Source organism: Hymenobacter pini (assembly GCF_020421205.1).
Lineage (GTDB): Bacteria > Bacteroidota > Bacteroidia > Cytophagales > Hymenobacteraceae > Hymenobacter > Hymenobacter pini.
The window spans coordinates 514,040-571,710 of record NZ_JAIZZH010000001.1 but is presented as its reverse complement, the minus strand read 5'-3'; the positions used below and the strand labels follow the sequence as shown (position 1 = coordinate 571,710).

Below are 57,671 nucleotides of genomic sequence, written 5' to 3'. Positions count from 1 at the left end.
CTGAACCTGACCGGCAGCGGCAACGAAACCGCCGCCCACCTGCTGGAGGTAAACCGTATTACCCTGATGTGGTGCGCCTTCGAGGGCAAACCCAACATCCTGCGTCTCTACGGCACTGCCACCGTGTACCACCCCCGCGACGCGGAGTGGGCCGAGCTGCTGCCGCTGTTCCCGCCCCTGCCCGGCTCCCGGCAGATAGTGGTGGTAACGGTAGATCTGGTGCAAACCTCCTGCGGCATGGCCGTACCCTTCTTCGAGTACCGGGCCGAGCGCAACGAGCTGAACGACTACATGGAACAGCGCGGCCCCGAGCAGGTAGCGCAGTATTGGCACACCCGCAACGCCCACAGCCTCGACGGCAAGCCCACGGGTATCTAGGTCAGGTCCAAAAAACAACTGGTACAAGGCCGGAACTGAGTGTTGGCCGGAGCCTAAAACTCGAAGGTTTCGCAGTGCAATACGGTGGGCTCGAACTCCAGCAGGTACTGCGCGTCCTCGGGGTAGTAGCGGGCCTGCTCGTACTGCTCGCCGGCAAAGCGCTTGATGCTCTCGTAACTGTCCCAGCGAGTTACCGTCCAGAAATGGCAGACATGGGCTTCTACCCGCCGCAGCACCTGCACGCCTAGGTTGCCTGTTGTGTTTTTGTAGTCGGCAATACCCGATTCCTGCAGATACTGCAAATACGCGTCGGCGTGGTGGGCGGCGGTGACACCGTGCCAGATGCGGGTAATAGGCATAAGACGCAAGAAATATAGCCGTAGGGCGTTATGGCAGCAATAGTACGCAAAAAGCCCGCGAAGTGCCATCCGAAACTCGCTGAAACCTTCGTATTCTTGTGCGCCGTGAATAGCTAGAGCTATATCTACCTCCCGTTGATTGTGTTTATATCCAACTCAGTATGCGTTCATTGTTACTAACCTCCGCCCTATGCCTGCTTACCGGTGCTGCCACCGCCCAGCGGGCCACCGTCAACCGCCACACGGTATTCACCGATGTGGATGGGCGGGTGATATCCAAGGAGGAATACAAAGCCAAGCTGAGCACCGGGCAGTTCAAAGTGGATAATCCCCAGGCCCAGGGTAAGGCCTTCACCTCCCTTTCCCTGCGCCCCGCCGACACTCCCGACAAGGTGCGCACCAAGGCACTGAGCCCCAAACGGGCCTTCAACACCCCCGCCGCAGGTTTCACCGCTACCGATTTGCAGGGCCGCACCTACACCCTGGAGAGCCTGCGCGGCAAGGTGGTTGTACTCAACTTCTGGTTTGTCAACTGCCCCTACTGCATTGAGGAGATGCCCGACCTCAAGCGCGTGGCCTCCACCTACCAGGCCCAGCAGGATGTCGTGTTCCTGTCCTTTGCGCGGGATAAGCCCGAGCGCCTCCGGAAGTTTCTGCAGCAGCGCGGCGACTTTGGCTTTGCCGTCGTCCCCGAGGCCAAGCCCTTTTCTGAGCAGTTCGATATCGGGGGCTACCCCACCACCATTGTGCTCAACAAGCAGGGCCAGTACATCTACGACCAGGAGTATACTAACAACACCATCCGCCTGGAAGAAGCCATCCAACGCGGCCTGCGGGAGTAAAGGCCCGTTGTAGCTTCGGCTGATTACAACGAAAAATGGCGCAGTCAGCTGCGCCATTTTTCGTTTCGCATTCATTCGTTGCGGCAATATATCGGCCTTATCAGAGCAAGACCACATCTATCCGCGCGGCTACTTCTTCAGTGGGTCGTGGCCCCAGTTCATGAGGGAGTAGCGCCAGCGGGAGGTTTCTACGTCCTTTTTGTGCTCGGGGCCCTGGGCTGAGTGGCGGCTAATGTAGCTGTGTACTTTGTGCATGTGCTCCTCGTCGGCGGCCGTGAGGTCGGCCTTTTTCTTGTGCAGGATGCGCACAATTTTCTCGCCCGATTGATGGCCGATGCTGCTACCGTCGCCACTGTCCTGGCCCACCGATTTTGATTCCTCGGTTTTCAGCCATTTTTCCAGCTCGGCGGCCGTCATGTTCACATCTTCCTTGAACGTGGCGTAGATATCATTGGGGGTGTTGTGGGCTTTGGCAGTCATGCGGGCAAAGGTTGGTGAGGTGGAGTGGTTGGGAACAAACGCAGCCCGGCCGGGTGAGGTTATTCGTTCAGCCAGAAACCCGTTACCGCTGAGCTTGCGCGGCGTACCTTGCGGCTGCTTCCGCGCCTTGCCTCTGCTTCTATGCAACACACCTTCACCAACTCCTTCGGCAAGCCTTTCCTCATTACTGAGTGGGATGCCACCAACCGCTGGCTCTACAACCGCTGGATGGGCCTGCTTAGCACCGAAAATGTAATTCAGGGAGCCGTTGGGGGCCTGGCCCTCATGCGTGAGACGGGGGCCACCGCCATCCTCAACGACAACCGCGAGGTAACCGGCTCCTGGAACCAGGCCAACGAGTACCTGGAGCAGGAGTGGATGCCGCAGGCCGTAGCCCTGGGGCTGCGCCGGTTTGCCCACGTACTGGCCCCTGGCATCTTTGCCCAGATGTCGGCCGAGCAGCTGCACGTGCGCGTGGGCACCCAGTTCGAGATGCAACTGTTCAACGACCTGGACGCGGCCCGGCACTGGCTGCGGGCACCCCAGCCGGCTTCCCTCGCCTGAACACGACCCGCCGGCTGGTGGTTGGGAGGGTATGATGACTATTGATGTATTGATTATCGGCGCGGGGGGGGCGGGCCTGCTTGCCGCCCGCAACCTCGCTCAGGCCGGCCGACACGTGACCATATTGGAGGCCCGCTCCCGCCCGGGAGGCCGCATCTGCACACTGGGCCTGGAGGCTGGCTTTAGTGCCCCCACCGAAGCCGGGGCCGAGTTTCTGCACGGCAACGTGCCCCTCACCCGCGAGCTGCTGACCGCCTACGGCATCCGGTGGTACGATACGGCCGGCACCACCTACGAGGTAGCCGCCGGGCAGGCCCAGCAAGCCGAAGTATTCCTAAAGGATATGCCGTTGCTGCTGGAACGTCTGCACCAGCTTCCCCACGATATGCCCCTGGCGGAATTCCTCACCGAGTATTTCCCCGGCCCCGAATACGCCGAGCTACGCCGCCAGGCCACGGCTTTTGCCGAAGGCTACGACGCGGCCGATGCCCGCCGGGTAAGCTCCCTTGCCCTCCGCGACGAGTGGAGCGGCAACGGCGCCGAAGACTCGCCCCGGCCCGAAGGCGGTTACGCCGGGTTGGTGCAGGGCCTGACGCGGGAGCTAGAGGCCGCCGGTGCCCAGCTGGTACTTGGTGCCCAGGTTGCCCGCATTGAATGGCAGCCGGGACAAGTAATCGTCAGGTGCCAGGATGGGCGGGTTTTCCAAGCGCCGCAACTGCTGCTCACGGTGCCACTGGGCGTGTGGCAGGCTCCCGCAGGCCAGCCCGGTCACCTCCCCATTCACCCCGACCTGCCCGAGCACCACGCCGCCGCGCAGGCCTTGGGGTTTGGTCCCGTTATCAAATACCTGCTGGAGTTCGATGCCCCCATCTGGGAGCAGCTTTCGGCCGACGTTGTACAACCCTTGCCGGAGGTTGGCTTTCTGTTCTCCGATGCTGCGGTACCCACGTGGTGGAGCCAGCAGCCCCGCTCCCAGCCCTTACTTACCGGCTGGCTGGCCGGCCCTGCTGCCGCTCACCGCCAGCATTACTCCCCCGCCGAACTACTCACGGAAGCCCTCGGCTCACTGGCTTACCTGCTGCAAACCACACCAGCCCATCTGCGGCAGCACCTGAAGGCGCATCAGGTCCTCAACTGGGGCACCGACCCTCTGGCCCTCGGGGCCTACTCCTACCCCACCCTCAACGCCGCGCAATTCCGGGCCACCCTTTCCACCCCGGTTGCCGGCACGCTGTTTATAGCCGGCGAAGCCGTGTACACGGGCCCCTATTCGGGCACCGTGGAAGCAGCCTTGGTTACGGGAGCCGCCGCAGCTCAGCAAATACTACGGATTTCCGCCCAACCGGCATAAACGACAACCGGCCCACTCTCTTGGAAGAATGGGCCGATTGGTATAAAGAACGTCATGCAGAGTCGAAGGCGAAGCATGACGTTCTTTATAATCCGCTTAACGATGCTCGTAGCGGTGCTGAGCTTCCCAACGGGCTTTTTCAGCGGGCGTTACGCGGTGCTTTTTATCGAAACCGTAGTTGAAATTACGGTCGTTGCGACGGTCGTAGTCGGAACCCCGGTCATCGTCGCGGCGGTCATTGCGGTGCTGGGCTTCCCAGCGGGCTTTTTCGGCGGGGGTTACGCGATGCTTCTTATCGAAGCCGTAGTTGAAGTCCCGGCTGTTACGGTCGTCATATTTGTTGTATTCGCGGCGGTTACGGTCATCGTCGCGGTGGTCGGGGGCCGGAGCGGCCAGCGCAGCAGTAGACGACAGCAGGCCAAAAGCAGCGACAAGGGAAAGCAGGGAGGTTTTCATGATAATGCGGAAAAAGGAAGTGGAAGAAAAAAGCTGTTTACCGCGTGACAAGGGGCTTTCTGTTGGAGTTAAGCGCTTGTATTCCCACTTGCAAGCCTAGTGCCTAACCGCTGCCAACCCGGCCAATATCCTCACTTTACTCTTCCGGCTCCGCACTTTATTCTACCAACTCCGGATATTCTTCCACCGAAATCATACGGCACAGAAAGGGCGGAGAAGCTACGGCCGCCAAACCTGCTTCCCCGCCCCGCTGCCGTGGGCAGCATTCCCCGACTGTCTTACAGCAGCCCTACTCCGGCCCCGGCCAGTTCCTCCCGTACTGCCTCGGGCCAGATGCTCACCTGCACCTCCCCAATGTGGCCTTTGCGCAGCATAAACATGCACACCCGGCTCTGCCCGATACCGCCACCAATGCTCTGCGGCAGCTCATCCTTTAGTAAGCGGGAGTGAAACGACAGCTCCTGCCGGTCTTCGCAGCCGCGCAGGGCCAGCTGCCGCACCAACGCCTGCTTATCCACTCGGATGCCCATCGACGATACCTCAAAGGCCGTTTGCAGCACCGGATGCCACAGCAGAATGTCGCCGTTGAGGCCCCGGTAGCCGCTGGCAGTTTCGGTGCTCCAGTCGTCGTAGTCGGGGGCGCGGCCGTCGTGGGGCTCTCCGTGGCTTAGCTCGTGCCCAATGCCCATCAGGAATACCGCGCCATACTGCTTTGTAGCCTCGTGCTCCCGCTCCTTGGGCGTGAGCGTGGGGTATTGCTTCAGGAGGTCTTCGGCGTGCAGGAAGGTGATTTTGCCGGGCAGCACCGGCGTAATTTCCGGGTATTCAGTAGCTACGCGGGCTTCCGTAGTTTTTAGCGCCGCGTAAATGCGCTCCACGGTGGCCTGCAGAAACTCCGGGGTACGCTGCTCGGGCAGGATGTGTTTTTCCCAGTCCCACTGATCCACGTAAATGGAGTGGATGGGCGAGTACTCCTCATCGGGGCGCAAAGCGCGCATATCCGTGAGCAGGCCCCGGCCGGCCTCAATACCAAGTTCCTGCAGGCGCACCCGCTTCCATTTGGCCAGGGAGTGCACCACCACTGCGCGGCGCTCATCCAACGCCTTAATGGGGAAGCCTACGGGGCGCTCAATTCCGTTCAGGTCGTCGTTGATGCCGGTACCATCCAGCACGGCTATCGGCGACGATACCTTGCTCAACTGCAGTTGCGTGCTGAGTTCTTTGGCGAAGATTTCCTTTACAAAGCCGATGGCTTCTTCTGTTTTTAATAATTCCTGCGCAGTCATGGCAATTATTATGTACGGTTTTTGAAATGGTTTTTATTTTCGAAAAGGCACACGAATTCCTGTCTCCCCTGCGGGAGTTATTTTTTAGAAATTCGTAAACACTTTGTGCGCAACTGGTGGAGTTGGCGGCCGGCCGCTTCACGCATCGGGCTGGCCATTGGGCACAAAAAAAGCCTTCCGGGTTGCGGAAGGCTTTGAAAGAAAATCAGTTAGTGATTTTTCAGTTCTCCAATGGAGCAATAGCCTTCCAGTCCCGAATAAGATTATTATTCGAGTTATTATTCTGGAGATTATTGCGGAAATGACGCATGGTTGAAGTCAGTTTTTCGCCTGATGTATGCAAGTATAGAAAACCTAATTTAAAATACCAAAAATTGCCGCAATATTATTTTCGTCGTTTTTATTCACGACGGCTCGATTTCTAGCCGTACACTGCCGTATACAGGATTTATTCAGTTTCGCCGGTCAAGGCGTCGCGCACGTCGCGCACGGCCTGCACTACGGATAAAGGCACCGGCGCATCGGGTTTGAGCAGGCGCAGCAGCCGCAGGTATTTGGCCCGGCCCTCGTTGCGCAGCAGCGGCGGTACTTCGTACACAAACACTTTGAAGGGCTCCACCTTCTGCACCCCTACCAGCAAAAACCGGTCGGCTTGCAGAGCATCAGCGTAAAAAGCGGCCTGCCGGTCGTAGTCGTATTGCGAACATTGCTCCACGAAGTGGTTATGGTCGCGGGCCATGGTGGTTTTGAAGTCGATGATGGTGTAGGGCTGGCCGGGCTGGTCCACCACCAAATCGGCGCGCAGCTTGCAGAGCGTATCCGTGACGGGCTCCGTGAAAATGCAGCTGGGCTCGGGCGTACCGGCTTCCAGCAGCGCATTTACCTCCGAATTTAGCTTCACGCCTTCCACCATCCACCACACCAGCGTATCGTTGATTCCCGGCTCGCCGGGCTGGTATAAATCGGGTTCCAGCAGGGCCGTATGAAACGCCGTACCCAGGCCCAAAGCGCCACCGACACTATTGTGCGGGCGGGGTGGGCGGCCATTCAGAGCGTCCCGGAGGCGGGAAAGGTCGGAGTTAGCAATAGCCGGCAGGGCGCGGTAATCGTCGTATGGAATCCGGAGTAGGTCGGGGCGGGCGGGGGTAGTGGTTGGCTCAGTCACGTAAGGAGAACAGCGGAAGCCTGGAAAAGGCTCCGGGAAAGAAGGCAGAATCGGGTTTGGGTATGGGAGTATACGGCTTTTTCCGGAAACTCCGGGCGCAATACCGCAGCCTCAAGGTAGCGCCCAGCCAAGCTGGGCGCTACCTTCTTGGCAATTTACTGCGGGCTGCTGGGTTCCTGGTTGGCCCGTTCCCCGGTTTCTTCGGGCATTTCGTACTCGCCTACCCGGCCGTACTGCCGCTCCCGCTGAATGCCTTTGTCCTCGCCGTAAGGGTGGCCGCCGAAGCCGTGGCGCATCATGGCAATGGCCTTGGCCCAGGTATGGTCTTTGTCGCGGGAGGTGAAAAGCTGCATCACCGACTGGGTGATGACCGGAATGGGTACTTCCATGTGCAGGGCGTCAGCTACCAACCAGTTTACCTCGCCGGTGTCTTCAATGTAGCTCGGCACGTTGAAACCGTTTTCCTCGTCGTACATCTTCTTCATGAGTTCCACTAGCCAGCTGCGCACCACCGAGCCGTTGTTCCACAGGCCCAGGATGGCGCTGATATCCAGCTTTTCGCGGAAGTGCGTGAGCATGCCCATCCCCTCCCCGATGGCCTGCAGCATGCCAAACTCAATGCCGTTGTGCACCAGCTTCACGTAGTGGCCGGTGCCGGCCAAGCCGGTGTGCAGGAAGCCGCCAGGCACGGCCGTCTCCACGAAAAAGTCCTTGAGCTGATTTACGGCCGCTTCGTCGCCGCCCACCATATAGCAGGCGCCGGTGCGGGCTCCGCCAGGGCCACCACTGGTGCCGCAGTCAATGAAGTACAGGCCTTTTTCTTTAAGTCGGGCCGCCCGCCGGATGGAGTCGCCCCAGTAGGAGTTACCCCCGTCCACGATGATGTCGCCCTCTTCCAGATGAGGCTGCAGCTGCTCAATGAGGCCATCCACAGCGGCCCCGGCTGGAATGTACAAAAACACTTTGCGCGGGCGGTGCAGCTTTTGCACCAGCTCCTCGATACTGCTCACCACGTGCAGGTTCTCCGTTTCCAAGTCGGGGCGCGGGTGCAGGTCCATACCGATTACGGGGTAGCCTTTTTCGGCGGCTTGCCGGGCTAAGCCCGCGCCCATTTTCCCGAGGCCGATGACGCCTATTTGGGTTTTGCTCATGTCGTTGATAGTGTTGAGAGGAAGAAAGGATATGAGTGAATGCGGCAGCAGACATCACCCGGTTTTGCGGGCAATGACGCGGGCGGGGGCACCATCGGCACCAGCAATTTTGAGGGGCAGGCAAATCAGTTCGTACTCACCGGGCTCGGCGTGCTGCAGGGCTATGCCTTCAATCACGCTGATGCCGGCTTCCAGCAGAATGTGGTGGGTATCGGCGGGGCCGACGGAGAGGTAATCAACCCCCACGCACACCACACCCTGGTCGCGGAGCCACTCGGCGGCATCGGCCCGCACCCGCACAAAATCGGGGTTGAAGGGTCGGGTGGCCCACTCCTGCCAGGAGTTGCGGGTTTTGAACAGCACCCGGCTACCCGGCTGCAATTGCAAATGCTCAATTTCCGGTTTGGTGATAAACTGCTCGTGCTCAATGGCCACTACCTGGGCCGGACCCATCAGAGTCGTCAAATCTAGTTTCGTTACGTCGTCGCCATCCTTGAGAAAATGGAGCGGCGCATCTACGTGGGTGGCCGTGTGCACGCTCAGGCTCATTTCCGTCACGTTGGCGGCGTCGCCGCGGGCAATGCTGAGCGTTTTGCGGATGTGTACCGGCGCGTTGTCGGGCCAATAGGCCATGCCGTCGGAAATGGTGGTGGTGAAATCAAGCCAGGCCATAGGTTCAGTTGTGTGTTGTGAGTTGCCGGTTGCCAGTTGTGGGGTAATAGCTGTCAGTAGTTACTGACTCGCAACTGGAAACCCGTAACTGGAAACTCATTCGTCGGGGTGGCGGGGCTGCAGGAGTTTGGCAATGAGGCCCGTCCAGCCAGTTTGGTGGCTGGCGCCGAGGCCGCAGCCCGAGTCACCGTGGAAGTACTCGTGAAAGAGCAGGTAGTCGCGGAAGTGGGGGTCGTTCTGTAGCTGCTTATCGGAGCCAAAGCAGGGCCGCTGGCCCGCCTCATTGCGCAGAAACAGCCCCGTAAGCCGCTGGGTAAGGGCCTGCGCTATTTCCAGAATGGTAGAGTAGCGGCCTGAGCCCGTGGGGTATTCTACTTTGAACTCGGGGCCGTAGTAGTGGTAAAACCGCTGCAGCGACTCGATTAGCAGGAAGTTCATGGGCATCCACACGGGGCCGCGCCAGTTGCTGTTACCACCAAACAGGCTGGTGGTGGATTCGCCCGGCTCGTAATCAACCACGGCATTTACGCTGCCATCCTGCTGAAACACGAACGGATGCTCCCGGTGGTAGCGCGACAGGGCCCGCACCCCGTATTCCGACAGAAACTCGGCCTCATCGAGCATCCGGCGCAGCAGCAGTTTCATGCGGTGACCACGCAGCAAACTCAGTAAGTGAGTCTGGCCCTTGCCCGACTCCTGCCAGCGGCTCACCAGGGCCGCCAGCTCTGGCCGGTGGTCCAGAAACCAGTTGAGCCGGTGCACAAAGCGGGGTACATCCTGCAGGGTGTCGGTGTCCAATACTTCCACCGCAAACAGGGGAATGAGGCCCACCATGGAGCGGATGCGCAACGGGAAACGGCCGTTTTCGGGGGTGTTTAGCACATCGTAGTAGAAGCCGTCTTCGTCGTCCCACATGTCAATTTTCTGGTCGGCCATGTTGGTCATGGCCTGGGCGATGTAGAGGAAGTGCTCGAAGAACTTGCTGGCCAAATCCTGGTACACGGGGTTGGTGCGGGCCAACTCCAGGGCAATGCGCATCATGTTCAGGGCAAACATGGCCATCCAGGCGGTACCATCGGCCTGCTCAATGTAGCCGCCGGTGGGCAGCGGGGCGCTCCTATCGAACACGCCGATGTTATCGAGGCCCAGAAAGCCGCCCTCAAACACGTTGCGGTTGTTGCGGTCCTTGCGGTTTACCCACCACGTGAAGTTCAGCAGCAGGCGATGGAAGATACTTTCCAGAAACACTGTGTCACCTTGGCCCCGCTGCTTTTTGTCCATTTTGTACACCCGCCAGGTGGCCCAGGCGTGTACCGGCGGGTTCACGTCCTCCAGCTTCCACTCATAGGCCGGCAGTTGGCCGTTGGGGTGCATGTACCAGTCGCGGCAGAGCAGGTGGAGCTGGTTTTTGGCAAAATCAACATCCACCATGGCCAGCGGAATGCAGTGAAACGCCAAGTCCCAGGCCGCATACCACGGGTACTCCCACTTATCCGGCATCGAGATGATGTCGGCGTTATTCAGGTGCTGCCAGGTGTGGTTCCGGTTGTGCCAGCGGCTTTCAGGCGGAGTTGGCAGAGCAGGGTCACCGCGCAGCCACTCAGCCACATCGTAGTAATAGAACTGCTTGTTCCAGAGCATACCGGCCAGGGCCTGCCGTTGCACAAGGCGGGCATCGGGGCTGTCGATACCGGTTTGCAGGGCCAAGTAGTAGGCATCGGCCTCGGCTTTCCGCTGGGCCACAATAGCAGCAAAATCAGTAAACGGTGCCGCCAGTCCGGGAGCAGCCAGCCGCACCCGCACCACCCGGCTTTCCCCGGGCGGCACTGTCAGCTGGTAGTGCAGGGCTGCCTTGGTACCCTGCCGCTCGGGGTTTACGGCCGTGCGCTGGCCCTGCACCACGTAGTCGTTGATGCTATCCTTGCAATACGGGGTGGCATTGGGCACACCGTAGAGCCGTTGGGTATTGGTCTCGTTGTCACAAAATACCGCATCAGCAGATTGGCCGTCGGGTTCATCATAATAAAGCTGCAGGGCCGGCAGGTTGCCGTGGTCAACGCAAATGACACCTCCGGCCTCTACCCGCAGCTGGGGTACCTGCGCCGTATAGCCCCAGGCCCAGGTATTCCGAAACCACAGTTGCGGCAGCACGTGCAGCGGTGCCTCCTGGGGTCCACGGTTGTGTACTGTTATCTGCAGAAGCAGGTCTTCGGGCCCGGCTTTGGCGTATTCCAGGAATATATCGAAGTACCGGTTCTCTTTGAACACGCAAGTATCCAGAAGCTCAAACTCTGGCTTCTGCCGACTGCGGCGGGCATTTTCCTGCACCAGCCAATCGTACGGAAACGCGTGCTGCGGATATTTGTACAGCATCCGCATGTAGCTGTGCGTGGGCGTATTGTCGAGGTAGTAATATAGCTCTTTGACATCCTCGCCGTGGTTGCCCTCCGGCCCGCTTAGGCCAAACAGCCGCTCTTTCAGAATTGGGTCCTGCCCATTCCAGAACGCCGGCGCCAGGCACAGGAACTGGTGTTCGTCGCACACGCCCCCAATCCCCTCCTCGCCCCAGCGGTAGGCGTAGCTGCGGGCCATATCGTGGGTGGTATAGGTCCAGGGCTGGGAATCGGCCGAGTAATCCTCGCGCACCGTGCCCCACTGCCTGTCCGATACGTAGGGCCCAAACCGGTGCCAGGCCGCCTCGCCCTCCTGGGCTTGCTGCTGCCGTTGCTGCTCTTCCGTCATTTCTTATGCGTTGCCAGTTGTGCCTTACCAGTTGCCGGTTGCGAGTAGCCAGCTGCTACATGTTGCATGAACTGACAACTCGCAACTGGTAACTCGTCCTTCAACCGTTGTCGGCGAAACCGGGGTACAGGGTCATGCCCCCATCGGCAAACAGGGTCGTACCCGTCACGTAGTCCGATTCGTCGGAGGCCAGCCACACGGCCACTTTACCAATGTCGGCGGGTTCGCCAATGCGGCCGTAGGGAATCAGCGTCAGCAGGTTTTTCTCTTCCTCGGGCGTATCCCGAGCCGTGAGGTTGATAGGCGTAGCAATGGCTCCCGGCCCGATGCTGTTCACGCGGATGCGCTGGGGAGCCAATTCCTGGGCCATGCTTTTCATGAGTTGCATGATGCCGCCTTTGCTGGTAGCGTAGTTCACGTGGCCGGCCCACGGAATCACCTCATGCACCGAGCTCATGCAGATAATCTTACCGGTGGCTTTGGAGATTTCTGGCTGCGGCCCCCGCCGCACAAACTCCCGGGCGGCCTCCCGGGCGCACAAAAACTGCCCCGTCAGGTTCACGTTGATGACGTTCTGCCACTTCTCCAGCGTCATATCCAGAAACGGGGAGTCGTCCTGAATGCCGGAATTATTAACCAAAATGTGCAGCGTACCGCACTTCTCCCGGATTTCTTTGAACATGGCCAGCACCTCGTCTTCCTTGCTCACATCGGCGTGCACGGCGTAGGCCTTGCCCCCGGCCTCCTCAATCCTCTTGACTACCTCGGCCGCGCCTTCCGGGCTGTGCGAGTAGTTCACAAACACGGTGGCGCCCTCGGCGGCCAGGGCCTCGGCCACGCCGGACCCAATGCCGGAGCTGCCGCCCGTCACCAAGGCTATCTGATTCTCTAATCGGCCGGTAGATGCTGAGTTAGTCATACTGGTTGAGTTGTCAGTTTCACTAGCTAGACTGCCATTGCCGGGCTTTAGTTACATGGATTTTTGATGAAGCATTGATTATCAATATTTTACATATAAAATATTTTCTCTTTCACACAAAAACCCCAACCACTCATCTCCTATATGAATGGTTGGGGTTTTTGAATTGGTGGCACGCGCCGGATTAGAACTCTAGCCCTACTGCCAGCCGCCGCCCAGGGCCCGGTACACATTCACCGAGGCGTTGAGCTGCTGCATCTTGGTTTCGATGAGGTCGAACTTTGATTCCAAGGCGTCGCGCTGGGTGAACAGCACCTCCGTATAGTCGGCGCGGGCGTAGTTGAACAGGTTGTTGGAGATGTTGATGGACTGGTTCAGGGCCTGCACCTCCTTAGCCTTGGCATCGTAGCTGCGCTGCAGATTCTGGATGTTGGAGAGCTGGTTGGCCACTTCCACGTAACCGTTCAGAATCGTGCGTTCATACTCAAACACGGCTTGCGTCTGGCGGGCGTTAGCCGAGTAGTACAGGGCCTTGATGCCGTTGCGGTTGATGAGGGGAGCCACTGCGTTGCCGGCAATGGTCAGCAGCATCGACTCGGGCGCATTCACCAGCAACCCCGGGCGGAAGGCCTGGAAGCCGGCCGCCGCGTCGATGCTCAGGCGGGGGTAGAAGTTGGCCCGGGCCACCGTTACGTCCAGCTTAGCGGCGGCCAGGTTCTGCTCGGCTTGGCGGATATCCGGGCGGTTTTGCAGTAGCTGGGCGGGCACGCCGGCCTGCACGGCTTTGGGCACCAGGTCAATGAAATTGGCCGAGTTGCGGGCCACCGGCTGCGGATACCGGCCCACCAAAAAGTTGATGCGGTTTTCGGTTTCCGTGATGCGCTGCTGAATGGTGTACTGCCGGGCCGTGGTGTTCTGCACCTGCGCCTCGAAACGCTGCACGGCCAGCTCGGTGGTACGAGCGGCATCTTTCTGCATGCGCACCGCCTTCAGCGCGTTGGTCTGAATGTCGATGTTCTGCTTCAGGATGGCCAGCTGGTTATCCAGGGCCAGCAGCTCGTAGTAAGAGGTGGCAATTTCGGCTACCAGGTTGGTGGCCGTGAAATTCCGACCTTCTACCGACGCCAGGTAGCGCGAAGCCGCCGCCTTTTTGGCGTTGCGCAGCTTGTGCCAGATGTCCACCTCCCAGCTGGCAAAGGCACCAACCTGGAAGTTGGTGAGCGGGTCGGGGGTGCGCTGCGAGGGACGAATGTCGATGTTCTCCTCCGTAGCGCCCTGAATGGTGTAGCGGCCCACCCGGTCGGCGGCGGCCTGGGCCCCCAGGTTCACGAACGGCAGGTACTCGCCCTTGCGGATGCGCACTTCCTGCCGGGCCAGCTCAATTTCCTGCTGGGTGATGTTCAGCTCCTGGTTGCGCTGCAGGGCCGTATCGATGAGGGCCACCAGGTTGGGGTCGGTGAAGAATGTGCGCCACTGCACCCGCGCGGCGTTGCCGGTTGAGTCTTGGGCGGTGCCGGTAAAGGCTACCGGCACCACTTTGTTTTCCTGTTTCTGGACCAGAGTCGGCGTTTTGCAGCCGGCGACGGCCAACGTAAGGGCAGCCGCGCTCAGACTCTGGTAAATGCGTGATTTAAGCATACGACTCGGTTTCTTCCACTACTACCCGCTGCTCGAAGGCCTCGGATACGGGATACTCGTTTTCGTCTTGGATGAGTTTGCGACCCTCGGCCAGCGAGCCGAAGATGTAATACAGGCCGGGCACCACAATCACCCCGAACACGGTGCCGAAGAGCATGCCGCCCAGGGCCGCCGTACCAATGGTGCGGTTGCCAATGGCCCCCGCGCCGTGGGCAATTACCAGCGGAATCAGACCGGCAATGAAGGCGAAGGAGGTCATCAGAATAGGGCGGAAACGCACCTTGGCACCTTCCACAGCCGCGTCCCGCACCGACATGCCTTCCTCGTGCTTCTGCACCGCGAATTCCACAATCAGTACCGCGTTTTTCCCCAGCAGGCCCACCAGCATTACCAGCCCCACCTGGGCGTAGATGTTGTTGGCCAGGCCCATGGTTTTGATGAGCAGGAAGGAGCCGAAAATACCGGCCGGCAGGGAGAGGATAACCGACAGCGGCAGCAGGAAGCTCTCGTACTGCGCGGCCAGCACCAGGTACACGAAGGCCAGTACCACCAGGAAGATGGAGATGGCCTCGTTGCCCCGGCTCACCTCGTCCTTCGACAAGCCGCCCCAGTCGATGTCGTAGCCGCGGGGCAGGGTTTTGGCTGCCACTTCCTGCACCGCCTTGATGGCCTCACCCGAGCTGTAGCCGGGAGCCGCGTCGCCGCGGATGGAGGCGGTGGGGTACATGTTGTAGCGGTTGATTTCGTTGGCGCCCTGGCCCTTCACAATCTTCATGAAGGCCGAGAAGGGGACCATTTCGCCCTTGTCGTTCTTCACCCACATGTTCAGGATGTCGGAGGGCAGCCGGCGGTACTCCGGCGATGCCTGCACGAACACCTTGAAGAAGCGCTGATACTTGATGAAGCCCAGCTCGTAGGTGGAGCCCACCATGATGCTCAGCGTGTTCATGGCGTTGCCGATGCTCACGCCCTTCTGCATGGCCAGCTGGTTGTCAATCTGCAGCTCGTACTGGGGGTAGTTGGCCGAGAAGAAGGTAAACAGCCCGGCCAGCTCCTTGCGCTTTTTGAGCTCCTTCATGAAGTCCTCGTTCACCTGCTCCAGCGCCTTATAGTCGCCGGTGGCGGTTTTATCGAGCAGCTGCAGCTGGAAACCACCCGCCGCGCCGTAGCCCGGTACTGCTGGCGGCTCGAAGAACTCGATGGTCGCGCCGGGAATTTCCTTGGCCTTCTCTTCCAGGCCCATCACAATGTCGTGGATGCTCTGCTTGCGCTCATCCCAGGGCTTGAGGTCAATCAGTAGGGTACCGGCGTTGGAGCCGCGGCCCTCGGTGAGTACCTCGTAACCAGCCAGCGAGGAAATGCTTTCGATGCCGGGCACCTCCTTGGCCAGCTTGGAAAGCTGCTGCGAGAGGGCGTTGGTACGCTCCAGCGTGGAGCCGGGAGGCGTCTGAATAATGGCGTAGAGCATGCCCTGGTCTTCGGCCGGAATGAAGCCCGAGGGCAGCGTGGACGAAATACCGAAGATGCCCAGGCCAAACGCCAGCAGCACCGCGAAGGTGACGATGCGGCGGTCCACCACTTTCTCCAGGAAGCCCACGTAGCGGCCGGTCAGGCGCTCGAAGCCGCGGTTAAACCAGTCGATAAAGCGGTTGATGGGGGTTTTCTTCTTCGGGTGGCTCGGGTCGTGCTTTTTCAGAATCATGGCGCAGAGCACCGGCGTCAGCGTCAGGGCCACGATACCGGAAATCACAATGGACGAGGCCATGGTGATGGAGAACTGCCGGTAGAAAATCCCCACCGGGCCACTCATGAAGGCCACCGGCACAAATACGGCCGTCATCAGAATGGTAATGGCAATAATAGCCCCGCTGATTTCGCCGATAACCTCGCGCACCGCCCCGTACGGGGATAAATGCTTCTCCTCCATCTTGGCGTGCACGGCCTCGACGACGACGATGGCGTCATCTACCACAATCCCGATGGCCAGTACCAGGGCAAACAGGGTAATCATGTTGATGGTCATCCCGAAGGCCTGCATGGCAATGAAGGCCCCCACCAGCGACACCGGCACGGCAATAATCGGAATCAGCGTGGAGCGCCAGTCGCCCAGGAACAGGAACACCACCAGGGCCACCAGAATAAAGGCGTCGCGCAGGGTGTGAATTACGTTTTCCGTGGAGGCGTCGAGGAAGCTCGATACGTCGTAGCTGATTTTGTAGTCCATGCCGGGGGGCATGGTTTTCTTCAGCTCGTCCAGCTTGTCCTTCACGCGCTTAATCACGTCGGAGGCGTTGGAGCCGTAGGTTTGCTTCAGCACGATGGCCGCCGAGGGGTAGCCGTCGAGGTTGGAGTAGATGTCGTAGAACTCGGAGCCCAACTCCACGTTGGCCACGTCCTTGAGGCGGAGCGTTTCACCGTTGGCGTTGGCCTTGATGATGACGTTCTTGTACTCCTCCACGTCGTTGAAGCGGCCCTTGTAGGTCAGCACGTATTCCAGCGCCGAGGCCTCCTTGCCGTCGGAGCGGCCGATACGACCCGGCGAGCCAATCACGCTCTGGTCGTTGAGGGCTTCCATCACGTCGTCGACCGACAGGTTGTAGGCCCGCATGCGGTCCGGCTTCAGCCACACGCGCATGGCGTACTGGCGGGAACCCAGAATGCTGGCCCGGCCAATACCGTCTATGCGCTGGATTTCGGGCAGCATGTTCACCCCGGCATAGTTGAACAGGTACCGCATGTCGGTATTCTTGTCCTTGCTGTACAGGTTCACATACATGAGCATGTTCGGCACCACGCGGTTTACCACCACGCCCTCGCGCTGCACCAGCACGGGCAGGCGGTTCAGGATTTGCGCAATGCGGGTGTTCACGTTCACTACCGCCTGCTCGGGGTCGGTGCCCAGGTTGAACACAATCTGGATGTTGGCTTCCCCGGCCGATACGGCGTCGGACGTCATGTACTTCATGCCGGGCACGCCGTTGATGGCCTGTTCCAGCGGAATCAGCACCGATTCGGTGAGCACCTTGGCGCTGGCGCCCGGGTACGCCGTGCTCACCATGACCATGGGCGGCGAAATCTCCGGGAACTGGGAGTTGGGCAGGGTATTGATAGCCAGGATGCCCAGGAATAGGATGACCACCGAAATAACGATGGCAAACACTGGCCGACGAAGGAATTTACTGAACATGAGCAGGGCTCTAAGTTTCTGGTTGCGCGTTTCTGGTTTCTAGTTGCCAGCCTTCGGTTACTAACTAGTAATCAGTAACTAAAAACCAGGAATTAGAAACTGGAAACGCTATTCCGAATAGGTTTTCAAGTGGGCTACCACCGACTTGGGCTCCTGGTAGGTGAAGTCGATTTTGTCGCCGTCCTTTACCTTGCGGATGCCTTCCAGCATAATTTTATCACTGGCTTTCAGGCCTGAGGAGATGATGTAGAGGTCGGGCATTTCCGAAGCCACGGTTACCTCCGTCTGGTGCACCCGGTTCTTGGCATCTACCACATACACGAACTTCTTCTCCAGTACCTCAAAGGTGGCTTTCTGCGGAATGATAACGGCGTGTTTCAGAGGTACCGTCATCAGCACCGAGCCGGTTTCGCCGTTGCGCAGCAAGCCTTTGGGGTTGGGGAAAGTGGCCCGGAAGGCAATGTTGCCGGTTTCGTTGTTGAAGTCGGCCTCAATGGTTTGCACCACACCGGGGTAGTTGAATACCTCGTTGTTGGCCATGCGCAGCTGCACGCGCATAGTGCTGTCGCCGTGCACGTGCTGCTTGTAGGCCAGGTACTCGGCCTCAGGCACGTTGTAGTACACCCACATCTTGCTGTTGTCGGAAAGCGTGGTCAGCAGGTCGCCCTCGTCCACCAACGAGCCCAGCCGGGCCTGAAAGTGGTCCATGATGCCGCTGAACGGAGCTTTAATGGTGGTGAAGCCCAGGTGGGTTTTGGCCAGGGCTACCTCGGCGTTGGCCTTCGCCAGCTTGGCCTTGGAAAGCGCCAACTCGCTGGAGGATACCACGTTGCCACTGGCCAGCTTCTGGGTATTCTGGTACTCAATATCCACAAACTTGGCTTCGGCCTCGGCTTTTTTCAGCTCGGCCTCATACAGCATGGGCATGATCTGGAACATCAGCTGGCCTTGGTGCACGCGCTGGCCTTCATCCACAAAAATCTTCTGCAGATAGCCCTTTTCCAGTGCCCGCACCTCGATATGCTGGAAGGCGTGAATCTGGGCCACGTAGTCCTTAGTAACCGTCGTGTCCTTCTGCAGAGGGCTCGTTACCAAAAACTTGATCTTTTCTTCTTTAACTTCTTCGTGTTGGGAGCAGCTAGTAATGCCGTACAAGATACCGGAGCTCAGGCACGTGAGCAGAATGGTTCTTTTCATTAGAACGATATGGAAAACCCTGAAAGATGACAATTGGATGGCGGCGTTACTTCACGGAAGCGAATGCCGGAAACGCCTGCTTTGATGCATTGTGGCAAAGCCACTGGCTAAACAGCTTTTCACTGGCGGCGCAAGACCAAAGCACAAACCTGCGTGTGTGCCGAATTGGTAATGAAACAGGTGATGCCGGTCTGCGAGTGAAAGCGGGAACAGGAAGAAATCTGCCGTTGCTGCATTGCGTCTATTGGATGCTTGATGGCACAAAACAACCATCAGCACATGAAGACGATATGAAGCATATGAACCTGCCCCATGTATTTCGTCCGATTTACGCCGCCGCCTCCTACTTCCTTCCCGAGCTGCATTGACAACAAAAAGCCCCGCTTGCGCGATGCAAGCGGGGCTTTTTGAGTGATTCCGCTGGGATTCGAACCCAGGACCCATACATTAAAAGTGTATTGCTCTACCAGCTGAGCTACAGAATCAGTTCCATTCCAGAAGCCGAGTGCTTTTCGGAAGGGAGTGCAAAAGTAGAGGAAGTATTATTTACCTGCAACTCAAATCATACATTTTAATACCCTACATCCACCTCCTGATCATAAATGACTGAACGACAGAATAATTATTTTTCTTTCACATCATACCTCTAAACAAAAGTTTACCCTGACGCAACCTTAATCACACATTACGGATCATCCCTTTGCCAACTGCCCTATTCCTGTGTTTCCTCTCAGTGCATGGTAATTATTCTTACACTATAACAAATGGCCGCCTTGGATATCCAAGGCGGCCATTTGCTTTTGGGCTCAGTATGTAGCTTAAAGCTTCGCCATTTCGTCGCGCACGAAATCGGCTAGGGTGCGCAGGTATTCGGTGCTGAAATCGAAGCGGATGTTGGCCGCGGCGTAAATCTCGCCGATGGGGGCAGTGTAGCCCAGGGCGAGGGCGCGCTGGTAGCCTTGCAGAGCCTCTTGGGGGTTGCGGCGGAAATTGCGCCACACGGCAATAGCGCCCAACTGCGCCATGGCGTACTCAATGTAATAGAAGGGCACTTCGTAGAGGTGAAGCTGCTTTTGCCACAAGTATGGCTTGATGTGTTCCAGACCCTTCCAACTCACGGTGCGCTGGTTGAACTCATCAAATAGCTGCACCCAACGCTGGTGGCGCTCGGCCTCAGTGTGGGTGGGGTTTTCATACACCCAGTGCTGAAACTTATCAATGGTGGCTACCCAGGGGAAGGTTTCCAGTACGCTTTCGAGGTGGGTTTTCTTGGCGCGGCGTAACTCGGCGGGGTCCGTAAAGAACACGTCCCAGTGGTCCATGCTGATGAGTTCCATACTCATGGAGGCCAGCTCGGCTACTTCAGATGGCGGGTGCTTATCGGCACCGAGGGGCAGGCGGCGCGTCAAAAAGCTGTGCACGGCGTGGCCGCCCTCGTGCAGCATCGTTACCACGTCGCGCAGGGAGCTGGTGGCATTCATGAAAATGAACGGCACGCCGGTTTCATCTAGCGGGTAATTGTAGCCGCCGGGAGCTTTGCCTTTGCGGCTTTCCAGGTCGAGGTTGCCCATCTGGCGCATGGTGCGCAGGCACTGGCCCAGGAAGGGGTCGAGGCGGTCGAAAACGGTGATGGTTTTTTCCAGTAGTTCCTCGCCAGTTTCAAAAGGCCGTAGCGGTGCCTCACCGGAGGGGTCTACGTCCAGGTCCCAGGGGCGCAGCTCGGCCAGGCCCAAATCCTGCCGCCGCTCCAAGTCCAGGTCGTCGATGAGGGGCACCACGGTTTCGCGGATGGCCTGGTGGAAATTCATCGTATCCTGGGGCGTGTAGTCGAAGCGGCCCAGGGCGGCAAACATATAGTCGCGGAAGTTGGCGAAGCCGGCATTCACAGCTACCTGGTGGCGCAGGGCAATGAGGCTGGTAAATAGCTCATCCAAGGGCTTGGCATCCTGCAGGCGGCGCTCCTGAATGGCCCGCCAGGCCGTTTCGCGTAGGGTGCGGTCGGGGTTCTTGAGGCGGTCGGCAGCGCGAGGCAGCGTCATTTCCTCCCCATCCAGCGTGACCGTCATGGCCCCGGCAATGGCCGCGTATTGCTGCTGCTGGGTGCTGATTTCGGTTTTAAGCGGAATATTCTCGGCCCGGTAGATATCCAGCGCCTGCTTTACCGAGCGGATGAACACGCGGTAACGGGCGGGGTCCAAGCCGGACAGAAACTCCGAACCTATCATCTTCTCGTTGAGGGCGTGGTCGTAGGGAGCTACGTTGGGCTCAATCTCGCTTACAAAGTATTGGAAGGCTTCGCTGCGGCCCTGGTCTTGGGTGTCGCAGGTCATACGGATGTAGCGCCAGGCCAAATCCTCACTCAGCACGGCTTCCAGCTCCGAGCGGTCCAGCAGCCAGCGTTCCAGTTCAGCCGCCGAGTTGATGGCCCGGTCGCGCAGCTCCACGAAGTACGGCTCAATGGCAGCCCAATCGGTAACGGTGAAGGATTCGGGGAGCAGGTGCCGGGGCGGCCGTTGCGTGTCCGTGGCTACATCGGCAGCAGGAGCGGAATAGGTCATGAGCGGAAAAGGAAATCAGGTAAATCGGACGAGTGAAAGTCCCAAAGGGGTAATACCCCAATTGGTGGACAGGGGTTGAGCAAAAGGCAAAAGTTGTGCTGGTTCACATCATGTCAGCTGCAATGGCAAGTGGTCTGCCAGAATGCCAACGCTGCCGTAAGCTCAGCACTAGGGGTGTAAGAACGGAAAAGACCGTCGAACTATAACAGTCCAACGGTCTTTCGGATTAAGCCGACAACCGAAATACTCGGATTTGCCTAGTCAATTTCGATTACCACGTCGCTGGTGAGCGGGTGGCTTACGCATACCAGCACGTAGCCCTGCTTCATTTCGGCATCCGACAAACCCTCCCGCTCATCGAGGTGCACTTTGCCGCTGAGGCACTTGCCGCGGCAAGCCGTGCACAAGCCAGCTTGGCAGCTGTAGGGCAGGTCGATATCCTGGTCGAGGGCAGCTTCCAGAATGGTCTGGCTGGGCTCCACGGCAAACTGGTACTCGGCGCCTTCATACTGAATGGTAACGGTGCGGGTCTTAATGGTGCCGTCGTCGTCAGCGGCCGATACGTCGCCGTGGCCGTTGGGCTGGGCGGCAGCCGTTTCAGCCGAGTCGGCGGCGGCCACGAAACTCTCGCGGCGGATGCGGCTGGCAGGCACGGCCAGCAGCTCCAGGGCGGCCTGGGCTTCGGTCATCATGCCATCGGGGCCGCAGAGGTAGTACTCGGCCTGGGTCGCCGGCACCCCGCGCTGCTCCAGAATGCGCAGCAGGGTGGTGCGGTTGAGGCGGCCGGTGTGCTTGTGCTCGGCGGAGGAGCGCAGCGGCTGGCTGAACACGTGCTCCACCTGCAGACGGCCGGTGTACTGCTGCTCCAGCTGCTGCAGCTGCCGGGCAAAAATCACCGAGTCCTCGTTGCGGTTGCCGTACACCAGCAGCACCTGGCTCTGCGGCTCCTCGCGCAGCACCGCCTTCAGCATGCTCATCAGCGGGGTGATACCCGAGCCGGCCCCCACCAGCACGATGGAGCGGGCAGCGCCGGGCTGGGGCGTGAGCGTGAAGTTGCCCAGCGGAGCCATTACCTCCAGCTGCTGGCCCACGCGCACCGTGTCGAGCAGGTAGTTGCTCACCAGGCCGCCCTGCACGCGCTTCACCGTAACGGCCAGGCGCGGGGCTTCGGCGGGGGTACTACTGAGCGAATAGGCCCGACGCTCCTTTTTGCCACCGGGGCCGCAGGGCAGAATCAGGGTCAGAAACTGGCCGGGCTGGCTGGCAATGGACTGCCGGTCGGGCCGCTCGAAGTGAATGGTTACCGCGTCGGAGGTTTCCTGGGTCAGGTCAACTACGTTCAGCGTCAGGTAAGGGCTACTCATATCGGGAGAGAATTGAAATCGGAGCAAAAGCGAATCAGGCCGCAAAAATACAGGATTATGTAGCGTAGCACGTAGCTTGCCGGTGGTACAGTTTTTTGGGATTCCGTTGCTTTGCTCCCCTGAACCCGCAGATCATCCTTCGCTTCCTGTATAGCCAGCCATTTCCGTTCCTCCGCTTCTGCCATTAACATGTCTTCCATCCACTCCCATCCTTCCTCATCTCTCTCCGCCCTGCTGGAGCGCCATCAGCATGAGTTTGGTCCGGTACTGCCCGTTGACCTAAGCGCCCCGGATGTGGCCCGCCTTGATTTCACCGCCGCCAACCCGTTGCTGCAGGATGCCGACCTGCGCGACACGCCCGCTTTTGAGGAGTTAGTAGCCCGGCTGCTGGAAGCCCAGAACGCGCATATCGGCGTAGGGGGCTATTTGGAAAACCGAATAATTTACCGCCGCAGCCCCGGCTTGTTCGGCAACCCCGCCGTGCCGGCCCGCTCCCTCCACCTGGGCGTGGATGTGTGGCTGCGGGCCGGTACGCCCGTGCTGGCTCCGCTGCCGGCCGTGGTGCACAGCGTGCAGGACAACGACAACTTCGGCGACTATGGCCCCACCGTTATCCTGCAGCACCAGCTCGAGGATACCACGTTCTACACCCTCTACGGCCACCTCAGCCGCCGCGAAACACTGCTGCTGCGCCCCGGCATGCACATTGAAACAGGCGACACGTTCACCGAAGTAGGCCCTGCCCCCGAAAACGGCGACTGGCCGCCCCATCTGCACTTCCAGGTTATGGCTGACCTTGAAGGTCGTTCCGGCGACTTTCCCGGCGTAGGCCTAGTAGCAGAGCGGGAAAAGTGGGCCGCTCTCTGCCCCGACCCGAACCTAATTCTGCAGAGCAAGTGGCTGGTGTAGGCTACACTGTCTTTTCAAGTAAAAAGGCCCACCGTTAGTAATGGCGGGCCTTTTTACTTGAAATGCAGTTTACCACTACGTTAATCGAACTTGATGGCCACCACCGGCTTGATGCGCGCAATCAGGTAGGTAGGGATGAGCACGGCCAGCAGGGAGGTGAGGAAGGTAGCCGCGTTGAGCACCACGATGATGAAAGGGTCCCAGTGAATCGGCACCCGGTCCATGTAATAGTTCTCAGGGTCAAGGGGAATGGGGTGAAAGAAGTACTGGATGGCGCAGAAGCCCAGCCCGATAAGGTTGCCGTAGAGCATGCCCCGCAGCGTGAGGCTTAGCCCCCGGAAGAAGAACATGCTCCGAATCTGGTTGTCGGTGGCCCCGATGGCCTTGAGCACCCCAATCATGTTGGTGCGTTCCAGTATCATGATGAAGATAGTAGCCACCATGTTAAACGTGGCCACGAAGATGATCAGAATCAGGAAGATGACCACGTTCCGATTCAGCAGCTGCAGCCAGTCGAATAGCTGGGCGTATTGGTCGGTAATCTTGTCCAGCTTCAGGTCGTAGCGCAGGTTTTCGTAAATGTTGTCGGCTACGGGGTCAAGGCGGTTGAAATCCTTCAGCGTTACTTCCATGCCGCCCACCAGAGAATCGGGCCAGGCGTTGAGCTGCCGTACCTGGCCAATATCCCCGATAACGTAGGCTTCGTCGAACTCATCGAGGCCGGTTTGGTAGATGCCGCTGATGGTAAACTGCCGCACCCGGGGCGGGTTCTGAATGAAGTAGAACAGGGCTTTGTCGCCGGGCTTGAGGCGCAGCTTGTCGGCCACTTTGCGGGAAAGCAATACCTCGTTGCTGGCGGCCGTATCGGTGAAGGTGATGAACTTACCGGCCACCAAGTTCTGCCGCATCGGCGACTTGCTGGCCTTCTCGTCAATGCCTTTCAGCACCACGCCCAGTACCTCATCCTTGGTTTTAATGATGGCCGTTTTACGTGCGAAGGGCTGCATGGACACCACCTGCGGGTTGCGGCGCAGCTCCTGTACCAGCCGCGGGCCGGCAATGGGCTCTACCTCCAGCGAGTTGTTGGTATCGTACTTGCTGATCTGCAAATGCGAGCCGAACGAGAAGATCTTGTTCTGGATTTCGTTGCGAAACCCCTCCAGAATGGCAAACGATACCACCATCACCGCCAGCCCCATGGCAATGCTGATGATGGCTATCTTTGTCACCGACGAGGTAAATGACCCGGCATCGGCCCCGTCAATCTTGTTAGATATGTACTGCGAGACGTTCACTGGCGTAAAGCTAGATGAATCCCGGTAGTTTCCCATCCTTCCTGCCCGCCTATGTACTCCTTCCTGCCCACGGGCCTGCTCAGCCTGTCCTTGCTCCTCACCGACTGCGCCCGGCCGCCCCAATCGACCGCCACAACTGCTGCTTCCACGCCTGCGGATGCGCCGTTGCGCCAAACGGTAGCCTCGCCACCGCAGGTGCTGCTGCCGGCCGCCAGCCCCCTCCAAATGGGCGCGGACCAGTTCGATAAATATCTGCCGCTGCTGAAGGGCAAGCGGGTGGCGGTGGTGGTAAACCAGACGGCCCGGGTGGGTTCGTCGTTTCTGGTAGATACGCTGCTGGCCAAAGGCGTGGGAGTAAAGGTGATTTTCGGGCCGGAACACGGGTTTCGGGGCGAAGCGGCCGACGGAGCCACCATCAAGGATGGCAAGGATGCCCGTAGCGGCCTGCCCGCGCTGAGCTTATACGGCGCCACCAAAAAACCGACGCCCGAAATGCTCAAGGATATCGACGTACTGGTGTTCGATATTCAGGACGTGGGGGCCCGCTTCTACACGTTCATCAGCACCATGCACTACGTGATGGAAGCCGCCGCCGAGCAGAACAAGGAGGTAATTGTACTGGACCGTCCCAACCCCAACGGCTGGTACGTGGACGGGCCGGTGCTGGAGCCGGCCTTTAAAACCTTCGTGGGGATGCACCCCATTCCGGTGGTGCACGGCCTCACGGTGGGCGAGCTGGCCCGCATGATTAACGGCGAGAAATGGCTGGCCGGCGGCAAGCAGTGCAAGCTCACGGTCATTCCAGTGGCCGGCTACACCCACAGCACCCGCTACGAGCTGCCGGTGCGTCCCTCTCCTAACCTGCCCACCCCGCACTCGGTGGCACTCTACCCCAGCCTGTGCTTGTTTGAAGGTACCGATGTAAGTGTAGGCCGGGGCACTGCCTTGCCGTTTGAGGTGATTGGCGCGCCCACCCAGCCCAGCAGCCGGCCCTATAGCTTTACGCCCAGCCCCAACCCCGGCTCTACCTCCCCGCCCCAGAACGGCAAGCTCTGCTACGGCCAGGATTTGCGGCAGGTGGGCGACATCGGCTTCACCCTGCGCTACCTGCTGGATTATTACCAGCAAAGCACCAACAAGGAGAAATTCTTCCTCTCCGACCAGGGCTTCGACCGGCTGATGGGCAACGCCACCGTGCGCCAGCAAATCATGGCCGGCAAGTCGGAGGCCGAAATCCGCCAGGGCTGGGAGCCGGGGCTGACGGCGTACAAGGCCATGCGCAAGAAGTACCTGCTGTACCCCGATTTCAAGTAATTCCATTCAACTGTCCTGCTAAGCACACACCGCAGTATTTTGCTGGGGTGGTGCGCTTGGTGGGATATTTCATATCAAGATGACGTCACCGCTTCGCATCATTTTTATGGGTACCCCCGAGTTTGCGGTGCCCACGCTGGAAGCCCTGCTGGGCTGGGAAGGCTGCCAGGTGGTAGCCGTACTCACGGCCCCCGATAAGCCCGCGGGCCGGGGCCGGCAGCTGCAGGGCTCGGCTGTGAAGCAAGCCGCCGAAGCCCACGGTCTGCCCGTGCTGCAACCCACTAACCTGAAGTCGCCGGAGTTTCAGGCGGAGCTGAAAGGCTATGCGGCCGATTTGCAGGTGGTGGTGGCCTTCCGGATGCTGCCCGAGGCGGTGTGGAACATGCCACGGCTGGGCTCCATCAACATCCATGCCTCGCTGCTGCCCCAGTACCGCGGGGCGGCGCCCATCAACTGGGCCCTCATCCGCGGCGACACCCAGACGGGCGTAACCAGCTTCTTCCTGCAGCATGAAATTGACACCGGCAACCTCATTTACCAGGATGCCGTGGACATTGCCCCGGAGGATGATTTCGGCTCGTTGTACGAGAAGCTGAAAGCGGCCGGCGCGGCCCTGGCCCTGCGCTCGGTGCAGGCCATTGCGGCCGGCACGGCCCCCAGCGTGCCGCAGCAGAACCTGCCGGAGCTACGGCCCGCCCCCAAGCTCACGAAAGAAACCGGACGGCTTAATTTCACCGAGTCGGCGCCGGCGCTGGCTAACCGGGTACGGGGCCTCTCCCCTATCCCCACGGCCTTCACCCAACTGCCCGACGGCCGCACGCTCAAAATCTTCAAAGCCCAGCCCCTCGATGACGAGGAAGCCAGCGGCCCCGACCAAGGCGGCGCGGGCCGCTGGTTCACCGATGGCCGTACTTACCTGCGCATCCAAACCGGCAACGGCCTGCTCGACCTGCTCGACGTGCAGCTGGAAGGCAAGAAGCGCATGCCCGTCGCCGATTTCCTGCGCGGTTTTGACGCGAAGCTGTTGTAACCAGCAGAGCAACCCACTACAGAACGTCATGCAGAGCGAAGCATGCTATTTCCTACTTTACCATCACACCGCATGACCGCACTCGTTGTAGCCGTGGCCGATAACGGCGTTATCGGGGGCGAAAACCGTCTGCTCTGGCATTTGCCGCTGGATCTGAAGCACTTTAAGCAGCTCACGCAGGGCCACCCAATTGTTATGGGTCGCAAGACCTACGAAAGCATTGGCCGGCCGCTGCCTAACCGCCGCAACATTGTAGTTACCCGCCAGGCAGATTGGCAGGCCGAAGGCTGCGAAACGGCAGCCTCGGTACCTCAGGCCCTGGAACTAGCCCATACCTCCGATGAGCAGGTGCTCGTAATCGGGGGTGGCGAAATTTACCGCCAGGCCCTACCCGCAGCCGATGTGGTGTACCTAACCGAAGTGCACCATGCCTTCGAGGGCGACGTAACTTTTCCAGATTTGTCTCCCGCCGAGTGGCGCGAAGAAACCCGGGAACGGCACGAACCCGACGAAAAACACGCTTACGCCTTTAGCTTCGTTACACTCCGGCGGCGGTAAGCAGTGAGTGAGTGAGTGCGTGACCGTCATTGCGAGGCGCAGCCGAAGCAATCCTTTTCAGCGTGCTTAGCGCTGACCTAACGAAAAGCCCCTGGCGTTTGTGCAGACGTCAGGGGCTTTTGAGTAAATCAAGGGTTCGTGCTTCGAAAAGGAAGGCTTGCTTCGGCTGCGCCTCGCAATGACGGTCACGCACTCACCTACGGTAGTAGCAGCACCTTGCCGGTGCTTTGGCGGCTTTCCAGGAGGCGGTGAGCAGCGGCTCCTTCGGCTAGGGGGAAGGTAGCTGTGATATTGGCGGTGAGTTTGCCCTGGCGCACCAATTCAAACAGGGCCGAGGCCCGGCGCACCCGTTCCTCCCGCGAGGTCAGGTAGCTCCACAGGTCGCCGCCGGTAAGGGTTTTGGAAGCATCCATCAGCATGCGCGGGTCCACGGGGGCCGGGTCGCCGCCGGCCATTCCGAAAAATACCACTGTACCAGTGGCCCGCACCGCCTCGAAGCTTTGGGCCAGGGTGCTGCCAACTGAGTCGTATACCACATGTGCGCCCCCAGTGGCCTGTACGGTAGCCACCCAGTCATCGGCATACAGCAATACGGTATCGGCTCCGGCTGCAAGGGCCTGCTGGCGCTTGGCTTCACTGGAAGTTAGCCCGATGACCCGCCCACCTAGCACTTTGATATACTGCGTAAGCAGCTGCCCTACCCCTCCTGCCACCGCATGCACCAAGGCCACGGTACCAGGGCGAACGGCGTAGCTGTCGTGGGTCAGGTACTGAGCCGTGAGCCCCTGCAGTAGCAGGGCCGCCGCTGCTTCAAAGCTCACGTCGTCGGGCAGGGGCAGCAGGTGGTCGGCGGGTATCCGCACCAGCTCAGCGTTGGCGTGGGGCACGTCGGCAAAGGCCATCCGCTGCCCTACCTGCACATCCGTTACGCCCGGCCCCACGGCTTCCACCACCCCGGCAGCTTCGTAGCCGGCTATGTAGGGCGGCGCGCCGGCCAAGTGGTAGTTGCCCTGGCGGCGGTACACATCGGCGTAATTAAGGCCGATAGCCCGGGTGCGTAGCAGCACCGTGCCGGGCAGCAGCTCAGGAGTGGGGAGTTGTTGATACTTCAGTACGTCGGGGCCGCCAAAGCTGCTAAATGTCAGCGCGTGCATGGGTAGGTGTTTGGTGAGGGGAATAGCTTGAATAGCCGGTCGGAATACTTCAACCTGGAGCAGGTATCAGTAGTTATCAGGTCAGTCAGCTACAAAGAAAAAGAGGCGGCCCTAAGGAGCCGCCTCTTTCCAATTATACTGCCGTTGCTTAGCGGAGCAGTACCAGCTTACCCCAATCCTTCTTGAAGGCCCGGTCGCCGCCGGTGGCGCGCTGCTTGAACTGGTTGTCGGGGTCATCGAGCACCACCCGGTACAGGTAAGTGCCGTTGGCCAGCCGGTCGCCGTAATCATCGGTGCCATCCCAGGCGTATTCGGTGATGTTGTTGCCGATGCGCAGCGGGCCCAGGTCGGCCATCATGATTTCCTTTACCACCCGGCCCGTCAGGCTCACAATCTGAATTTTCATGTTGCGCGGCAGCGTGGCGCCAGTCAGTGTAAACACGAATTTCGTTTTGCTGGTAACGGGGTTCGGGTAGGGGAACACGTTGGTGATGGTGGACTCCGCAATAACCTCGAAGGTGATGCGGTAGGGTTCGGAGCCCGCCAGGTTGCCCGCGCCATCCTTGCCCTGCACTTCCAACGTGTACACACCTGGCAGGAGCGGCGTAGTATTGCCGGGGCGGTAGGTAAGCGTGGCCGTGCCTTTGGCCGAGTCGGCTACGAACTCAATACCGGCCGCGTTCAGGTCCACGGTAATAGACGAGGTGCTCTTGGGCGGAGTCAGGCTCAGGATAAAGTTGGAGCGGTTTTGAATGGGCCGGAGCTTATCCAAATCTCGCAGCTGCACGCTGATAATGGGCTGAGGCGACACAATTTCACCGTTGAGCAGGTGGCGGCCGTCGAAAGCCACATCCAGCACCGGCGGCGTATCCTGGTTGCTCACCTGGAAGGGTGGCAGGCTTAGCTCGTTGTTGAAGTAAAACTGCTCAGGCTGGCGGCGCGGGTTTAGCACCACTTGGCCTGAGAGTGTACCGTACAGTCCGCGTACGTCCAGCTTCACTTCATAAGTGCGCTGCGAGTGAGCCGTGAGGGCGGCACCGGCCAGCGGGTAATACCGCTCCCGGGGCAACACCCCGGCCGTACCCGAACGGAGCACAATATAACCTGCCAGCGGTGCCGTGAAGTCGAAATCGGCCACATTTTGGAAGGTTACCGGTACCGTAATGCTGCCGGTTTGCTGGGCCTGCTGCGTGAGGGCGGCGGCCGTGAGTGGCGTAACCGACGGACGCACTACCCCTTCGGGCACGCCTTGGTAGGTTACCAGCCATTGCTCCAACTGCGGCGTAACACCCGGCGTAGCCTCGCGCAGCACCGCCTGAAGCTGCAGATACGGGTATTGTTTGGCCGAAATGCCATTCAGGGGCAACGCCCGATTAGCCACATCCGGGTTAAGCACGGTAGTAGCTCCTAGGGAGTCGATACCCAGAAGGCGCAACGTGTAGCTGCCGGTAGAGCTGGTGCGGATGGTGTGGTACAGCGTTTCCCACTGACGGGCCGGGCCGATGCGCGTGGAGGTAATGGTGGCTTCCTGGGCGCCGGCATTATACGTCCACTGCCCACCGGGCACGGCTACCTCGGCCCCGGTCCGCTCGTCGCGGCGGAATTGGCCGTGGTGGCTCTGCGACCAGCCGCCCTGGGTGCGGCCATTGATGATGCGGAAGGAGCTGGTAGCCCAGTCGGCACTTTCGTCGCCTTGGGGCGCGTTCAGGCGCACGCGCCAGTACCACACCACGCTATCCTGACTAACAGAGGTCGGCAGCGTGGGCTGCCATTCCGGCACCATCACGGCGTTTACCTTGGTGCGCTGCAGTACCGGGCTGTTGAATGTCTGGACAGTATCGGCTTCCAGGTCGTAGTCGCGGGCCGTGATGGTAGGCACGTTGCTCTGGGCCACTAGGCGCACGGCCCGGCTGCCTACAATGGCAAACTCCGGCGGACTGAGCGTAGTAACGCCGCCCGTCAGGAAGCTGTAGTTCAGCGTTGCGCGGTTGTTGGTTTCATCCGACTCGGCAATCAGGTTATCGGGGTCGAGGTCTACCTGGAAGATATTGGCCCCGGCCACGCTGCCGGTAGCGGGGTTGGTGAGGCTGAGCGTGTAGGTAGTATCCTGCCGGGCCTGGGGCACCGTGAAGTTGGTGGTAAGAGTGGTGCTGCCAAACGTGCGCGTTACCCGAATGGCCAGCGGCCCGGTAGTAACGCGGCCTGGGTTGCTTACGCCCAGTTTCAACTCGAAACGAGTACCAGCCGTGGCGGGCACTACCGCGGGTGAAATCTGCAAGCGGGCATCGGCCGTCTGGAAATCTGGCTGAAGCGGCGAGAACAGCTTCAGCACCGGGTCGCCCTGCCAGATGGTGTTCATCAGGCTGGCAATTTTACGAGCTTGCAGAGCATCAACTGGTGATAACCCCACCCCTAACCGCCGCACTGCTTCGCGCTGCACCTCCGCAATGGGTTTACCATACCAGTCATTATCAGCAAAAAGCAGTTTTGATATCTCCGTATGTAACTCGTGCAAGTCCGGATCAAACCCCAAATCAGAGTCTGCTAAGAACCCAATGATGCCTTTGTCCTCCGCCAGCAGATAATTTTCACCACCAAACGAACCGGCTGCAGTAAAGGAATTGCCAGCTGAACAGCCACTTACATACCACACGGGGTATTTGCTCTTGTTAACAAAACCCGTAGTGGCCTGTCGAATATCCGGGATTGTAAATTCCAGATTGTTAGGTCCACCATGTCCAAAATAGGAAATGAATCCTACCCCGGCATTAAAGTCGGGAGCTAGGTTTAAAGGTGCTTCTGATGGTAATGTTCCAGGAAAAGTCTCTCTACGGTATAGTTTGATTACCTGCCCAGCAAATGGAGGACTCTGTACAAAACGCGCATACGTATTCAGATAACCTGTGAATAATGGATCTTCCCACGGTTTGGTTTTATCACTGCCTACTATATGAATCACGTTTTTGCGCCACGGCTCATAGCCTAACGCTTCGTGCTCTTTTAGCTTATTCAGGTAACTCAGCACTTGCTGAGGCGTTTGCGCAGCAATACGGCCCGTAATCATCTGAGGGCGGTAGTCGCCTGCCTGCCAGTTGGCTGTGAAGAAGATGTCTGATATACCTCGGGTGCTGGCTGGCACCAGATTCAGTACAGGATTGGCACCAGAGCAGTCACCATAGAGCAAGGGATATTGCCGGTAATAAGCTGCTCCACCTACAACCTTATTGCAACCCGTTGCCTCACTTACCCCAATTCCTTTACCCAGCAGCAACAAGGACTTAGGCCGTGAGCTACCAGCCAGCATCCATTGGGCAAACTGTCGCACGGCCAGCGCGGACCTTTCCCCATAGTGAAACTGGTCGTAGAGCTGCTCAGAAGTTATAACCAGCGTATCCCACTTGCCGCCCAAAGCCGATGCCCGATAGTCGGAGTAGGCCCGCACAGCGTTGGGCGTGGTTACCCCACTGCTGGCTGCCGCCTTCATTAGTACCCGGCTGGTTACAATGATGAAGTTGTGAGCAGCAGGTGAAACCTGCCGAAATATTACCCGGCGGGCATCAACCGGCACTAGAGCCCGGTCGGCATCGGCCAGCAGTAGGGTGCGGGTGCGGCCGTTAGCGGTGCTGAACACGAAACTGCGTTGTGTAGCTATCTGGCCGGGCCGCCCTTCCACGCGCTGCACATCATACGGGTCGCTTACATCGTAGCCCCGTACGGTCGCCGGAATGGAATCAAGTTGATAGTACGCCGGGCTGGCCAGCGTTGAGTCGCTACTGAACAGTTGCTGCGTGAGACGGGGCCGCCAGTATATCGTTTCCGGATAGGTAACGCGTACGTAGGCTACTCGTGCCCGGTCCCCGAGTCGTTGGTTGGATGTTGTGCCCAGCAGTTGCTTTACCAGTATAGTAACCCGGCCATTAGCTGCTCGGTCAGTGGATAACAATGCATAGGAGCCCCGCGCATAGTCGAAATTGGCAAAATTAAGCGTACCCAGCACTCGTGAGCCGCCACTAGGCAGGGCCACACTTACCTGGGTGCTGTGCATCCCCTGCGTGGCCCCCACTACCTGAATATCAGCTCGCATGGACTGGGCAGTTGTAGTCATGCGCCACACAGAATCAATAGGAAAGCTTGCATCGGAACCAGCAAACACGTCGCTAAAAAACCCTTCTCCCCGCTCTGCCCAAGGTTGATAGGTATTTGTTTCGTCGTTGATAACGTTGTAGCGAAACGACTGTACCTGCAGCGGCTTGCGGATGCGGCTGGTATGCGGCGCACCGGTAGCCGCCGGGTTGCTCTGCACCATCCGCTTACCTGCCGCACTCGACCAAGTAAGAAAGTACGAGGCCGTATCCGTAAACAGACTGTAATATGGCTGCGCTTGGTCGGCAGGAGTCAGATACATTCCCTTGTCCAGCGCCGCATCATTGCGCTGGCCGAAGAACTCAATAAAAGTGCTGTTGTCTAGCGCCGTGGTGTTGCCGCCTACGTGGATGGCGACTTCCTTGCCCCGTCGCCACAGCTGCAGCCGCTGCGGATTCACGCCGCTGATGCCGGCCCGCTGCAGATATTGGTAGTCGAGGCGGTAGAGGCCGTCGCGGGCCACTTTGATTTTGTAGTACTGCTGGCCGGGTACAATCCACTCGTTGCCATAAGGCCCCGACTGGGCGCGGGCCGCCGAGATGCTCAGCACAACGAGCAGCACGAGCAGCCATAGTTTCTGGTAAGCCTGTGTCATAGATCCTCTCCTGAAGGCGTAATTACTTGATGCCGTAGCCTAACGACACGATAATAGAGGTAGGTTGGGAGCGTTGGCCCAGCTTCTCCACGGCCAGGCGTGTGAGAGCCATATCCAGGCGCAGGCCGCTCAGCGCCAAGCCTACACCCAAGCTGGGTTGGGCCTTCCATTGCTCTTTGCCCGTGAACGACTGCACCTGCTGCAGGTTGCCCAAGCCCCCCCGCAGGTATACCAGCTGCTTATAGCCCAGCTCCAGCCCGGCCCGCGGGTCCAGGTTCACGACACTCGACGACACCAGCGTGTTGCGCTGCCCATCGGTGCTGATTTCAACATCCAGGGCCGGTTGGGCCGTAAACTCGCCGGGCAGCTTGAAGAGGCGGCTGGCTCCCAGCACGAACAGCGGCAGGGTTATTTCGGTGCTGCTCTTGGGCAGCTCATCCAGCGCATTGGCCGAGCCCTTAAACTCCTCCGGGTGAATGGTCCAGGCGTTGTACGTCGTCGTGATGTCGCGGGCCATCAGGGCCAGGCGCCAGTCGTTGCGGCGGTACTGCAGGCCGGCGTCCACCCCAAACCCAATGGCGTTGGCGAAGGAGCCGATGTTACGGTAAATCAGCTTGGCATTGGCCCCTACCTGCAAGCCCTCAATACTCCCTATCTGGCGGGCGTAGGACAGGAGCAGCGCGTAATCACCCACGGAGAAGTAGCGGATGTTATTGTAGTCGATGTAGCCGTACTCGTTTACCAGGTTGCGGGTATCAGCAATGTCGTCCACCGCCAGCCGAATCAGGCTCACGCCAATGGCGCTTTTATCGTCGAGCTTCATACCGAAGCCGGCGTAGTCGTTCTTCACGATGCCCGAGAACAGCTCGGAGTGCATCAGCGCGCCGTCGTATTTGGTTTTCTGGTTCACCAGCCCGGCGGGGTTCCAGTAGCCGGCCGTGGCATCATCGGCCAGGCTCACCTGCACTTTGCCCATCCCGAGGGCCCGGCCCCCTACCCCAATGTTGAGGAATTCGTTGCTGTATTTGGGCGTCTTGTCCTGAGCCAGGGCGGGCACGGCAGCCAGCCCGCTTAGCAGGGTGCCCATAAGCAGGGCCGTACGACGGGAAATGTGGAGCATAGAGGGTGTAATCAGATAGTAATGCCAAAAGGGTTGGAACGTGGCAGGAACGCAAGATACTCATTAATAGTGCGAGGCGGCGGCAAGTAATCCGAAAAAGGCAGTTTGCGACTTGCAGAGGCCGTTTTGCGGGCTTGTCATAAGCACCGCCACCAACATTTCTAGAACCGAATATCCGGTCAGCAAAATATTTTTCATCAGGTACCTTGCGTTGCATAGTACCTTCTATTATATTTGTCTCATTCTTCACCGATATCTGCCTCAGCCCATGAAAGTCGAGAACACCCAAGTGCAGATGCGGAAGGGCATCCTGGAGTTCTGCATTCTGGAAATCATTGCCCGCGGCGAGGTGTATGCGTCCGACATGCTCGAAGAGCTAACTTCTGCCCGCATGATTGTGGTGGAAGGCACGCTCTACCCGCTGCTGACCCGCCTCAAAAACGCCGGTCTGCTGGACTACACCTGGAAGGAGTCTACCTCCGGCCCGCCCCGCAAGTACTACACCCTCACCACCGACGGCCAGGAGTTTCTGCACCAGTTGCGCCTGACCTGGGAGGAAGTCCAGGACTCCATCCGCATCATCCGCCAGAAGCCGCGCACTCCGGATGCGGTTTCGCCCGCTGGCCTCGAGGTGGCTCCTCCGGACGCCCCCTCCGCCCCGGACCCGCTGCTTTAACCTGAAGCAGCCGCCCACTACCAGTTATTCTTGACTAGTTGCAGCACTGAGATGAAAAAGAACATCAGCATCAACCTTCAGGGCATGATCTTCCACATTGAGGAAGACGGCTACGAAGTGCTTAGCCGCTACCTGGCGGAAGTGAAAGCCCACTTCAGCGGCTACCGCGGCCACGAGGAAATTGTGGCCGACATCGAGAGCCGCATTGCCGAGCTCTTCGCCGCCCGCCTCTCCGGCCTCAAGCAGGTCATTACGCTGGAAGACGTGGAAGCCATGACAGCCAAAATGGGTCGCGTGAGCGACTTCCAGTCGGCCGACGACGCCGAAGACGACGAGGAGTTGCTGGCCGAAGCCGTAGCCTCAGGCTCGGCCCAGGGCACCTACGCCGGTAGCACCTACTCCAGCAGCCGCGCCCGCACCACCGCCAACGAGGCTACCGAAGCCGCCGAAGAAGCTGGTCCCAAGCGCCTGTACCGGGACATGGCCAACCGCAAGGTGGCGGGCGTAGCTGCCGGTCTGGCCCGCTACTTTGCCATCAACCCCATCTGGCTGCGCCTGGGCTTTTTGGTACTGGCAGTGCTGTTTCCCATGATTGCGGACAACGGCCCCCTCGACCACTTGGCCGGCCGGCTGGCGGGCATCAGCATCCTCTCCTACATCATTATGTGGATTGTGCTGCCCAAAAAGTACGGTACCATGCCCTCCGATGAGGACCCAGTATTCAAAAAGCTGTACCGGGACACCGACAATGGCAAGGTAGGGGGGGTATCGGCCGGTCTGGCCGCCTACTTCCGGGTTGATGTGGTGGTGATTCGGGTGGCGTTCCTCGCCCTGCTGTTTGCCGGCAGCCTCGGGTTCTGGCTCTACGTACTGCTGTGGATTCTTTTGCCGGAGGCGAAAACCGCCTCCGACAAGCTCCGCATGCGCGGCGACGCCGTGACCCTCTCGGCCCTGGATGAGAACCTGCGCAACAACCCCTACGCCGCGGGCGCGGAAGGCACGCCCGTAAACAACCGCCCTGTGGGCACTTTTCTGGAGGACTCCTTCAGCAACGTGCGCCCGGTTATCAACGGCATCGGCTCCATCATTCGGGTAATAGCCGGCGGTATCCTCACCCTAACGGGCTTCAGCCTGCTGCTGGCGGTGGTAATGGGTCTGGGAATTGGCCTGGGCATCATTTCCTCCTCCGACGACCTGGATTTTGGCCCGCTGCAACCCTTCCTGATCTTCAATGATATTTCGGTGTGGGCGGTGCTGTCGTTCTTCCTGGTAACGGCCATTCCGGCTCTGGCCCTGCTCCTGATGGGCGTTGGCCTGCTGCTGCGCCGCACTATCCTGAGCCGTACGGCCTCGCTTAGCCTGTTGGGCCTATGGCTGCTGGGTGTGGTAGGTAGCACGGTGGCGGGCATCCGGGTAGGCCGGGAGTTCCAGCGCGAGGAAGAAGTTACCCAAACCACTGCACTGGGTGGCCTGACCAAGCCCACGCTGGTGCTGGAGCGCCGGCAGCTGAACAACGGCAAATGGGTTGACCTAGACCTGGTAGGAATCGACAGTGCGCAGGCTCCCCGCCTGGAGCGCATCATCCAAGCCAAAGGGTCTTCCGACTCCATTGCCCGCCGCAATGCCGCTACCTCTACGCTGCACAATCTGCGCATCCTCAACGACTCAACGCTGAGCATCGACGACCATTTCGCCTTCCAACCTACGGCCAAGTTCCGCGACCAGGAAATGCGCCTGCGCTTGCTCATGCCCCAGGGCCGCCGGTTCCGCATGTCGGAACGGTTTGCTGACTGGCTGAATGATGAAGACTACGTGAACAACCAGGCCCCCTACCACCCCGAGAACTTCGTGTTCCGCATGAAGGGTAACAAAGTAGAGTGCGTAAACTGCAAGGAAGCCGACCTGCGCAAGCCCCACGACGAAAACTCGGAGGACTACGACAGCAACAACGACGACTACGAGGAAGGTCGCAACGACTCGGACGTGAAACTGAGCTTCGACCGGATCGAGCCCATCAACGCTGACGAAAACGCCTACGGCTCGGAGCGCCAAACCTTCAACGAGTCCAACTTCGACCACCTCACTATTGTGGGCGGTTACCGGGCCATTATCCGGCAAGGCGACTACAGCATACGGGCTGCCGGCCCCGGCCGCGCCCTGCGTGACCTGAAAGTGGAGCGTGACGGCGACAAGCTGACCATTGCCCCCCGTGACCGGGACCTGTTCGACTCTGACCGGGGCGACACGGATGACGTGCTGCTCATCATTGAGATGCCTGAGCTGAATGACCTGGAGCTGGTAGGTGGCACCCACGCCGAGGTAAGTGGCTTCGGCTCCGGCGACCTGCGCGTGCAGCAGGCCGGAGGCAGCCAGTTCCGCTTCCGCGGCAACCTGCAGGAGCTGAAGCTGGAGCTGGCCGGAGGCTGCCAGGCCGCCCTGCAGGGCAACGCCGACCGTCTGGACATCAGCGGGGCCGGTGCCTGCGAAGTAGCCGCCACTGACTTCAATGTGCGTAAAGCCGAAATTGACGCTGTTGGAGCTACTAAAATTCGCCTGCGTGTGACGGAGGAATTAAAAGCCAACGCCGTTGGTGCCAGCCTCATTGAGTACAGCGGCCGCCCTGAAAATGTAAGCCGCAAGGCTTTCGGGGCCGCAACTATCCGGTCTCTGGAAAAATAATACAGCGCCAGTCCGGCTGCTCTACCGTGAGTAGCCGGACAAAAAGCTGCCGCACTTAGCTGAATCCTGATACTCCGCCACTTACCTCACCCCAACTGTAACCCTTGGACTGTTCATGCGTTCTACATGTCGGAAACCGAATATTGCTGGAACAGTTCTTGTTCAGGCAACCCGTCGCCGGTTTTCAGCATCTATCCGTTGAGCTAACACCACAGCAATACTGGGTCCATTTGTGAGTGAAAAGGTGAGACCCGAAGGCAGCCCCGGCCTACCCTCCTGCTGCAACAGGAAGGCCGGTGCTGCCTTCAATGCGTTTTAGGGGCTCCTGTAAAACAGTCATTCCGAGCGAAGCCGAGGAATCTCGCGTGCTGATGTCAGGGTTACTCTGCAACATCAGCACGCGAGATTCCTCGGCTTCGCTCGGAATGACGGTCTTTTTTAATCTTCTGCTTTATCCTTTCACTACCGCCAACCCTTTGCGCTGGCCCAGTTCCAGCAGCAGCGGGAAGGCCTCTTCGTACTCGTTACGGACTTTGCCTTCCAGGATGGCTTCCAGCAGAGCTTCCTTCAACTCCCCTACCTCCCGGCTCGGCTTGAGGCCGAAGGTTTCCATGATGATTTCGCCGGTGATGACGGGCTTGAAGTTGCGCAAGTGGTCTTTTTCCTCCACTTCCTTCAGCTTCTGTTCCACAACATCAAAGTTGCGCAGGTAGCGCGCCACGCGCTGGTGGTCCTTGCTGGTAATGTCGGCGCGACACAGCAGCATTAGCCGGTCAATGTCGTCGCCGGCCTCAAACAGCAAGCGGCGCACCGCTGAGTCCGTCACAATTTCCTTCACCAAGGCAATAGGCCGCAGGTGCAGGCGCACCAGTTTCTGCACCTGGCGCATTTCCTCGCCTAACGGCAGTTTCAAATCAGTGAAGATGCCGGGCACCCAACGGGCCCCTTTGTCTTCGTGCCCATGGAAAGTCCAGCCCACGCGCTTGTCGTAGCGTTTGGTGGCGGGCTTGGCAATATCGTGTAGGATGGCCGCCCAGCGCAGCCACAGGTCACCACCGGCCGCTACCACATTGTCTAGCACCTGCAGGGTGTGGTAGAAGTTGTCTTTGTGCGCGTGCTGGCCCACTTTCTCCACGCCCTGTAGCTGGGCCATTTTGGGGAAGATAAGCTGTAGCAGCCCACAGCTGAACAGCAGCTTGAACCCGTAGCTGGGCTTCGGGGCCATGATAATCTTGTTGAGCTCTGTCGTAATCCGCTCCTGCGAGATAATCTTGATGCGCTCCTTGTTGCGGGCCAGCGCGTCAAACGTATCGGGGTCGATATCGAAATCCAGCTGGGTGGCAAACCGAATGGCGCGCAGCATCCGCAGCGGGTCATCGGAAAACGTAATATCGGGGTCCAGCGGCGTACGGATAATTTTGCGCTGCAAGTCGCCCATCCCGTCGTAGCGGTCCACCAGTTGGCCGTAGGTATTGGGGTTCAGGCTCAGCCCGAGGGCGTTGATGGTAAAGTCGCGCCGGGCCAGGTCATCTTCCAGCGTGCCAGCTTCCACCTCAGGCTTCCGGCTTTCGGCCCGGTAGCTTTCCTTGCGGGCCCCTACAAACTCCACCTCAATTTCGGGCGTAGGCAGCATGGCCGTCCCGAAGTTCTTGAACACCGTTACGCGGGGCCGGCCGGGCAGCTTGCGGCCTACGGCCTGGGCCAGCTCAATTCCGTCGCCCACGCACACCACGTCCACATCCTTGCTTTCCCGGCCCAGTGCCAAATCCCGCACGTACCCCCCGATCACGTAGGCCGGGAAGCCCAGCTCGCCAGCGGCATCGGCAATGGTACGGAACAACGGGAGGTCGGGCAGTTGGGGCTGTTTCATAGGGCAAAGGTAGCACGCGCCAGTCTACAGCGCAGTCCACCGTGTTAGGTACAGAACGCAAAAAAGCTTCTCCGGCACTGGGCCGGAGAAGCTTTTGGCAATGCTGCTACTGGGCAGAATTACTTTTTAACGGGGGTTTCTTCTACTACCGTCGAAGTGGTTTTGTTCACTACAACAGCCGTGTCGCCGGCGGTGGGGGTAGTTTCTTCTTTTACTTCGGCAGCAGCTTTGTCGGTAGCGTTTTCAACGGCGTCGCCGGCAGCCTCGGTGTTAGCAGCAGCATCGTTAGCAGCGCTTTCGGCGGTAGCTTCAGCGTTTTCCTGAGTTTTCTCCGAGCACGAAGCCAGGGCGAAAGGAGCAAAAGCGGCCAGTACGAGCAGGGATTTGAACGAGAATTTCATGGCGAAAAGTCGAATGAAGTGGTGAATGGATTCAGGCTTGATACTGGCCGTCCGGAAAGGTAACCCACCTGCATCCTGCTTTTTCCGTGTTCCTGCCTACTGTTGAGCCTGTTTCGTCGGGTTTAGCGCATTGTTCCGGACTTAATCCCGCAGCACTTCCAAGCTACCATCGGGCAGCACCCGCACCACCCGAGACGGGGCTGAGCGGGTTTCATCATCCTGCCGCCAGTTTACTACGTAGTCCACTTTCCGCACCAGTTGGGGGTCAATTTCGCTGAAAATGGCCGGTGTGGGTTCCCCACTACGGTTAGCCGAGGTGGAAACCAGCCCGTGCCCTAGCCGCCGAATAACGAGGTGGCAAAACTCCTCTTCCCGCACCATCCGCAGGCCCACGGTACCATCGGGGGCCAGCAGGTTGGGCGCCAAGTGCCGGCTGCCGGGCACCACGTAGGTAGTAGGCCGCTGTTGGGCAGCCAGCAGCTCCGGCAGGTTAGGCGGTACGGTTTCGGCGTAGCGGGCAAACATCTGCTCATCGGCTACCAGCACAATGCAGGCCTTTTCGGCGGGACGCTCCTTGAGCTTATAGATCTGCTCCACGGCCCGGGGCAGCTCGGCGTCGCAGCCCAGCCCCCACACGGTATCCGTGGGGTACAGTATCACTTGTTGCAGCAGCAGCGCATCCACGGCGGCTTCCACTTCCTGACGGAAAAACTTCATAACACAGCGGGTGTGGTCTGACGATAGAATGGAGTTAGGTTTACTCCGTAATACTCTGGCAAAGCTCTACCAGTACGCCGTTGGCCGATTTCGGGTGCACAAAACACACCAGCTTGTTGTCGGCGCCGCGCTTGGGTTCCTCGTTGAGCAGCTGGAAACCCTCGGCCCGCAGCCGCGCCATCTCTGCCCGGATATCATTCACCTCAAACGCCACGTGGTGAATTCCTTCGGGCTTTTTGTCGAGGTAGCGCGTGATGGCGCTATCGGGTGAGGTGCCGGCCAGCAACTCAATTTTGGAGCCGCCGACCTGAAAAAACACCGTATCCACGGCTTCTGAGGCCACATGCTCCCGTTTGTAGGGTTCCTGCCCCAGCAGTTTCGTGTACAAAGTGGTGGCCGCTTCTAGGTCTTTAACGGCAAGGCCCAAATGTTCGAGGTTGGTCAGCATCGATTAGTCGAAAAGGACGAAACCGCCATAGCGCGGCTTCTTTGGTTTTGTTCTACTTTTGTACCTACAAATGTGGGAAGAAAAGAAAACCTGTTACCCGGTTTTTGTGTTCTACCTGCGAATGATTCTCCGCTGAAACCAGACACTCGAGCCATGCTCAAGCTACCTATTTACCTCGATAACAACGCCACCACGCCCCTTGACCCGCGCGTTCTGGAGGCTATGATGCCGTACCTGACCGAGGTATTCGGCAATGCCGCTTCGCGTAACCACCCTTTCGGCTGGGCCGCCGAGGAAGCCGTGGATTACGCCCGCGAGCAGATTGCCGGCCTGATTAACTGTGACCCCAAGGAAATTATTTTCACCTCGGGTGCTACGGAGTCGGATAACCTCGGCATCAAAGGCGTGTTTGAGATGTACGCTCAGAAGGGCAACCACATCATTACCGCCACCACCGAGCATAAAGCCGTACTCGACACCTGTAAGCACATTGAAAAGCTGGGCGGCCGCGTAACCTACCTGCCGGTAGATGAAAAGGGCCTCATTAGCCTGGAAGAGCTGGAAGCTGCCATGACCCCAGAAACCATTCTGGTAACCATCATGTACGGCAACAACGAAACCGGCACTATCCAGCCCATCCGCGAAATTGCTAAGATTGCCCACAAACACGGCGCGCTGTTCATGACGGACGGCACCCAGGCCGTAGGCAAGATTCCGGTGGACGTTATTGCCGATGGCATTGACCTGATGGCCTTCTCGGCCCACAAAATGTACGGCCCCAAAGGTGTGGGTGCCCTGTACGTGCGTCGCAAGAACCCCCGCGTGAAAGTAACTGCCCAGATGGACGGTGGCGGCCACGAGCGGGGCATGCGCTCCGGCACGCTTAACGTGCCCGGTATTGTGGGCCTGGGCAAAGCCTGTGAGCTGGCCAAGCAGGAAATGGCAGCCGACACGGCCCGCTTGAGCGTAATGCGCGACCGGCTGGAAAAAGAGTTGCTGACGCTGGAAGAAAGCTATGTAAACGGCTCGGTGGAGCACCGCCTGCCCCACGTAGCCAACATCAGCTTCAAATATGTGGAAGGCGAAGGCCTGATGATGGGTGTGAAAGACTTGGCGGTATCGTCGGGCTCAGCCTGTACCTCGGCCTCTTTGGAACCCTCCTACGTACTCAAAGCCCTGGGACTCAGCGACGACCTCGCCCACAGCTCCCTGCGCTTCGGCCTCTCGCGCTTCACCACCGACGAGCAAATCGATTACGCCATCAACCACGTAAAAGAAGCCGTTACGAAGCTGCGCGAAATGTCGCCCCTGTGGGAGATGTTCAAGGAAGGCATTGACCTCAACTCCATTGAGTGGGCCGAACACTAATACGTTTCTTGTTTCTGGTTGCTAGTTTCTGGTTGGGTAAATTGTCCTGACGAAAACGAGCAGCCAGAACGACAAACAAGAAACCAGAAACTAGCAACCAGAAACTCATAAAAAGCCATGGCTTACTCCGATAAAGTAATTGACCATTACAGCAACCCCCGCAACGTGGGCACGCTGGATAAAAGCAAGAAAAACGTAGGTACCGGCCTGGTAGGCGCGCCTGAGTGCGGCGACGTAATGCGCCTGCAGATTGAGGTAGACGAAACCACCAACACCATTACCGACGCCAAATTCAAAACCTTCGGCTGCGGCTCGGCTATTGCGTCGTCGTCGCTGGCCACGGAGTGGCTGAAAGGCAAGACGGTTGACGAGGCCCTGGCCATCGACAACATGGAGATTGTGGAGGAGTTGGCCCTGCCGCCCGTAAAAATTCACTGCTCGGTGCTGGCCGAAGACGCTATTAAGTCGGCTATCAACGACTACCGCGTGAAAAACGGCCTGCCGGAGCTGGAAATGCCCAAGTCGCACCACTAATCAAGTAGGTAGAAGAGAGGAGCTAGGAGCTAGAATGCCTTCCCTTGTGGATAGTCGTTCAGGCTTCTAGCTCCTTTTTTTACCTTCTTACTTCCAGCTTCTATAAGTATGGACCTCTCCCCTACCGACGTACATATTGAAAGCGCCCGTATTCAGCGGCAGATAGAAGACTATCTGGGGCTGGGCGCAGGCAATTTATTGTTTGAGTTTCGGCAGTTGGATGGCCTCACGCGGCTTGACCTGATTACAGTAAACCCGCGCCACCACCAGAGCTTTCTGTTCCGGTACGAAACGGGCGCTGACCGCTTGGATGCGCTTCGTAAGATGCTGGCTTACGTGCAGCGTTTCCGCGACGAGGAAAGCTCCTATACCATTCAGTGGCGCACTCGGGGCGACAGGGAGTTGCAGACCTCTTATTTCCGGGCTCATAACGTGTACGAGGCGCTGGATAAGCTCTACTACGGCCGCGACCTGACGACTATTACAGTATTCAGTGTGGTGTTGAACCCAAGTTCTTAGAATGTTTCTGAACAAGCGCCGTATCTTTGGTGTTCTGTAGATGACATTTCCTTTCGGGCCTCATCACACTGGTCTGAATTAGCCTTTTTGCCCCATGATTACCGTTTCGGATAAAGCCAAGGAGAAAGTTGAAAAGCTCATGCACGATGCGGAGCTGGACGCCACGTACCGTCTGCGGGCCTCGGTGGCCGGCGGCGGCTGCTCGGGCCTAAGCTATAAGCTCGATTTCGACAACGAAGTGAAACCCATGGACCAGGAGTTTGAGGACAAAGGCATTAAGGTGGTAGTGGATATGAAAAGCTTCCTTTACCTGGCTGGTACTCAACTGGACTTTTCGGATGGCCTGAACGGTAAAGGGTTCTACTTCGACAACCCAAACGCTTCCCGCACCTGTGGCTGCGGGGAAAGCTTTTCGGTATAACTTCAGAACACGAGTTATAAAAAAGGCCACACTTCACTTGAAGTGTGGCCTTTTTCGTGGCTATTGAGTTCAGAGCAAAAAAGCGGCTGCACGTTACCGAGCAGCCGCTTTCATGTGGTTTCTGTACGGCTATTCCTTGATGAACTTGTGCGCCGACCGACCGGCTGGTATTGTTACTAACACTTGGTACACGCCGGCGGGCAATTTGGCAACCTGCACCGAAGTGGCTCCTTGCGCGTTGCCTTGCAGCACTACCTGGCCCAGCGAGTTCATGACCTGATAAGTACCCGTCACTGCCGCTGGCAATTGTAGCGTCAGCTCGTTGTGCGCCGGGTTCGGGTATAGGCTGATTTCGGAGCTCCGGCTCATTACCCGCACGGTGGAGTACGAGGATTTTCCGTCGGCATCCAGCTGGCGCAGGCGGTAGTACACAGTACTGATGGGTACGTTGGTATCCAGAAAAGCGTACTGCTGGCCTTGGGTGGTAGTGCCCCGGCCATCTACTTTTCCTACTGTCTGGAACTGCTTTCCATCCAAGCTGCGCTGGACTTCAAAACCGGCGTTGTTTTGCTCTGCGGCCGTGCGCCACGATAGGCGTACGTGCGGGTAAGCGGCCACGGCATCAAAGGCGACCAGCGTAACGGGCAGCGGGTTTACAGCCAAGCTGGCGTCGGTACTGGCCAGGGCAAAGTCGCTGAAGGAAGCGAATACATCCGAGGTGATGGAGCCTGCTACAAAGGCCCCATTATTAGCCGTGCCATTCTGGGCAGTGTGCCCAATACTCACCCAAGGATCAGCAGCGGTGCTCCGCTTGGCAATTACCAGACTGGCAGCGGCGGGGTCATTTACCTGGTCCTCCACATCAAAGCTCAGCGTAATGGTACCGCTGAAGTTCACGGGCTGGGCATCGGGCGTAATGGTCAGGTAGCGGAAAGACGAAACACGGGTGAGTGGGGCCGTTACTGCCGACGTGCGGGCCGACTGGTTGAACAGTTCCGCCGTGTAAACCGTGGTGCTGGTCTGGGAAGCTACCGATAACGCCGCCGGGCGGTATTTGCCGGCCTTACCAACGGGAAATACAAAAGTAGTTGGCGTGGCTACCGGAGTTAGTATGCGCTTGAGCGGACCGTTCACGTAGCTATTCGGCGTTGAGGATGAGCTTACAGTAGCATTCGGACCCAAGGTGAGCGAGTTGGTAGCGTCCGTATTGATGAGGCCGCTGGAGAGTGTCAGGGGGCCTTCCAGCAAAACAGCACCAAGGGGTGTCAGTACATCGTTGTTTTGCAGCGTCAGGCTATGATAGGTTCCACCCGCAATGGAAGCTCCCGGAGCGCTGAAGCTTATCTGCCCCACGGCTGCCCCCCAACCGGTAGCTACCCGCACGCCATCTACGGTAATGGTAGGAGCACTGCTGTTACCCTGTCGCAGAGCAACGGCATTTAGTGCGGTGTACGTATCGGTGCCCGTTACGGAAATCAAACCAGAAACGGGCTCCGCAGCCGAAGCAGCAGGCAGCATATGCAGCGTGACAATATCACCACTAGCCACAACTTCGTATTTCAGTACCAGCAGATAGGTTTTGTTCAGGTCAAATACTTGGTTGGCATATGTAGCCGTACTACTTACTGACAGCCCCATTTGAAAGCCCGCAGTGGCGGCTCGCACAAACACCCGCCCGCGAAGAATACTGGTGGCCGTGTTATCGGCGTCGAAGAAATGCAGGAAGTAGTCGCCATTACCGGCTGCTGACACCCGCACGGTAGCAGCGGCATACAGCGTAGTAGCGGCTGACGGCACCATGAACTTCTTATTTAAATCGTCACCGCTTTGTACCAGCTTAGCCCGCCGTGTTGCGGTGGTATCTACAAGGCTAAGGGGGTAGCCACTCAAGGCGTTATTACCGTTGAGAATGGTTACAGCATTGGTTCCGGGACTATGTACCGTCCAGCCATGTGCTTGCAGGTTGTCTCCAATGGGATAATTAAAATTTTCCTCCAGCATAAGCATGCCGGTAGCCGTGGAAGCCAGAGAAGCCGTAGCCGAGCCTTTCAGCGTCAGCGTATAAGGATTTTCATCGGCGTCGTTGTTAGCAATACTAATGGTGGCAGTGCGTGCCCCCACCGCTGCTGGCGTAAATGATATGGTAAATTGCACCGTGCTGCCTACCGCTACGGTTGTTGCTGTCGGCTGGTTCACAGTAAAATCGGCGGCATTGGCACCCGATACTTCCACAATAGGAGTACCGGCAAGGGTAAGAACATCCGTACCCCGGTTCTGAATATCCAGCGTGAGGCTGACAGTTGAGCCCGCCGGGGTATTGCTAAACGTCACGGTGCTACCTACTGCCAGGCTGGTGCCCGCCTGTACCACGTTTATTTCGGGCGCCGGCGCGCACGTATTGGCGGCCGATGACGTGTTGCGCGGATTAGGAGTAGTTACCTGGAAGTCGGCGGCGTTGTCGTCGGTATCCAGACAGCCCCCGTTTTGGCGGAGGGCCGCCGTTGTGTTGCCCAGGTCGGCGGTAGGGCCGCTACCCTCGCTGCAGGTAGCCGTGGTGCCATACCCCACGAAATCCAATACGCCGCTGGCCGGGCAGCCGCTGGTCAAGGCCGTGCTGTTACCCACTAATGCCACCTTACCTGCACTGTTGCTCATGTTGAAGCTGGCCGTCAGGTCGGGAGTAGGCAGAGCATTGCCGTTCGAGCCCGCGCTGCTTGCGCGCACCAAGTAGTAAGCCCCGGCCGCCAGCGTAGTATTGGCCGGAACAGCTTGGACTGACCACGTGCTGCCTGACCCACTAGTGTATTGCACCGACCAGCCGCTGATGGATACCGGACTACCTGTTACGTTGTGCAGCTCGATAAAATCGGCATTGAAAGGTGCATTGCTATTGCCGCCGCCACCGTACACTTGGCTGATAACCACCTGCCCAGCTACCGGTACCGGTGTAACTTCGCCGCTTACCGTTACGTTCTGCGAGGCGCTACCGGAAACGTTCGTGATGGTACCGCTGAACGTACCCGCAGTAGTACCCGTCAGCCGTACGTATATAGTGCTGGTACCTGTGGCCGGCGCCTCCACGCTACTGGTGAATGTTCCACCCGCGGTCAGAGACACCGCGTACCCTACTGGTGCCGTAACCGTAATAGGCCCCGACAGAGCCGTAGGCGTGAGTGTGTAGGACTGGTTGGCCGAGGCTGTACCCACCTGCGTAGCAAACCCGGTAAGGGTAGTAGCAGAAGCACTAATGGCGGGTGTTTGGGCTGCTACCGTGCCATCCACCGTAACTATCTGCGTCGTTACTTCGCTGGAGGCGTTGGTAACTTGTAGCGGAGAAGCAGACGTACCGTACTGGCCGGCCGTAGCACTCCCCGCCAAGCGGACGTACACTGTACGCCCAGCATTGGCGTTACTTGCAGATACAGTTTGCGTAGTCGCGAAGCTACCCGGAGTAGTAGTCGTTCCTTGTGCTACTTCGTAGCCGCCCGGCGCAGTTACCGTTATGCTACCCGTCAGATTGGTTCCTTTGAGCAGATACGTTTGACTTGCCGAAGGTGCTCCTGCCGTGGTACTGAACCCCGATAAGCTGCCTGGTGTCACTGCCAGTGTTGGCGCTGCGGTTACTGAGCCGCTTACGGTAACCGTTTTAGCAGAGCTAGTACCACCTCCGGTGATAGAAATTGTCTCGTTGTTATAAGTACCGGCTGCAAGACCAGTTTTCAGCCGCACGTATACTGTGGTAGCAGCTAAAGTACCGCCTGCAGTGTTGGCAATAGATGCTGTTCCACCAAACGTACTATTGTCCAGTGACACCTCATAGTTAGTAGAACCGGTGATGGTAACAGCAGCATTAGCAGTAAGATTGCTCCCAGTGAGGCTGAAGCTCTTGGACGGAGATGAAGAACTGCCTGCTACGTATGTAAAGCCTGTTAGGCTGGAAGGACTTGGGGTAAGAGTAGGAGCACCAACGGCAGTTGTTAGAGCTACTTGATCTAGTTGAATATTGCCACTGCTTCTAGCAGAATAGTTAAACCGAATAAAGCGGCTCGCACTACTAGGAGTTTCAGTATAATTCGCTGTGGTTGTCGATTGGTTGGTGATGGTACGTAGCGTGGTGAAGATGCTTCCATCTACTGATTCCTCAACCAGAAAAGTCCCGCTGGTTGCGCTACCCGAAGCGGGATTACCTTTTATGTAATATGTGAGGCTACCGACTGAGCCATCTATATTGATAAGTAGGATATCTCCTGCATGGTCAAATTTTGCTGATCCACCGGTTGAATTGGTACCGAGGTTGGTTGTATAATCAGATCCAAGCCCTGTCTGGCTCCAGCCCGTTGGTAGCCCAGAGGCCCACGGGCCGTTATGGCTCGTAGGTAAAGACGCCTGTCCCCATCCCACTATTGGGCAGAGGCACAACAACAAAACCAAAATTCGCCTCAGATAAGCAGCGTGTGGTAACCGGTGGTGCGTGAAACTGTAGAGCTTTTGCATGGGCACTAGGAGGCAAGCGTGAGAAAGACAGAATAGGAGCAAAATACTGCCTGTAAAGTTCCTATCCATTCTCTCGAAAAAACAAACGCCCTTATTACCGAATGATTAAGATTACTACATACAAAAAAAGCACCTCCTGCGGGCAGGAGGTGCTTTTTGCTGATAAGCCGTTCTAAGCGGCTACCCTATTTTTTTGTGATGCGACGGGTCACTTTCGCGTCACCCGAGCCAACCGTCACCATGTAGATACCGGGTTGCAGGCTCGTCATATTCAGTTTGCTATCTGCGCTTAGCTGCTGCGTGCTGATAACGCGGCCGGTCATGTCAGTTACGGTAACCGTTACGTTTGACGCTGAGCCAGCCAGGTCAATGGTCAGCAGGTCTTCAACCGGGTTGGGGTACATCGTTACTTCGCCCGAGTTGAGGAAGTTCACCGTTACCGCCGAGCTGAAGCTGCTGCTGCCATCAATGTCCACTTGCTTCAGGCGGTAGTACGACAGGCCATTCAGCGGCTTTTTGTCGAACTCATTGTACGTGCTAGAAGTCGAGGTGGTGCCTTTGCCTTCCTTCACCAGAATGGTTTCGAAGGTGCGGCCGTCACGGCTGCGCTGTACTTCAAACTGCTTGTTGTTCAGTTCCGAAGCCGTTACCCAGTTCAAAGCAACCTGGTTGCCTTTCGCCTTGGCCGTGAACGACACCAGCGTTACGGGCAGCGGCGAAGGAGCAATGATACCCGGAATAGTGTTCGGCACCGGTGGCGACAGGTAGTTTTCAGCCCCAATTACGCTCACATTGAAGTTGTTGTCAATGTTGTTGTATTCGAAGGTGTAGAAGTAGTAAGTCGTGGCCAAGTCCAAACCGTCAATCACTACGGTTTGGTTAGCACCTGAGTATACTGCGTAGTAACCGGGAGCAATCTGAGGTCCGGCACCGTACGTCTGGTTACCCGTCTGATACGAAACGCCATCCGAAGGTTGGCTGTTGGCTGGCAGGCTGGGGTTGGTGCTAGCTACAATCAGACGACCCTCACCGTAGCCCAGCTGAGCGTAATTGGCCGGCAGGTTAAAGCTAACCGTGGCAGTAGATCCATTGCGCACTACTGTAGCAGTGCTCCGCTGCGTAGGCTCCGTGTCAATCGAGCGACCGGCCAGTTGATCATTCGCGCCGAAAGACTGAACCGATTTATTGGCGAAGTCATTGCTCTGGAACTGTAGCACCGATTGAGCAGTACCAAGGTACGTGGGCTTGTACCGCACGTAAATCGGCTGGTTAATGGTGTACGTCGTCGCGTTAGGCGTCAGGACCACAGAGTTTGAGAAGTTCACATTGTCAATTGACAATTCGAACTGGGGCGTGTTACCGGGGTTCAGCGGGTTGGTAGCCAGATTTTTGGTAATGGTTACCGGCTGCAGTACGCGTTGCGCGTTAATCGTTAGCGCCTGGGAAGCCGATACCGTATTAATCACCACGTTGCGTACCTCCTGGAAGGCGTTCATAATCTGAACAGATGGCTCGCTGGTTCCTGCTACCGGAATACCTTGTGCCACTGCGGGGCTGCTCGTATTCAGAATCAGAGAAGAGGTAGTCAGCGCGGAAGGCGGCAGGAAACGAACATAAATCGTCGTTGCCGTTACGTCAGAACCCGAGTTGCGGGCAACCGTGAGAGAGTTGCCGGTAGTCGTGATACCCGTAAAGTTAGCATCCAATGATACCTGGAAGTATTGCGGAGCCGTTACCGTGATATCCTGCAGCAGGTTGGAGCCCGACAGCGTGTATGACTGTACTGCCGAGGCTACACCCGGAACCGTAGAGAACTGGTTAAGGGTACCCGAAGCGTTGATTACCGAGTTATTACCCGTACTGTTCGCCGTGATGGTTACCACTTGGCTGGTAGCCCCCGTGCTCGAAGCCGTAATACTGCCATTGAAAGGACCACCGGCAATTGGGCCCGTCAGCTGGACTTCAATCGTGCGGGTAGCAACGGTACCGTTAACGGGCGTAATCGTCAAGGGGCCGTTCGTGAAGCTGCCCCCAGCGGAAGCGTCGCGGAACACAATATTATTGTTGGAACCCGTCAGCACCAACGGAGCCGTCAGGTTACCGGCATTTACGGTGAAGCTCAGAGTTTGAGCCGAGCCGGTAGCCGATACTGTTCCAAAGTCCAGCGCCGAGGGATTTACTTGAATGAACGGGCCGGTAGGCACAGGATCGGCTTGGCCCGTAACAGCTACCGAGGCAGATGCATTGGGGGTAGTGATGCTAATAGCGGAAGAGTACGAGCCAGCCGTAGTAGGCTGGAAAGCAGCTTGCAGGGTAAAACCGGCGTTTGCCTCCGCAGCCGTCAATACAACCACTTGCGCATACGAATCTGCTGAGGTACGGCGTACTACAAACCCAGTAGGAGCCGTAACCGTTACGTTGTTAACTACATTGGTGCCCGAAATGGTGATGTTCTGGGCAGCAGATGTCTGGCCCACAAAGATGGTCCCGAAGTCAGATGAGGTTGGAGTAGCAGCCAGTGTGGGTACCGTTCCGTTGCCCGTCAGATCCACTTCCGCCGATGGCACACCAGGGCTGCTGACTACCAGCGTCCCATCCGTCGTGCCAGCAGCAGTTGGCACAAAACGTACCTGAATGCGGGTGCTGGGCACGATACCATTCGTGGCGGCCAGCGTCAGGGACTGACCATATGCACCGGATCCGAACACTCGGATTTGGTAACCGGCCGGAGCCGTCAACGATACATTACCCGTCAGGTCCTGTCCACCTACCCGAATCACTTGGGCAGTGCTATTGGTACCAACGGCCACGTCGCCAAAATCTAAGCTTGTCGGTGCGGCCGTCACTACTCCCGTTGTTGTGCCCGAAAGGGTTACATCGTCAATCCGGTAGTCGCCGGTTGTGTTGCTAGTGGAGTTAACCCGGATGAAGCGAATAGCAACGTAGGGGTTACCAATAGCATTGTTGGGCAGAGTTACGGTAGCCAGACCCCAGCCGCCCGCCGAACCGGGAGCGTACGTGAAAGGCAGGTTTGTATACGAATACGAAACGTTACCATTGGTATTGGACACTGTGCCAATACCCAGCTGCACCCGGAAACGCTGGTTACCGGCAGTTACCGCCGTACCAGTGAAGGCCCCGGCAGGAGCATTCAGTTGAAACGTCAGTGAGGCTGACGAAAAGCCGGCAGTGCTGATGGAAGCAATAGAGAATATCGAGTTTGTACCCGAAGTAGGAGCAAACAGAATATTGGGGCCACCAGAAGCCGGGCTAGGGTTACCCAAGGAAAGTACTGGCAGCGGGGAGCCAGTTGCCTGATACGAAAAGCCTTTTTCGTTATCATTATCGAAACCCAGGTTCGACTCATAAGAGTCTACGGACTGCCCTTCGGTGGCAGTAGAACCCATTGCTTCCACGAAAGTCTGGGAATAGCCCAGTCCCGGCAGTAAGAGCAGGATCCACACTACGAAGAGTTGAAGCCAACGCTGTGGCTTGTCAACTGCACTGTAAGGTTTTTTCATAATTATGGTGAAGAAGAAAGGTTTCTGAAACAAAGGAGTCTATGCGCAGGTCAGCAGGTTTATGGCCGCCGACCGTTCTGCCGGGGTTTACGGATAACCATTAAAAAGGATGAGGATTTTTTCAAGACGCAATCATAATATTTAAATTTTTCCTGGTCACATGTTTTGGCAACGCCCGTTTCTCATATTCCGTGCCAGAGTATCTATAATTAGTAGTGCAATCCTATCTTTGTTCAACATAATATCTTTATTGTTATAAATTATGTTCAGACGAGGACCGTGCTTTCAGTTATTGCATTCACACACAAAGGTACTTACCACACCTGATAGTTCAATACACATTAAGAAATCCTCCATTTTGAGAACCAGACGAGCAGCTACTGTTGATTTTTACGGCACACCGGATTTTCCTATTTCTTATTTTTTGTGATTAGTCTTTCTTAAGTGTTCCTCCCCCATTTCTCGTTTCTAGTAACAGTTGCAAAAAAAAATACCCCACCTAGCATTGAGCTAAGCAGGGCAGAAATCAGTATATGAATAATTAAATATATCTACTTCCATTCGGGCAGCGTTGCGTTCTGAAACAGCCGGGTTCTGTTCCGACCGTCCAAGTCGACGGTGTACACCTCCGGTACAGACTGAGCGACGTTGTTCTGTTGCACGAAGATGATTTTAGCGCCATCGGGTGAGTAGCGAGGCAGAATATCATTGTACCCTAAAGGCTTGCCGGCCCCTACTACCCCCGCCGGCCCCGATGAAACATCAACGACTCCGGTACCGTCGAGATTCTGCGTGAAAATATGGGCATTAAGCTGGCGACCGGTGCCATCATTAAACCCGTCCACGTCGCGCGTGTATAGAAGCCGGCGGCCATCCACGCTGAAGGACGGCGAATCCAGCCGCCCTGGCAGGTTTCCAACTATCTGCGTCAGACCCGTGCCATCGGCATTCAGCAGATATAGTTCCGCATCGTACACGCTTACCCCCACAGTTTGCACTACAATACGGTTCCCGATGGCAGTCCAGTCGCACTCCCGAAAATGCCGATCGGCCGGGGCGGTGGCCAGCAGGGTAAGGCCGGTGCCGTCCCGATTGATGCGGTACAGTTTGTTGTAGCTGCTATAAATCAGTTGGGCCCCATCTGGTGACCACCGGTAACCAATACCGGTATTGAAATACCCATCTACCGGCAACAAGGTAACCTGCCGCTGGTCGGAGCCGTCCCGATTCATGGTATAAATCTGGAACTGCCCGGTAGCGTTGGAGGTGTACGCTATCCGGTCCCGGTTCGGGCTTAGCTGCGGGGCACTTTCAATGAAGGGAGAGGTAGTCAGGCGGAGCAGGTTGGTGCCGCTTTCGTCGGCCGAATAAATGTCTGTATTACCGTTCTCGGTGCGGGCAAACAGAAACCGGTTATCCGGTACCGCCCGTGTCTGAAAGCTCCAGATATCCCCCCTGGCCGTCTGGCTTGAGGCATTGCGTACACTCACCTGCCAGAAGTAGGTGGTTGAGAAGCGAAGCCCGCTTACCTGAACAGTTGTGTCCCGAGAGTTGGTGAGGAGTTGCCGACGGTCAGAGGAGTTGCTCTCGTACAGCACCACATCATAGCGCAGCGAATCACTGCGGGTTGTGCCCGTAGGCGGCCGCCAGCTCAGGCGTAACATAGTGGCCTGGTTGGTGGCCTTGTCGGTGGGTGCTACCAGCAGCGGGGCCTGCAAGGTAGAAGCCCCGGTCGTTTTATCCAGTAACACGCTAACGGTACTGAGCTGCTCCGCCATGACCGTAATAGTGGCTATTTCCTGCCGGTAATCTGCTCGCTTTACCGTGAGGGCCAACTTACCTTCAGGAGCCTGTTCAATCCGGAATTTCCCTTGGGCATCTGTTACGAATACGCCCGTAGCCGGGGCCGTGCTGATGGAAGCATTGGCCAGCGGCAACCCGGTTCGCGCATCCGATACAACTCCCTCTACCTGCCCATACACTACCGGATCCACGTTATTCTCTTCACAAGCCGTCATAACCGTCGTCATGATGACTAGAAATACAGTACGCAGCCAGCTGGCGGCGCGGGCGAAACACATCATAAACATACCAGGGAGAAGGTGGGAAAGTGGGTGATGCCGGTACAATTGTCTTGCAGTTGTAAACAAGCTCAAAAGAAGAAGAATAAGCACATGGGGCACTGAAATTCACGTAGAATATTACACAAATAAAATGAATTAGTACAAATAATTCAACTCTTCTTTCAGAAAAATTTGGCCTCTATTAGCCGGGAGTAGCAAAAAGCCCCCGCAACACCGAAAGTTGCGGGGGCTTTCAACCCTGTTTGGGAACAGTAGCGAAAATCAGGGGCTGACTTTGCCTTGCTCTACGCTCAGGCGAATACCCTGCCCCCGCATTTCAATGGAATAACCTTGCGGGGAGGCAGCCGAATTTTCCAACTGCGTGAGGGTATTGTTGTTGCCGTATTGCGCAATCTGGTAACGGCGGGAATCCGCTTCTACTGTACCCTGGACAACATTGCGGTTACCGTCCTGCGTAATGGCAATAGTATTATCGTTGCCATCCACGGTGAGGCGGGCTTGGTTGCGGTTACCGTCCTGCGACACCGTTGCCGTGTTGCCCCGGCCCTCCTGAGTCACATCGGCTAGGTTGTAGTTGCCAACCTGCACAATGTAGGCTTGGTTGACTGCCCCGCCAGTATTGTACTGCGTGGCCGTTGCCCGGTTGTCGTCGCCGTTCTGCAGTAGTATCGCCAGGTTGCGGGTGTCAGTAAGGCTACTGGGCGGACCAACGGGCAGCCGCTCAACCCCGATTGTTTCGGCCAGGCGCTGCTCAGCGGTAGCCGCCTCGCTGGTAATACTGGCCAGCTGCTGCCCATAGGCCGCGGAAACCAATAGCACTAGCAGCGCCGACAATGCGTGTCGTATCCTAAAGAGCCTGCTCATACCTGTACATTAAAACAGATGAAACTTACCACATGCTGGCTACTATGCGGCCATGCCGGATTTCCCACAGCCCATTCAGGGGAGGAAATCCGGCAGGCGCTGGTAGCTTCTGCTAGTACGCAGACAGACTAGTTGTGGTCTTGGTGCACAATAGCAGCGTTGCTGTCACCTTGCTGGATGGTGGCGCTCCACTGCGACCCGAGGGTACCCGCTCCTACTACACCGCTGCCACCCTGGTAGGTATCGGCAAAGTTACCGTCGCCGGTTTGCGTCTGGATAGCGTAGTTACGGTCACTGTCTTGGTCGATGCGGGCCTGGTTATTGTCACCAACCTGGTGCTGAATGGCGTAGTTACGGTCACCATCCTGCATGATTTCGGCGCGGTTGTAGTCGCCTTCCTGCTTCTGGGCCGATACGTTGTTGTCACCGGTGGTAGCTGTAAAAGCGCGGTTGCGAACACCTACGGCGTTGCCTTGGCCTTTCTGCTCCTGCCAGCCGTCGTTGCCGTCGCCGGTTTGCAGCAGGTCAGCCGAGTGAATCTGGCCAACCTGACGCACACTGCCGTAGTTACCATCACCTACCTGACGTACATAGGAGTCGTTGTCGGAAATTAGGCGGGTGGTGGTGAGGGCAGAGGGCGAAGCGCTGGGACCCGACATTGAGATGCCGCTATTGGCCGTACCATTGGGCGTCAACAGAGCGCTGGGAACCTGAGCCTGAGCAGCACCAGCAGCAAAAACGAATGCAGCGAAAACGAATACCTTTTTCATGGGGTTTGGGGAATGAAAATGTGAGAAGGAATGATGGGGAATTTTTACTTAACTAAACCTCTATTTATTTGCTCTCTCCGGAAGAACAGTACAAATATAAGTGAGAATATTTACAAGTCAAGTGTTTACTAACAAAAATTGTTAAATTTTTTTTTGAAATAGTTATACTTGTTCAAAACACAGATAGCCTACAAGCCAACAGGCTGATTATCATTACATTTCTAATGTCAACACCTTCACCGGCCGAGGTAAAAAATCAGGCCTCCACGCCCCGACCAGTAGAAGTCGTTGTAGCTGCCAGTGGCCCGCTCATCCAGTTTATCGGACAGGAACAGGTGATTATCAACTCCTAGGTTCAGCGCAAAGCGGCGGGAAACCTGGTATTCCAGCCCCCCTCCGGCCACTACGTGGGGCAAGCTGCCCGAGAAGCCGGAAATACCGGAGGTGCTCCGGGCCGTTACGCCCGCGCCCGCCAGCAGGTAGGGCGTCCATTTATCATGCGGGAGGATGCGCAGCTGCAAGCCGGTTTCGGCGTACCCGATGGTACCCTGGAAGAATCGGCGGGCGGCCAGCTGACCGCCGCCGACATTTATAAACGTATTCCAGCGCCCCTGCCCCCACTGGTAGCGCACCGATAACTCGCCGCCGGGCCGAAGTAGGGAGTGGCCATAGTCGCCGGAATATTGCTGAACCGCACCCGATACGCCTACCGACCAAGCATTCGGGCGGTCGATAACCGTGCGGCCGAGTACGTCAATCTGCTGGTTGCTTTGTTTTTCCTGCTGGTAGGCCTGCATGGCAGTGCCTTTCATATCGGCCGCGTTGGCCGGGGTCCATAGCCCTCCCTGCATCCCTTCGTAAATCAGGGCCTGCACCGATTTCTCAATGGCCTCTTTCACCGCCAGCTCGCTGGGCTCATTATAGGTGAAGCCGGTTTCTGTTTCCAGCAGCCGCTTGAAATTCACAAACCGGAACAGGCTGGCATCCACCTGCTGCGACAGGATGGTTTTGGACGTGTACACCGTTTTGAGGATTCGCCCGTTGCTGGTGCTGATGGCCCGCAGGTACACCGTCACCCGATCCTGCCGGTATTGGCCCGAGGCTCCCGCACCGAAATACCGGAGTCCGGCTCCGCCCGTTAGCATGTTGGCATCATAGGAGATGATACCACCCTCCAGAATAATGCCCGCAAACAGCAGTGGCGGTAACGGAGGCTGCCGCTGGCCGGTTTGCTCACTGTACTCAGCCCGAGTGGAGCGAATGATTTTGCGCTCATTCAATAGATTGCTCAGGTTTTCCCGCTCAATCGGCTCAAACCACTGCGACTCTTCCAGAGCGCGCAGCAAGATGCTGGTGGCGCCCTGCGTTACGGCGGTGGAAAAGCTGGAGCCATTCAGCGTGGGCTTGTACTGCCCCGTCTGGTCCCGGAACTTGTAGACGGCTACTACCACCCGCTCCCGGGGCTGCGGCAGGGTCCGCAACTCCTGCCCCCCTCTCACTTCTGCTCCTAAACGGGCCCGCTCAGTAGTGAATGGCTGATGAAAGTACGGGGCACAACCAGCCAGCGCCAGCAACCCACCACATAGCAGCGAGACGGCGAATTTGAAACGGGAAACCATAGTGGAAAGGGAAAACGCGGGAAACGAACAGGTACAAGCGAAGGCAGACTCGGCAATGCCCACCTAGGGCACATTGGGCACTGTGACGGTAGTCTGGTTGCCGGTGCTAGTATCCGTTACTTGAATAGCCACTCCATTTGGTCCGGGAGTTACCTGAATCTGATAGGCTCCGATAGTATAGCTGCCTTCCCGCACCGGGCCATCCCCAAACTGGGAAGAGATGAAACGGTTGGTAAGCTGAGATAAAATCTGACGATTC

At 57.9% G+C, this 57,671-nt stretch carries 44 protein-coding genes and 1 tRNA gene (2 of these 45 running past the window's edge); 15 read left to right on the top strand and 30 right to left on the bottom strand.

What is annotated here, in order from left to right:
- A protein-coding gene (locus LF252_RS02585; protein ID WP_226267110.1) for a pyridoxamine 5'-phosphate oxidase family protein crosses the window boundary here: on the top strand, positions 1 to 378 show its 3' portion. Its footprint begins 159 nt before the window's first position; only the last 378 of its 537 coding nucleotides appear in the window; its start codon lies beyond the left edge, outside the window; the stop codon is at positions 376 to 378.
- Positions 379 to 431: 53 nt separating this feature from the next.
- On the opposite strand, the gene LF252_RS02580 is transcribed toward LF252_RS02585, so the two are convergent.
- On the bottom strand, positions 432 to 737 hold the full coding sequence (locus tag LF252_RS02580) for an antibiotic biosynthesis monooxygenase (protein ID WP_226267108.1): 306 nt from the start codon (positions 735 to 737) through the stop codon (positions 432 to 434).
- Positions 738 to 898: 161 nt separating this feature from the next.
- On the opposite strand from LF252_RS02580, the gene LF252_RS02575 reads away from it, so the two are divergent.
- Positions 899 to 1,579: a TlpA family protein disulfide reductase gene (locus tag LF252_RS02575; RefSeq protein WP_226267106.1), complete on the top strand. Its 681-nt coding sequence runs from the start codon at positions 899 to 901 to the stop codon at positions 1,577 to 1,579.
- Positions 1,580 to 1,708: 129 nt separating this feature from the next.
- On the opposite strand, the gene LF252_RS02570 is transcribed toward LF252_RS02575, so the two are convergent.
- A complete protein-coding gene (locus LF252_RS02570; protein ID WP_226267104.1) occupies positions 1,709 to 2,059 on the bottom strand; it encodes a DUF3140 domain-containing protein in 351 nt (116 codons plus the stop codon).
- A 141-nt stretch (positions 2,060 to 2,200) separates the two neighbouring features.
- On the opposite strand from LF252_RS02570, the gene LF252_RS02565 reads away from it, so the two are divergent.
- Together LF252_RS02565 and LF252_RS02560 are read left to right on the top strand one after the other, a co-directional pair.
- Positions 2,201 to 2,623: a hypothetical protein gene (locus LF252_RS02565; RefSeq protein ID WP_226267102.1), complete on the top strand. Its 423-nt coding sequence runs from the start codon at positions 2,201 to 2,203 to the stop codon at positions 2,621 to 2,623.
- A 31-nt stretch (positions 2,624 to 2,654) separates the two neighbouring features.
- Entirely contained in the window at positions 2,655 to 3,974 is a 1,320-nt protein-coding gene (locus LF252_RS02560) for a flavin monoamine oxidase family protein (protein WP_226267100.1), read from the top strand.
- A gap of 96 nt (positions 3,975 to 4,070) precedes the next feature.
- Here the strand turns inward: LF252_RS02560 and LF252_RS02555 are convergent, their stop codons facing one another.
- From LF252_RS02555 to LF252_RS02510, 10 genes are all read right to left on the bottom strand, one after another.
- Entirely contained in the window at positions 4,071 to 4,430 is a 360-nt protein-coding gene (locus LF252_RS02555; protein WP_226267098.1) for a hypothetical protein, read from the bottom strand.
- 278 nt (positions 4,431 to 4,708) lie between these two features.
- A complete protein-coding gene (asnA, locus tag LF252_RS02550) occupies positions 4,709 to 5,716 on the bottom strand; it encodes an aspartate--ammonia ligase (RefSeq protein ID WP_226267096.1) in 1,008 nt (335 codons plus the stop codon).
- Between the two features lie 448 nt (positions 5,717 to 6,164).
- Positions 6,165 to 6,881: a PD-(D/E)XK nuclease-like domain-containing protein gene (locus LF252_RS22955; RefSeq protein ID WP_226267094.1), complete on the bottom strand. Its 717-nt coding sequence runs from the start codon at positions 6,879 to 6,881 to the stop codon at positions 6,165 to 6,167.
- Between the two features lie 155 nt (positions 6,882 to 7,036).
- A complete protein-coding gene (locus LF252_RS02540; RefSeq protein WP_226267093.1) occupies positions 7,037 to 8,032 on the bottom strand; it encodes an NADP(+)-dependent, decarboxylating phosphogluconate dehydrogenase in 996 nt (331 codons plus the stop codon).
- A gap of 54 nt (positions 8,033 to 8,086) precedes the next feature.
- Positions 8,087 to 8,704, bottom strand: coding sequence for a cyclase family protein (locus LF252_RS02535; protein ID WP_226267092.1), 618 nt, complete (start codon positions 8,702 to 8,704; stop codon positions 8,087 to 8,089).
- 96 nt (positions 8,705 to 8,800) lie between these two features.
- On the bottom strand, positions 8,801 to 11,446 hold the full coding sequence (locus LF252_RS02530) for an MGH1-like glycoside hydrolase domain-containing protein (RefSeq protein WP_226267091.1): 2,646 nt from the start codon (positions 11,444 to 11,446) through the stop codon (positions 8,801 to 8,803).
- A 100-nt stretch (positions 11,447 to 11,546) separates the two neighbouring features.
- On the bottom strand, positions 11,547 to 12,365 hold the full coding sequence (locus tag LF252_RS02525) for an SDR family oxidoreductase (protein ID WP_226267089.1): 819 nt from the start codon (positions 12,363 to 12,365) through the stop codon (positions 11,547 to 11,549).
- 198 nt (positions 12,366 to 12,563) lie between these two features.
- Positions 12,564 to 14,003, bottom strand: coding sequence for a TolC family protein (locus LF252_RS02520; protein WP_226267087.1), 1,440 nt, complete (start codon positions 14,001 to 14,003; stop codon positions 12,564 to 12,566).
- A complete protein-coding gene (locus tag LF252_RS02515) occupies positions 13,996 to 17,190 on the bottom strand; it encodes an efflux RND transporter permease subunit (protein WP_226267080.1) in 3,195 nt (1,064 codons plus the stop codon). Before LF252_RS02515 ends, LF252_RS02520 begins: the two co-directional genes overlap by 8 nt.
- Positions 17,191 to 17,298: 108 nt before the next feature.
- Positions 17,299 to 18,387: an efflux RND transporter periplasmic adaptor subunit gene (locus tag LF252_RS02510; RefSeq protein ID WP_226267078.1), complete on the bottom strand. Its 1,089-nt coding sequence runs from the start codon at positions 18,385 to 18,387 to the stop codon at positions 17,299 to 17,301.
- Between the two features lie 26 nt (positions 18,388 to 18,413).
- Between LF252_RS02510 and LF252_RS02505 the strand changes: the two genes are divergently transcribed.
- Positions 18,414 to 18,755, top strand: coding sequence for a hypothetical protein (locus tag LF252_RS02505; RefSeq protein ID WP_226267075.1), 342 nt, complete (start codon positions 18,414 to 18,416; stop codon positions 18,753 to 18,755).
- A 44-nt stretch (positions 18,756 to 18,799) separates the two neighbouring features.
- Here the strand turns inward: LF252_RS02505 and LF252_RS02500 are convergent.
- The 3 genes from LF252_RS02500 to LF252_RS02490 form a co-directional block, all read right to left on the bottom strand.
- A tRNA-Lys gene (locus LF252_RS02500) sits at positions 18,800 to 18,872 on the bottom strand.
- Positions 18,873 to 19,205: 333 nt separating this feature from the next.
- The gene (locus LF252_RS02495) at positions 19,206 to 20,945 is read right to left on the bottom strand and encodes a M3 family oligoendopeptidase (RefSeq protein ID WP_226267073.1); all 1,740 of its coding nucleotides are present in this window, start codon (positions 20,943 to 20,945) and stop codon (positions 19,206 to 19,208) included.
- A gap of 257 nt (positions 20,946 to 21,202) precedes the next feature.
- Positions 21,203 to 22,309 (bottom strand): ferredoxin--NADP reductase, encoded by a 1,107-nt coding sequence (locus tag LF252_RS02490; protein WP_226267071.1) that lies wholly within the window; start codon positions 22,307 to 22,309, stop codon positions 21,203 to 21,205.
- Positions 22,310 to 22,498: 189 nt separating this feature from the next.
- Here LF252_RS02490 and LF252_RS02485 point away from each other — a divergent pair, with 189 nt between their 5' ends.
- A complete protein-coding gene (locus tag LF252_RS02485) occupies positions 22,499 to 23,218 on the top strand; it encodes a peptidoglycan DD-metalloendopeptidase family protein (RefSeq protein ID WP_226267070.1) in 720 nt (239 codons plus the stop codon).
- 80 nt (positions 23,219 to 23,298) lie between these two features.
- On the opposite strand, the gene LF252_RS02480 is transcribed toward LF252_RS02485, so the two are convergent.
- A complete protein-coding gene (locus LF252_RS02480; protein ID WP_226267068.1) occupies positions 23,299 to 24,513 on the bottom strand; it encodes an ABC transporter permease in 1,215 nt (404 codons plus the stop codon).
- Between the two features lie 51 nt (positions 24,514 to 24,564).
- Between LF252_RS02480 and LF252_RS02475 the strand changes: the two genes are divergently transcribed.
- From LF252_RS02475 to LF252_RS02465, 3 genes are all read left to right on the top strand, one after another.
- Positions 24,565 to 25,827 carry an exo-beta-N-acetylmuramidase NamZ family protein gene (locus LF252_RS02475; RefSeq protein ID WP_226267066.1) on the top strand — a complete coding sequence of 421 codons (1,263 nt, stop codon included), beginning with the start codon at positions 24,565 to 24,567 and terminating at the stop codon, positions 25,825 to 25,827.
- A 79-nt stretch (positions 25,828 to 25,906) separates the two neighbouring features.
- Positions 25,907 to 26,857, top strand: a complete 951-nt coding sequence (gene fmt, locus LF252_RS02470; protein WP_226267062.1) for a methionyl-tRNA formyltransferase — start codon at positions 25,907 to 25,909, stop codon at positions 26,855 to 26,857.
- Positions 26,858 to 26,929: 72 nt separating this feature from the next.
- The gene (locus tag LF252_RS02465) at positions 26,930 to 27,415 is read left to right on the top strand and encodes a dihydrofolate reductase (protein ID WP_226267061.1); all 486 of its coding nucleotides are present in this window, start codon (positions 26,930 to 26,932) and stop codon (positions 27,413 to 27,415) included.
- A 197-nt stretch (positions 27,416 to 27,612) separates the two neighbouring features.
- Here the strand turns inward: LF252_RS02465 and LF252_RS02460 are convergent, their stop codons facing one another.
- The 3 genes from LF252_RS02460 to LF252_RS02450 form a co-directional block, all read right to left on the bottom strand.
- Complete coding sequence (locus tag LF252_RS02460) at positions 27,613 to 28,569, bottom strand: quinone oxidoreductase family protein (protein WP_226267059.1); 957 nt, start codon at positions 28,567 to 28,569, stop codon at positions 27,613 to 27,615.
- A gap of 148 nt (positions 28,570 to 28,717) precedes the next feature.
- On the bottom strand, positions 28,718 to 33,307 hold the full coding sequence (gene porU2, locus LF252_RS02455; RefSeq protein ID WP_226267057.1) for a putative type IX secretion system sortase PorU2: 4,590 nt from the start codon (positions 33,305 to 33,307) through the stop codon (positions 28,718 to 28,720).
- Positions 33,308 to 33,329: 22 nt separating this feature from the next.
- Positions 33,330 to 34,427 carry a putative type IX sorting system protein PorV2 gene (locus LF252_RS02450; protein ID WP_226267053.1) on the bottom strand — a complete coding sequence of 366 codons (1,098 nt, stop codon included), beginning with the start codon at positions 34,425 to 34,427 and terminating at the stop codon, positions 33,330 to 33,332.
- A gap of 268 nt (positions 34,428 to 34,695) precedes the next feature.
- Here LF252_RS02450 and LF252_RS02445 point away from each other — a divergent pair, with 268 nt between their 5' ends.
- Both LF252_RS02445 and LF252_RS02440 read left to right on the top strand, forming a co-directional pair.
- Positions 34,696 to 35,103 carry a PadR family transcriptional regulator gene (locus LF252_RS02445; RefSeq protein WP_226267052.1) on the top strand — a complete coding sequence of 136 codons (408 nt, stop codon included), beginning with the start codon at positions 34,696 to 34,698 and terminating at the stop codon, positions 35,101 to 35,103.
- Between the two features lie 51 nt (positions 35,104 to 35,154).
- On the top strand, positions 35,155 to 37,782 hold the full coding sequence (locus LF252_RS02440; protein ID WP_226267051.1) for a PspC domain-containing protein: 2,628 nt from the start codon (positions 35,155 to 35,157) through the stop codon (positions 37,780 to 37,782).
- A gap of 451 nt (positions 37,783 to 38,233) precedes the next feature.
- Here LF252_RS02440 and LF252_RS02435 read toward each other — a convergent pair whose 3' ends face one another.
- The 4 genes from LF252_RS02435 to mce all read right to left on the bottom strand — a co-directional run bounded on the left by LF252_RS02435 (position 38,234) and on the right by mce (position 41,218).
- Positions 38,234 to 39,652 (bottom strand): CCA tRNA nucleotidyltransferase, encoded by a 1,419-nt coding sequence (locus tag LF252_RS02435; protein ID WP_226267050.1) that lies wholly within the window; start codon positions 39,650 to 39,652, stop codon positions 38,234 to 38,236.
- A gap of 119 nt (positions 39,653 to 39,771) precedes the next feature.
- A complete protein-coding gene (locus tag LF252_RS02430; protein WP_226267049.1) occupies positions 39,772 to 40,053 on the bottom strand; it encodes a hypothetical protein in 282 nt (93 codons plus the stop codon).
- A 141-nt stretch (positions 40,054 to 40,194) separates the two neighbouring features.
- Positions 40,195 to 40,770, bottom strand: a complete 576-nt coding sequence (locus LF252_RS02425; RefSeq protein WP_226267048.1) for an L-threonylcarbamoyladenylate synthase — start codon at positions 40,768 to 40,770, stop codon at positions 40,195 to 40,197.
- A gap of 40 nt (positions 40,771 to 40,810) precedes the next feature.
- Complete coding sequence (gene mce, locus LF252_RS02420) at positions 40,811 to 41,218, bottom strand: methylmalonyl-CoA epimerase (protein ID WP_226267047.1); 408 nt, start codon at positions 41,216 to 41,218, stop codon at positions 40,811 to 40,813.
- A gap of 153 nt (positions 41,219 to 41,371) precedes the next feature.
- On the opposite strand from mce, the gene LF252_RS02415 reads away from it, so the two are divergent.
- The 4 genes from LF252_RS02415 to LF252_RS02400 all read left to right on the top strand — a co-directional run bounded on the left by LF252_RS02415 (position 41,372) and on the right by LF252_RS02400 (position 44,060).
- Complete coding sequence (locus LF252_RS02415) at positions 41,372 to 42,586, top strand: IscS subfamily cysteine desulfurase (protein ID WP_226267046.1); 1,215 nt, start codon at positions 41,372 to 41,374, stop codon at positions 42,584 to 42,586.
- Positions 42,587 to 42,703: 117 nt separating this feature from the next.
- Positions 42,704 to 43,120, top strand: a complete 417-nt coding sequence (gene iscU, locus LF252_RS02410; protein WP_188558280.1) for a Fe-S cluster assembly scaffold IscU — start codon at positions 42,704 to 42,706, stop codon at positions 43,118 to 43,120.
- Between the two features lie 108 nt (positions 43,121 to 43,228).
- Entirely contained in the window at positions 43,229 to 43,639 is a 411-nt protein-coding gene (locus tag LF252_RS02405) for a hypothetical protein (RefSeq protein ID WP_226267045.1), read from the top strand.
- Between the two features lie 94 nt (positions 43,640 to 43,733).
- Entirely contained in the window at positions 43,734 to 44,060 is a 327-nt protein-coding gene (locus LF252_RS02400) for a HesB/IscA family protein (RefSeq protein WP_226267044.1), read from the top strand.
- 129 nt (positions 44,061 to 44,189) lie between these two features.
- Here the strand turns inward: LF252_RS02400 and LF252_RS02395 are convergent, their stop codons facing one another.
- The 7 genes from LF252_RS02395 to LF252_RS02365 all read right to left on the bottom strand — a co-directional run.
- Positions 44,190 to 47,450 (bottom strand): choice-of-anchor D domain-containing protein, encoded by a 3,261-nt coding sequence (locus LF252_RS02395; RefSeq protein ID WP_226267024.1) that lies wholly within the window; start codon positions 47,448 to 47,450, stop codon positions 44,190 to 44,192.
- 1,289 nt (positions 47,451 to 48,739) lie between these two features.
- Positions 48,740 to 52,018: a T9SS type A sorting domain-containing protein gene (locus tag LF252_RS02390; RefSeq protein ID WP_226267022.1), complete on the bottom strand. Its 3,279-nt coding sequence runs from the start codon at positions 52,016 to 52,018 to the stop codon at positions 48,740 to 48,742.
- A gap of 608 nt (positions 52,019 to 52,626) precedes the next feature.
- Positions 52,627 to 54,159, bottom strand: coding sequence for a carboxypeptidase-like regulatory domain-containing protein (locus LF252_RS02385; RefSeq protein WP_226267020.1), 1,533 nt, complete (start codon positions 54,157 to 54,159; stop codon positions 52,627 to 52,629).
- Between the two features lie 261 nt (positions 54,160 to 54,420).
- A complete protein-coding gene (locus LF252_RS02380) occupies positions 54,421 to 55,023 on the bottom strand; it encodes a hypothetical protein (protein WP_226267018.1) in 603 nt (200 codons plus the stop codon).
- 128 nt (positions 55,024 to 55,151) lie between these two features.
- Complete coding sequence (locus LF252_RS02375) at positions 55,152 to 55,793, bottom strand: hypothetical protein (RefSeq protein ID WP_226267016.1); 642 nt, start codon at positions 55,791 to 55,793, stop codon at positions 55,152 to 55,154.
- Between the two features lie 236 nt (positions 55,794 to 56,029).
- A complete protein-coding gene (locus LF252_RS02370; RefSeq protein ID WP_226267014.1) occupies positions 56,030 to 57,412 on the bottom strand; it encodes a CsgG/HfaB family protein in 1,383 nt (460 codons plus the stop codon).
- A 63-nt stretch (positions 57,413 to 57,475) separates the two neighbouring features.
- Positions 57,476 to 57,671, bottom strand: partial view of a curli production assembly/transport component CsgF gene (locus tag LF252_RS02365; RefSeq protein ID WP_226267012.1) — the 3' portion only. Its footprint extends 227 nt past the window's final position; only the last 196 of its 423 coding nucleotides appear in the window; its start codon lies beyond the right edge, outside the window; it ends in the stop codon at positions 57,476 to 57,478.

Excerpts from the sequence above, each read along its gene's own strand:
- LF252_RS02520 (WP_226267087.1), bottom strand. The coding sequence starts at position 14,003 with ATGCTTAAATCACGCATTTACCAGAGTCTGAGCGCGGCTGCCCTTACG.
- LF252_RS02370 (WP_226267014.1), bottom strand. The coding sequence starts at position 57,412 with ATGGTTTCCCGTTTCAAATTCGCCGTCTCGCTGCTATGTGGTGGGTTG.
- LF252_RS02415 (WP_226267046.1), top strand. The coding sequence starts at position 41,372 with ATGCTCAAGCTACCTATTTACCTCGATAACAACGCCACCACGCCCCTT.
- asnA (WP_226267096.1), bottom strand. The coding sequence starts at position 5,716 with ATGACTGCGCAGGAATTATTAAAAACAGAAGAAGCCATCGGCTTTGTA.
- LF252_RS02530 (WP_226267091.1), bottom strand. The coding sequence starts at position 11,446 with ATGACGGAAGAGCAGCAACGGCAGCAGCAAGCCCAGGAGGGCGAGGCG.
- LF252_RS02575 (WP_226267106.1), top strand. The coding sequence starts at position 899 with ATGCGTTCATTGTTACTAACCTCCGCCCTATGCCTGCTTACCGGTGCT.
- mce (WP_226267047.1), bottom strand. The coding sequence starts at position 41,218 with ATGCTGACCAACCTCGAACATTTGGGCCTTGCCGTTAAAGACCTAGAA.
- LF252_RS02465 (WP_226267061.1), top strand. The coding sequence starts at position 26,930 with ATGACCGCACTCGTTGTAGCCGTGGCCGATAACGGCGTTATCGGGGGC.
- LF252_RS02385 (WP_226267020.1), bottom strand. The coding sequence starts at position 54,159 with ATGATGTGTTTCGCCCGCGCCGCCAGCTGGCTGCGTACTGTATTTCTA.
- LF252_RS02445 (WP_226267052.1), top strand. The coding sequence starts at position 34,696 with ATGAAAGTCGAGAACACCCAAGTGCAGATGCGGAAGGGCATCCTGGAG.
- LF252_RS02540 (WP_226267093.1), bottom strand. The coding sequence starts at position 8,032 with ATGAGCAAAACCCAAATAGGCGTCATCGGCCTCGGGAAAATGGGCGCG.
- LF252_RS02535 (WP_226267092.1), bottom strand. The coding sequence starts at position 8,704 with ATGGCCTGGCTTGATTTCACCACCACCATTTCCGACGGCATGGCCTAT.
- LF252_RS02505 (WP_226267075.1), top strand. The coding sequence starts at position 18,414 with ATGACAATTGGATGGCGGCGTTACTTCACGGAAGCGAATGCCGGAAAC.
- LF252_RS02495 (WP_226267073.1), bottom strand. The coding sequence starts at position 20,945 with ATGACCTATTCCGCTCCTGCTGCCGATGTAGCCACGGACACGCAACGG.
- LF252_RS02430 (WP_226267049.1), bottom strand. The coding sequence starts at position 40,053 with ATGAAATTCTCGTTCAAATCCCTGCTCGTACTGGCCGCTTTTGCTCCT.
- LF252_RS02555 (WP_226267098.1), bottom strand. The coding sequence starts at position 4,430 with ATGAAAACCTCCCTGCTTTCCCTTGTCGCTGCTTTTGGCCTGCTGTCG.
- porU2 (WP_226267057.1), bottom strand. The coding sequence starts at position 33,307 with ATGACACAGGCTTACCAGAAACTATGGCTGCTCGTGCTGCTCGTTGTG.
- LF252_RS02490 (WP_226267071.1), bottom strand. The coding sequence starts at position 22,309 with ATGAGTAGCCCTTACCTGACGCTGAACGTAGTTGACCTGACCCAGGAA.
- fmt (WP_226267062.1), top strand. The coding sequence starts at position 25,907 with ATGACGTCACCGCTTCGCATCATTTTTATGGGTACCCCCGAGTTTGCG.
- LF252_RS02485 (WP_226267070.1), top strand. The coding sequence starts at position 22,499 with ATGTCTTCCATCCACTCCCATCCTTCCTCATCTCTCTCCGCCCTGCTG.
- LF252_RS02460 (WP_226267059.1), bottom strand. The coding sequence starts at position 28,569 with ATGCACGCGCTGACATTTAGCAGCTTTGGCGGCCCCGACGTACTGAAG.
- LF252_RS02560 (WP_226267100.1), top strand. The coding sequence starts at position 2,655 with ATGATGACTATTGATGTATTGATTATCGGCGCGGGGGGGGCGGGCCTG.
- LF252_RS02380 (WP_226267018.1), bottom strand. The coding sequence starts at position 55,023 with ATGAGCAGGCTCTTTAGGATACGACACGCATTGTCGGCGCTGCTAGTG.
- LF252_RS02440 (WP_226267051.1), top strand. The coding sequence starts at position 35,155 with ATGAAAAAGAACATCAGCATCAACCTTCAGGGCATGATCTTCCACATT.
- LF252_RS02400 (WP_226267044.1), top strand. The coding sequence starts at position 43,734 with ATGATTACCGTTTCGGATAAAGCCAAGGAGAAAGTTGAAAAGCTCATG.
- LF252_RS02450 (WP_226267053.1), bottom strand. The coding sequence starts at position 34,427 with ATGCTCCACATTTCCCGTCGTACGGCCCTGCTTATGGGCACCCTGCTA.
- LF252_RS02515 (WP_226267080.1), bottom strand. The coding sequence starts at position 17,190 with ATGTTCAGTAAATTCCTTCGTCGGCCAGTGTTTGCCATCGTTATTTCG.
- LF252_RS02570 (WP_226267104.1), bottom strand. The coding sequence starts at position 2,059 with ATGACTGCCAAAGCCCACAACACCCCCAATGATATCTACGCCACGTTC.
- iscU (WP_188558280.1), top strand. The coding sequence starts at position 42,704 with ATGGCTTACTCCGATAAAGTAATTGACCATTACAGCAACCCCCGCAAC.
- LF252_RS02425 (WP_226267048.1), bottom strand. The coding sequence starts at position 40,770 with ATGAAGTTTTTCCGTCAGGAAGTGGAAGCCGCCGTGGATGCGCTGCTG.
- LF252_RS02375 (WP_226267016.1), bottom strand. The coding sequence starts at position 55,793 with ATGAAAAAGGTATTCGTTTTCGCTGCATTCGTTTTTGCTGCTGGTGCT.
- LF252_RS02565 (WP_226267102.1), top strand. The coding sequence starts at position 2,201 with ATGCAACACACCTTCACCAACTCCTTCGGCAAGCCTTTCCTCATTACT.
- LF252_RS02580 (WP_226267108.1), bottom strand. The coding sequence starts at position 737 with ATGCCTATTACCCGCATCTGGCACGGTGTCACCGCCGCCCACCACGCC.
- LF252_RS02475 (WP_226267066.1), top strand. The coding sequence starts at position 24,565 with ATGTACTCCTTCCTGCCCACGGGCCTGCTCAGCCTGTCCTTGCTCCTC.
- LF252_RS02405 (WP_226267045.1), top strand. The coding sequence starts at position 43,229 with ATGGACCTCTCCCCTACCGACGTACATATTGAAAGCGCCCGTATTCAG.
- LF252_RS02510 (WP_226267078.1), bottom strand. The coding sequence starts at position 18,387 with ATGAAAAGAACCATTCTGCTCACGTGCCTGAGCTCCGGTATCTTGTAC.
- LF252_RS02525 (WP_226267089.1), bottom strand. The coding sequence starts at position 12,365 with ATGACTAACTCAGCATCTACCGGCCGATTAGAGAATCAGATAGCCTTG.
- LF252_RS02435 (WP_226267050.1), bottom strand. The coding sequence starts at position 39,652 with ATGAAACAGCCCCAACTGCCCGACCTCCCGTTGTTCCGTACCATTGCC.